Origin of the sequence: Vibrio sp. vnigr-6D03 (genome assembly GCF_002835515.1) — a bacterium.
Taxonomy (GTDB): Bacteria; Pseudomonadota; Gammaproteobacteria; order Enterobacterales; family Vibrionaceae; genus Vibrio; species Vibrio penaeicida.
Map to the genome: position 1 here is coordinate 57,266 of NZ_PIZL01000020.1, position 57,671 is coordinate 114,936.

At 43.3% G+C, this 57,671-nt stretch carries 52 protein-coding genes (2 of these 52 running past the window's edge); 31 read left to right on the top strand and 21 right to left on the bottom strand.

From position 1 onward, the window contains the following. The 3 genes from CW749_RS17105 to CW749_RS17120 form a co-directional block, all read right to left on the bottom strand. Positions 1-832 carry the 5' portion of a co-chaperone YbbN gene (locus CW749_RS17105; protein WP_101113488.1) on the bottom strand. Its footprint begins 23 nt before the window's first position, so 832 of the gene's 855 nt are visible here — the first part of the coding sequence; the start codon lies at positions 830-832; the stop codon falls past the left edge of the window. 335 nt (positions 833-1,167) lie between these two features. Continuing rightward, entirely contained in the window at positions 1,168-1,995 is an 828-nt protein-coding gene (locus CW749_RS17115; protein ID WP_101113489.1) for an SDR family oxidoreductase, read from the bottom strand. Between the two features lie 219 nt (positions 1,996-2,214). After that, positions 2,215-3,129 carry a TIGR01777 family oxidoreductase gene (locus CW749_RS17120; protein ID WP_101113490.1) on the bottom strand — a complete coding sequence of 305 codons (915 nt, stop codon included), beginning with the start codon at positions 3,127-3,129 and terminating at the stop codon, positions 2,215-2,217. A 412-nt stretch (positions 3,130-3,541) separates the two neighbouring features. On the opposite strand from CW749_RS17120, the gene CW749_RS17125 reads away from it, so the two are divergent. The 5 genes from CW749_RS17125 to yfcE all read left to right on the top strand — a co-directional run bounded on the left by CW749_RS17125 (position 3,542) and on the right by yfcE (position 6,508). Beyond that, positions 3,542-4,276: a DUF1538 domain-containing protein gene (locus CW749_RS17125; protein WP_101113638.1), complete on the top strand. Its 735-nt coding sequence runs from the start codon at positions 3,542-3,544 to the stop codon at positions 4,274-4,276. Continuing rightward, positions 4,273-5,067, top strand: a complete 795-nt coding sequence (locus CW749_RS17130) for a DUF1538 domain-containing protein (protein ID WP_101113491.1) — start codon at positions 4,273-4,275, stop codon at positions 5,065-5,067. Before CW749_RS17125 ends, CW749_RS17130 begins: the two co-directional genes overlap by 4 nt. Then, a complete protein-coding gene (locus CW749_RS17135) occupies positions 5,057-5,407 on the top strand; it encodes a P-II family nitrogen regulator (RefSeq protein WP_101113492.1) in 351 nt (116 codons plus the stop codon). The genes CW749_RS17130 and CW749_RS17135 overlap by 11 nt, the downstream gene beginning before the upstream one ends. After that, positions 5,404-5,811, top strand: coding sequence for a CBS domain-containing protein (locus CW749_RS17140; protein WP_101113493.1), 408 nt, complete (start codon positions 5,404-5,406; stop codon positions 5,809-5,811). The genes CW749_RS17135 and CW749_RS17140 overlap by 4 nt, the downstream gene beginning before the upstream one ends. A gap of 151 nt (positions 5,812-5,962) precedes the next feature. Continuing rightward, a complete protein-coding gene (gene yfcE / locus CW749_RS17145; protein WP_101113639.1) occupies positions 5,963-6,508 on the top strand; it encodes a phosphodiesterase in 546 nt (181 codons plus the stop codon). A 15-nt stretch (positions 6,509-6,523) separates the two neighbouring features. On the opposite strand, the gene CW749_RS17150 is transcribed toward yfcE, so the two are convergent. Genes CW749_RS17150 through CW749_RS17165 form a run of 4 tightly spaced genes read right to left on the bottom strand, consistent with a single transcriptional unit; the run spans position 6,524 to position 9,031 of the window. Further along, on the bottom strand, positions 6,524-6,802 hold the full coding sequence (locus tag CW749_RS17150; RefSeq protein WP_101113494.1) for a SelT/SelW/SelH family protein: 279 nt from the start codon (positions 6,800-6,802) through the stop codon (positions 6,524-6,526). 10 nt (positions 6,803-6,812) lie between these two features. Continuing rightward, positions 6,813-7,577 carry a sulfite exporter TauE/SafE family protein gene (locus CW749_RS17155; protein WP_101113640.1) on the bottom strand — a complete coding sequence of 255 codons (765 nt, stop codon included), beginning with the start codon at positions 7,575-7,577 and terminating at the stop codon, positions 6,813-6,815. Between the two features lie 45 nt (positions 7,578-7,622). Next, a complete protein-coding gene (locus tag CW749_RS17160) occupies positions 7,623-8,165 on the bottom strand; it encodes a regulatory protein ToxS (protein WP_101113495.1) in 543 nt (180 codons plus the stop codon). Continuing rightward, entirely contained in the window at positions 8,165-9,031 is an 867-nt protein-coding gene (locus CW749_RS17165; RefSeq protein WP_101113496.1) for a transcriptional regulator, read from the bottom strand. Before CW749_RS17165 ends, CW749_RS17160 begins: the two co-directional genes overlap by 1 nt. A 270-nt stretch (positions 9,032-9,301) precedes the next feature. Here CW749_RS17165 and htpG point away from each other — a divergent pair, with 270 nt between their 5' ends. The 4 genes from htpG (at position 9,302) to rfaH (ending at position 14,260) form a co-directional block, all read left to right on the top strand. Then, positions 9,302-11,206, top strand: coding sequence for a molecular chaperone HtpG (gene htpG, locus CW749_RS17170; protein WP_101113497.1), 1,905 nt, complete (start codon positions 9,302-9,304; stop codon positions 11,204-11,206). 280 nt (positions 11,207-11,486) lie between these two features. Then, entirely contained in the window at positions 11,487-12,131 is a 645-nt protein-coding gene (gene adk / locus CW749_RS17175; RefSeq protein WP_101113498.1) for an adenylate kinase, read from the top strand. 234 nt (positions 12,132-12,365) lie between these two features. Continuing rightward, entirely contained in the window at positions 12,366-13,331 is a 966-nt protein-coding gene (gene hemH / locus CW749_RS17180) for a ferrochelatase (protein WP_101113499.1), read from the top strand. A gap of 413 nt (positions 13,332-13,744) precedes the next feature. Continuing rightward, positions 13,745-14,260 carry a transcription/translation regulatory transformer protein RfaH gene (gene rfaH, locus CW749_RS17190; protein WP_101113501.1) on the top strand — a complete coding sequence of 172 codons (516 nt, stop codon included), beginning with the start codon at positions 13,745-13,747 and terminating at the stop codon, positions 14,258-14,260. A 28-nt stretch (positions 14,261-14,288) separates the two neighbouring features. Here rfaH and asnB read toward each other — a convergent pair whose 3' ends face one another. The 5 genes from asnB to nagB all read right to left on the bottom strand — a co-directional run bounded on the left by asnB (position 14,289) and on the right by nagB (position 21,059). Beyond that, positions 14,289-15,953: an asparagine synthase B gene (gene asnB / locus CW749_RS17195; protein ID WP_101113502.1), complete on the bottom strand. Its 1,665-nt coding sequence runs from the start codon at positions 15,951-15,953 to the stop codon at positions 14,289-14,291. 227 nt (positions 15,954-16,180) lie between these two features. Further along, on the bottom strand, positions 16,181-17,764 hold the full coding sequence (locus tag CW749_RS17200) for a cation:proton antiporter family protein (protein ID WP_101113503.1): 1,584 nt from the start codon (positions 17,762-17,764) through the stop codon (positions 16,181-16,183). A 124-nt stretch (positions 17,765-17,888) separates the two neighbouring features. Next, positions 17,889-19,103 carry an ROK family protein gene (locus CW749_RS17205; RefSeq protein WP_101113504.1) on the bottom strand — a complete coding sequence of 405 codons (1,215 nt, stop codon included), beginning with the start codon at positions 19,101-19,103 and terminating at the stop codon, positions 17,889-17,891. 2 nt (positions 19,104-19,105) lie between these two features. Then, the gene (gene nagA / locus CW749_RS17210) at positions 19,106-20,242 is read right to left on the bottom strand and encodes an N-acetylglucosamine-6-phosphate deacetylase (RefSeq protein ID WP_101113505.1); all 1,137 of its coding nucleotides are present in this window, start codon (positions 20,240-20,242) and stop codon (positions 19,106-19,108) included. Positions 20,243-20,255: 13 nt separating this feature from the next. Then, a complete protein-coding gene (gene nagB / locus CW749_RS17215) occupies positions 20,256-21,059 on the bottom strand; it encodes a glucosamine-6-phosphate deaminase (protein WP_101113506.1) in 804 nt (267 codons plus the stop codon). A gap of 256 nt (positions 21,060-21,315) precedes the next feature. On the opposite strand from nagB, the gene nagE reads away from it, so the two are divergent. Further along, complete coding sequence (nagE, locus tag CW749_RS17220; protein ID WP_101113507.1) at positions 21,316-22,881, top strand: N-acetylglucosamine-specific PTS transporter subunit IIBC; 1,566 nt, start codon at positions 21,316-21,318, stop codon at positions 22,879-22,881. A 175-nt stretch (positions 22,882-23,056) separates the two neighbouring features. Then, positions 23,057-24,727, top strand: a complete 1,671-nt coding sequence (gene glnS / locus CW749_RS17225) for a glutamine--tRNA ligase (RefSeq protein ID WP_101113508.1) — start codon at positions 23,057-23,059, stop codon at positions 24,725-24,727. Between the two features lie 169 nt (positions 24,728-24,896). Here glnS and fcrX read toward each other — a convergent pair whose 3' ends face one another. Further along, complete coding sequence (gene fcrX / locus CW749_RS17230) at positions 24,897-25,346, bottom strand: ferric iron uptake transcriptional regulator FcrX (RefSeq protein WP_101113509.1); 450 nt, start codon at positions 25,344-25,346, stop codon at positions 24,897-24,899. 176 nt (positions 25,347-25,522) lie between these two features. Between fcrX and CW749_RS17235 the strand changes: the two genes are divergently transcribed. Beyond that, positions 25,523-25,999 carry a DUF4442 domain-containing protein gene (locus CW749_RS17235; protein WP_101113510.1) on the top strand — a complete coding sequence of 159 codons (477 nt, stop codon included), beginning with the start codon at positions 25,523-25,525 and terminating at the stop codon, positions 25,997-25,999. Between the two features lie 48 nt (positions 26,000-26,047). On the opposite strand, the gene fldA is transcribed toward CW749_RS17235, so the two are convergent. From fldA to CW749_RS17250, 3 genes are all read right to left on the bottom strand, one after another. After that, complete coding sequence (fldA, locus tag CW749_RS17240) at positions 26,048-26,581, bottom strand: flavodoxin FldA (protein WP_101113641.1); 534 nt, start codon at positions 26,579-26,581, stop codon at positions 26,048-26,050. Positions 26,582-26,641: 60 nt separating this feature from the next. After that, positions 26,642-26,863, bottom strand: coding sequence for a DUF2788 domain-containing protein (locus CW749_RS17245; RefSeq protein WP_101113511.1), 222 nt, complete (start codon positions 26,861-26,863; stop codon positions 26,642-26,644). A 149-nt stretch (positions 26,864-27,012) separates the two neighbouring features. After that, a complete protein-coding gene (locus CW749_RS17250) occupies positions 27,013-27,780 on the bottom strand; it encodes an alpha/beta fold hydrolase (protein ID WP_101113512.1) in 768 nt (255 codons plus the stop codon). Between the two features lie 92 nt (positions 27,781-27,872). Here CW749_RS17250 and seqA point away from each other — a divergent pair, with 92 nt between their 5' ends. Both seqA and pgm read left to right on the top strand, forming a co-directional pair. Beyond that, positions 27,873-28,406, top strand: coding sequence for a replication initiation negative regulator SeqA (gene seqA, locus CW749_RS17255; protein ID WP_101113642.1), 534 nt, complete (start codon positions 27,873-27,875; stop codon positions 28,404-28,406). 90 nt (positions 28,407-28,496) lie between these two features. After that, a complete protein-coding gene (gene pgm, locus CW749_RS17260; RefSeq protein ID WP_101113513.1) occupies positions 28,497-30,143 on the top strand; it encodes a phosphoglucomutase (alpha-D-glucose-1,6-bisphosphate-dependent) in 1,647 nt (548 codons plus the stop codon). Between the two features lie 65 nt (positions 30,144-30,208). Here pgm and CW749_RS17265 read toward each other — a convergent pair whose 3' ends face one another. Then, positions 30,209-30,994 (bottom strand): DUF1853 family protein, encoded by a 786-nt coding sequence (locus CW749_RS17265; RefSeq protein ID WP_101113514.1) that lies wholly within the window; start codon positions 30,992-30,994, stop codon positions 30,209-30,211. A 57-nt stretch (positions 30,995-31,051) separates the two neighbouring features. On the opposite strand from CW749_RS17265, the gene CW749_RS17270 reads away from it, so the two are divergent. Further along, positions 31,052-31,810, top strand: coding sequence for a Nif3-like dinuclear metal center hexameric protein (locus CW749_RS17270; RefSeq protein ID WP_101113515.1), 759 nt, complete (start codon positions 31,052-31,054; stop codon positions 31,808-31,810). Positions 31,811-31,914: 104 nt separating this feature from the next. Here CW749_RS17270 and CW749_RS17275 read toward each other — a convergent pair whose 3' ends face one another. Next, positions 31,915-33,204, bottom strand: a complete 1,290-nt coding sequence (locus CW749_RS17275; protein ID WP_101113516.1) for a citrate synthase — start codon at positions 33,202-33,204, stop codon at positions 31,915-31,917. 395 nt (positions 33,205-33,599) lie between these two features. Between CW749_RS17275 and sdhC the strand changes: the two genes are divergently transcribed. The 8 genes from sdhC to sucD all read left to right on the top strand — a co-directional run bounded on the left by sdhC (position 33,600) and on the right by sucD (position 43,189). Next, positions 33,600-33,992, top strand: a complete 393-nt coding sequence (gene sdhC / locus CW749_RS17280) for a succinate dehydrogenase cytochrome b556 subunit (protein WP_101113517.1) — start codon at positions 33,600-33,602, stop codon at positions 33,990-33,992. Further along, positions 33,986-34,330, top strand: a complete 345-nt coding sequence (gene sdhD / locus CW749_RS17285) for a succinate dehydrogenase, hydrophobic membrane anchor protein (RefSeq protein ID WP_101113518.1) — start codon at positions 33,986-33,988, stop codon at positions 34,328-34,330. The genes sdhC and sdhD overlap by 7 nt, the downstream gene beginning before the upstream one ends. Then, positions 34,331-36,097, top strand: coding sequence for a succinate dehydrogenase flavoprotein subunit (sdhA, locus tag CW749_RS17290; RefSeq protein ID WP_101113519.1), 1,767 nt, complete (start codon positions 34,331-34,333; stop codon positions 36,095-36,097). Between the two features lie 15 nt (positions 36,098-36,112). Then, complete coding sequence (locus tag CW749_RS17295; protein ID WP_101113520.1) at positions 36,113-36,826, top strand: succinate dehydrogenase iron-sulfur subunit; 714 nt, start codon at positions 36,113-36,115, stop codon at positions 36,824-36,826. Between the two features lie 104 nt (positions 36,827-36,930). Next, positions 36,931-39,738, top strand: a complete 2,808-nt coding sequence (gene sucA, locus CW749_RS17300) for a 2-oxoglutarate dehydrogenase E1 component (RefSeq protein WP_101113521.1) — start codon at positions 36,931-36,933, stop codon at positions 39,736-39,738. 28 nt (positions 39,739-39,766) lie between these two features. Next, on the top strand, positions 39,767-40,975 hold the full coding sequence (gene odhB / locus CW749_RS17305; RefSeq protein WP_101113522.1) for a 2-oxoglutarate dehydrogenase complex dihydrolipoyllysine-residue succinyltransferase: 1,209 nt from the start codon (positions 39,767-39,769) through the stop codon (positions 40,973-40,975). A 175-nt stretch (positions 40,976-41,150) separates the two neighbouring features. Continuing rightward, entirely contained in the window at positions 41,151-42,317 is a 1,167-nt protein-coding gene (gene sucC, locus CW749_RS17310; protein ID WP_101113523.1) for an ADP-forming succinate--CoA ligase subunit beta, read from the top strand. Then, positions 42,317-43,189 carry a succinate--CoA ligase subunit alpha gene (gene sucD / locus CW749_RS17315; RefSeq protein WP_101113524.1) on the top strand — a complete coding sequence of 291 codons (873 nt, stop codon included), beginning with the start codon at positions 42,317-42,319 and terminating at the stop codon, positions 43,187-43,189. Before sucC ends, sucD begins: the two co-directional genes overlap by 1 nt. Positions 43,190-43,271: 82 nt before the next feature. On the opposite strand, the gene CW749_RS17320 is transcribed toward sucD, so the two are convergent. Next, positions 43,272-44,333: a glycosyltransferase family 9 protein gene (locus CW749_RS17320; RefSeq protein ID WP_101113525.1), complete on the bottom strand. Its 1,062-nt coding sequence runs from the start codon at positions 44,331-44,333 to the stop codon at positions 43,272-43,274. Between the two features lie 157 nt (positions 44,334-44,490). On the opposite strand from CW749_RS17320, the gene msbA reads away from it, so the two are divergent. The 5 genes from msbA to CW749_RS17345 all read left to right on the top strand — a co-directional run bounded on the left by msbA (position 44,491) and on the right by CW749_RS17345 (position 50,745). Beyond that, positions 44,491-46,257, top strand: a complete 1,767-nt coding sequence (gene msbA / locus CW749_RS17325) for a lipid A export permease/ATP-binding protein MsbA (protein WP_101113526.1) — start codon at positions 44,491-44,493, stop codon at positions 46,255-46,257. A 126-nt stretch (positions 46,258-46,383) separates the two neighbouring features. Then, entirely contained in the window at positions 46,384-48,051 is a 1,668-nt protein-coding gene (gene panP, locus CW749_RS17330) for a pyridoxal-dependent aspartate 1-decarboxylase PanP (protein WP_101113527.1), read from the top strand. A gap of 12 nt (positions 48,052-48,063) precedes the next feature. Next, positions 48,064-49,632, top strand: a complete 1,569-nt coding sequence (locus tag CW749_RS17335) for an AMP-binding protein (protein ID WP_101113528.1) — start codon at positions 48,064-48,066, stop codon at positions 49,630-49,632. Next, a complete protein-coding gene (locus tag CW749_RS17340) occupies positions 49,623-49,853 on the top strand; it encodes a phosphopantetheine-binding protein (protein ID WP_101113529.1) in 231 nt (76 codons plus the stop codon). The genes CW749_RS17335 and CW749_RS17340 overlap by 10 nt, the downstream gene beginning before the upstream one ends. Next, positions 49,843-50,745, top strand: a complete 903-nt coding sequence (locus CW749_RS17345; protein WP_101113530.1) for a lipid A biosynthesis acyltransferase — start codon at positions 49,843-49,845, stop codon at positions 50,743-50,745. Before CW749_RS17340 ends, CW749_RS17345 begins: the two co-directional genes overlap by 11 nt. Before the next feature lie 95 nt (positions 50,746-50,840). Here the strand turns inward: CW749_RS17345 and znuB are convergent, their stop codons facing one another. Next, positions 50,841-51,626 (bottom strand): zinc ABC transporter permease subunit ZnuB, encoded by a 786-nt coding sequence (znuB, locus tag CW749_RS17350; RefSeq protein ID WP_101113531.1) that lies wholly within the window; start codon positions 51,624-51,626, stop codon positions 50,841-50,843. Then, on the bottom strand, positions 51,619-52,401 hold the full coding sequence (znuC, locus tag CW749_RS17355) for a zinc ABC transporter ATP-binding protein ZnuC (protein WP_101113532.1): 783 nt from the start codon (positions 52,399-52,401) through the stop codon (positions 51,619-51,621). Before znuC ends, znuB begins: the two co-directional genes overlap by 8 nt. A gap of 84 nt (positions 52,402-52,485) precedes the next feature. Between znuC and znuA the strand changes: the two genes are divergently transcribed. The 3 genes from znuA to CW749_RS17370 all read left to right on the top strand — a co-directional run. Continuing rightward, complete coding sequence (gene znuA, locus CW749_RS17360; RefSeq protein ID WP_101113533.1) at positions 52,486-53,457, top strand: zinc ABC transporter substrate-binding protein ZnuA; 972 nt, start codon at positions 52,486-52,488, stop codon at positions 53,455-53,457. Continuing rightward, on the top strand, positions 53,454-54,806 hold the full coding sequence (mepM, locus tag CW749_RS17365) for a murein DD-endopeptidase MepM (protein ID WP_101113534.1): 1,353 nt from the start codon (positions 53,454-53,456) through the stop codon (positions 54,804-54,806). Before znuA ends, mepM begins: the two co-directional genes overlap by 4 nt. 129 nt (positions 54,807-54,935) lie before the next feature. Then, positions 54,936-57,671: the 5' portion of an AraC family transcriptional regulator gene (locus CW749_RS17370; protein WP_145997860.1), read on the top strand. It continues 669 nt past the right edge of the window; only the first 2,736 of its 3,405 coding nucleotides appear in the window; it begins with the start codon at positions 54,936-54,938; its stop codon lies beyond the right edge, outside the window.

Sequence of the window (57,671 nt, forward strand, 5' to 3'; positions counted from 1 at the left end):
TTCGTCTATATTGACCGGCAAATGCATGCCCTTGTCCAAGTGCTGCCAATATATCCATAAAAGATTTCTTTAGATCGCCATCAAGTGCATTCAAGTCTTTTGACAGGAATGACCAAAGCAGCTCTAACGCTTCTTCATCTCGACCAACTTGATGGTATTGCAAGCCTAGGTCGTTTGCTAGTTGAGCATCGTTTGGTGATTGTTGAAATTGTTGCTCTAGCGCTTGGATTTCTGGGCTGTCAGCAGCTTGCTTTTGCAGATCCAGTTTGGCGACTAGACCTTTATAGTAGTTGTCTTGATATTCTAATGGGATTGTTGATAGAAGCTGTTCAGCTGACTCAAATTGATTCGTTTCTAACAAACAATCTACGGTGACCAACTTAACGTCACCACGCTGTTTGAATTCCTCTTCTAAGGCCGAGATGTCAGCTAATGCCTCGGAATATTGTTGTGCTTGAATCTTTTCTTGAATGACTTTGAGCGCAAGTTCGTCTTGACTAGGTAAATGTTTTGCGAGCATTTCTTTAATTTGCTCAATCGTTTGAGGGCCGCCTAGACCATCAACAGGTTGACCATTTACAAATAGGGCGATTGTTGGCAGAGCCTGTACACCAAATTGACCTGCAATCATTTGCTCTTGTTCGCAGTTTAACAAAGCAAGAGTAAATGCACCTTGGTATTGGTTGGCTAGAGTTTGCAAATCGGGAATGATTTGCGCACTTTCTTGGCTCATCGGAGCCCAAAAATGTATTAGTACAGGTGATTGGGCTGAACCTTCGAGTATTTGGCGAAAATTCTGCTCATTTAACTCAACGATGTAATCAGACGACATGGTCTTTCCTTAATTATGGGCACTCCCTATTAGGTAAGGGTAATTAGGCGAGAAATCAAGAGGAAATGCCACATGATGTGGCACTTGGGTAATAAGCAAGCAAAGGAGTAAGTCACAGTATTAAAATAAGAAGCACTACACCTATGCTCAGCCAGTTCAGCTGGTTTAGTGTCATTGTTTCCTCAACAGGTATTGCCAGGGGATACGGGTAAAGCAGAATCTTCTTCAGTGTTAATACTAGAGAAGAATTATTAACGTTTAATGACACTATTAAAATTAATGAGTGAAACTCGTAGTTTCAAAAGAACTCATGTCTCTGGTTACTTGGGTATAAGCTATGCTGCCTTTGAAAGGATTCTATCCAATAAACGAGTCGGGAGAATACGTTTTAGGATGGCAAATACTTTGGTTGGTGTTGTTACTCGATAGCGAATCTTGGGTTTAGGGGACTCTATGGCATGAATAAGCGGTTCAATAATAGATTCTGCAGGTAAGGTAAAAGCGTTACCAGATTTGTCATTCGCCAAGCGTTGAAGTTGCAACTCGTATTCTGCTTTATGGACACTCGATTCTACAGGAATCCACTGTTTAAAATGCTTTAGGGCATTAGCTCTAAATTGCGTCTCGATAGGACCGGGTTCAATCAGAGAGATATGAACACCTGAACCTTTCAGTTCCAATCGTAGGGTATCTGTCCAGCCTTCTAGGGCAAATTTTGAAGCGTTATAGGCTCCCCGATATTTCATTGCTGCAAACCCGAGGACAGAGCTATTTTGGATTATTCGCCCTGCTCCTTGCTTACGCATGATTGGCAATACCTGTTTCACCAGTTCGTGCCAACCAAAAACATTGGTTTCAAATTGCTCTCGAAGAGCTTCAGTAGGGAGGTCCTCCAATGCGCCAGCTTGCCCGTATGCACCGTTATTAAAAAGGATGTCAATTTTACCTTCTGTGAGTTTCAGCGCTTCTGAAAGACCATTACTAATGCTGTCTTGCAGGCTTACATCCAATTGAACACATGTGAGACCTTCCGATCGAAGCCTTTCTACATCTTCTTGGTGGCGGCATGAAGCAATAACATTGTAGCCTTTTTCATGCAGTGCGTGCGCACAAACGTAACCGATGCCAGTAGAACAACCAGTAATAAGAACGGTGGCTTTCATTAAGTTTCCTTGTGGGATTTGAGCATAGGGTTTTGTTCCATTGCTTTATTAAAGAATTGGAAAGAGCTCATCGCTATACACCATCTTTTCTTTAAGCTGAGAAAGAATACAGAGCGATGAGTTTTGCTTCATGAGGTTAGTTATATACCCAAGTTAACTCTCGCTGAACCTAGTATCTTGAGGTTACTTGGGTATAGTAACCATAATTGGTCAGCAGCCCTAATCTTGGTGTTGCAAAATATTTTTGAGTGCCGGCTCAAGACGAGAATATGTAAATATAAAACCCAGTTCCGTTAAGTGTTTAGGTTTAGCTCGAATACTATCAAATAACAAGGATGAAGCCTCGCCCAATGCAAGCTGAATAACCCATTTAGGGGTAAATAAGATATGAGGTCGATTCAAGACCTTAGCTAGGGTTTTGCTGAAAAGCTGATTCTGAACAGGGTGAGGGGCGCACAGATTAAACACGCCACGCGCATAGTCGGTTTCAAGCAAATACATTATGGCTCTTACCATGTCTTGTAGGTGGATCCATGGCATATACTGTTTCCCGCTGCCTATTGGTCCACCTAGCCCCATTCTGTATGGTAGGATCATTTTTTCAAGTGCCCCTCCGTTGGTGCCTAGTACGATACCTGTTCTGAGTAGGCACACTCGCGTTCTGTCAGATTCAGCTCGTTTGGCGATCGTTTCCCATTTGGAACACACTTGGTGAGCAAATTGCTCTTGGTGAACATGGAGGTTTTCATCGAATGGATGAGATTGTTGATCTCCGTAGTAGCCGACAGCAGAGCCGCTAATAAAAACCGAGGGTGGCTGGGTGCTTGCGTGAACAAGCGACACCACTTGTTTGGTTATGTCCCAGCGACTATCACATATCTTTTGCTTTTGAGTGTCTGACCAGCGTTTATCTGCGATAGGCTCGCCAGCAAGATTGATCACAGCATCGAAATCATTGAGATCGGAGAACGAATCGAAATCAGCGATGTATTCGATATTGCCAAAGTCGGCATGGGTAAGTATTTCTCTAGCCTTTTCAATATTTCGAGTGAGAACGACGAGCTGATGACCAGCCAAGTGCTTTACGAGTTCCTTTCCAATAAAACCGGTTCCTCCGGTCAACAACACTTTCATGTTCTTCCTCATTGTCTTCTTCCGTTCTTCATTATAGACGTTGGTCGCTAAGATAGATCAAAGTGGCGTTTGAGAATCAAGCGCCGTGATCGCATAAAGCTTGGGCAATTCGGATAATTGAGCATTACGTGGACAACACGTCTCACAAATAATTCCTTCTTAAATTTCATCACTCCAGCGGTGTCACATTTTCTTACATATTTATGTGCCATGCTGTATATGTCCAAGTCATTTTGAATGTCTCGGTTTACACCCATATTAAAGCAACAGGTATCGACTTGAGCTTTATCTAAGTAGTCAGGTCCGTTTTACAGAATGTGGCTACAAAGAAGAATTTTGAGTAATCACAGAATATATAACGGCTGTTCTTATGGGGGCACTGCTTGCGATTTACGTTTACACAGGGGGTGTGATGGCTGCCATTTTTGCGCTTGCTAAGTCCATGTTGTCGAGTTTACGGGATCTGATGCCCATTATTTTGGTGATCGGTTTTTTTCAACTGGTTGTCCTCCAAGAACCTCTTCCTAATTTGTTGTCCATTTTGTTTGGCTTACTGCTTGTGGTCTTAGGGCTCACTTTCTTTATTTTTGGTCTTGAAATGGGGCTTTTCCCAATCGGTGAGTCTATGGCTCAGGCTTTTGCTCGTAAAGGAAGCGTAGTTTGGCTGCTCATTTTTGCCTTTAGTTTAGGATTCGGGACGACCATTGCGGAGCCTGCGCTTACTGCAGTCGCACAAGAAGCATCGGAAGTTGCGGCTGAAGGTGGAGTGATTGCGCATACTGAAGAGGCGATGGAAAGCTACGCAGATGGTCTTCGGTTAACGGTCGCACTTTCTGTAGGTGTGGCCATTGTTATCGGGGTGATCCGCATCTTAAAAGGATGGCCTATCCACATTATGATTATCGGTGGCTACATCGGCATCGTGATTCTTACGGGGTTTGCTCCTGATACCATTATTGGCATAGCTTATGATTCTGGAGGGGTGACCACATCGACGATTACCGTGCCGCTAGTCACAGCGCTTGGTGTCGGTTTGGCTTCTGCGATTAAAGGTCGAAACCCTATGATAGATGGATTTGGTCTGATTGCTTTTGCTTCTTTACTTCCAATGATGTTCGTCATGATCTACGGGATGGTGCTGTCATGATCAGTGTGTCCCTATTTGTCGATACCTTTGTTAGCACTGTGACTGATGTTATTCCCATCGCCTCGATTATCTTTGGTTTTCAATTTGCAGTCCTTCGAAAGCCCATTGCGAATTTGACGAAAGTTGTTTTGGGGTTTGTTTATGTGTTGATCGGGCTTTCGCTCTTTTTAATTGGGCTTGAACTGGCCTTGTTCCCACTAGGGGAAACAATGGCAAGCCAACTTACTGAGCCCCAATTTTTGCAAGAATTTAAAGTGTCTATTGGCCAGTCCCTAGAGTGGATAGATTACTACTGGGTGTACTTATTTGCCTTTTTTATTGGCTTCAGTACCACGGTTGCAGAGCCATCCCTGATTGCTGTTGCAATTAAAGCAAATCAAGTTTCTGGCGGCTCCATTAGTGTCAATGGGTTGCGAATTGCCGTTGCACTGGGTGTCGCGGTAGGCATATCACTAGGCAGCTATCGAATTGTGGTGGGTGATCCAATCCATTACTACATCATTTCTGGATATATCGTGGTGGTTATCCAAACCTTTTTTGCACCAAAGCTGATAGTGCCACTGGCATACGACTCTGGTGGTGTAACCACATCTACCGTTACGGTTCCCTTGGTTACCGCGTTGGGGCTAGGACTTGCTTCAACGGTACCAGGACGAAATCCAGTGATTGATGGCTTTGGTTTGATTGCTTTTGCCAGCCTATTTCCGATTATTTCAGTCATGGGTTACGCACAACTCACCCAATGGCTGAATCAGCGTGCTTCGTCTAAGGAGAAAGAAAATGCGCTTTAAACTCATTATTGCTTTTGTCGAAGAAAGCAAAACAGATGTGGTTCTTGATGCTGCTCGCGGCGCGGGTGCTACTGGAGCAACGGTAATTAATCACGCAAGGGGAGAAGGCGTTAATAAGAAACGCACTTTCCTTGGGTTGACATTAGAGGTTCAAAAAGATGTCCTCTTGTTTGTTGTCGAAGAACATTTGTCTCGCCATATATTAGAAAAAATCAGTGAAGTTGGTGAGTTTGATGAAGCATCGGGGCAGGGGATTGCGGTGCAAATTGATGTTGAAGATGCGGTTGGGGTCGCGCATCAAGTTGAAACCTTAACCAGTGTGGTAGAGGAAAAGTTATGAGTATGCAGATGATGATTCAAGTCAGAGAGGTAATGTCGAATTCCTATGTCATTGTGGATGGCTTGACGACAGTTCAGGAAGCGATTCATTTGGCAAAAGAGCACCAAGTAAAAGCGTTGCTAGTGGATAAACGATATGAAGACGATGAATACGGCATCGTGTTAATGAACGATATCGCCAAACGCGTTTTGGCGCAAAACCGCTCGCCAGAGCGTACGAATATCTATGAGATTATGACGAAACCAGCTTTGTCGGTAAAGCCAACAATGAACGTGAAATACTGTGCTAGGTTGTTTGAACGCTTTGGCATTAGCCGAGCTCCCGTAGTGGAAGACGGGAAGGTAATCGGTATGGTTAGTTACAACAACATTGTCATCAATGGTATGTCAAAGCTGTCTAGCTAAATACTGAGGCGGCTAAGTCATAATATCTTCCTAGCAAAATAGGCTCAACTACGTATAGAATCCCCTAGGTTATTGTGGGTTTAAGGCGCGCCTAAGCCCAATATTTAAATGGGAAAGCTGACTAATGGGTAAGCTGTTACATGGTAAAGCTATGAAGCTATTTTTTGCCTCGGACATACACGGTTGCGAACATGCGACCAATAAAGTCATTGATGCATACTTGAAATCGGGTGCGGACCATTTCATTTTGTTGGGTGATACTCTAAACCACGGTCCAAGGAATCCAATTCCAGAAGGCTACAACCCTCCAGAGGTGGCGAGAAAGCTAAACGAGTACGCTCAGCACATCATTTCCGTTAGAGGTAATTGCGATAGTGAAGTGGATCAAATGCTGCTTTCTTTCCCAATGATGATGGATTATTCATGGGTGCTGCTAGAAAGTGGCAAGCGACTGTTTTTGACGCATGGGCATTTGTTCAATACCAATAAGCGTCCGCTATTGAGAGACGGTGATATTCTCTGCCATGGGCATACTCATATACCCATTGCAGAATTAGATAATGGGGTCCTTGTGTTTAACCCAGGAAGCGCCACTTTTCCTCGAGATGGATTCAAAGCCAGTTACGGGCTTTATGATAGCGGAGTATTGTCGGTGTTCACCTTCGATGGAGAACAAATCGCTCAGTGCAACCTTTAGGTTACACCCTATTGATTACTTAGAGTCGGAATGACCCAGATCTCTTTCTGGGTCAATAACATCGCGAACTTTCTGTTTGAGTACCTTTGCTTCTGGAAAGCCTCCATCTTGTTTCCTTTCCCATATCACATTTCCATTGCAGTGAATTTCGAAGCGCCCACCAGTATCGGGGTGCAGAGAAACCGTTTCGATTTCTTCGCTGAACGTGTGCAATAGTTCCTGACTTAGCCATGTGGAACGTAACATCCAATTACACTGTCGGCAGTAGTAAATATCTATGATGGCTTTTTGCATGGTTCGCTCCTTAAAGCGCTGAATAAATGAGTTTAAGGCTGACTAAAATGGTCAGAACTTCAAAGGCTAACTTGATGACAGAATTAGGAAGCCGCCGCGTTGCAATAGCACCAAGCCATCCACCTAAAAAAGAACTCAGTAATAAGATTGGTACCCACGCCCAATGCGGGGCAACACCAACTTGAACGATGGCGACCGCACCAATTCCATTCCAAAACAGCCCAACGCAAACTAGAGTGAGGGCGACAGCCTGTTTATAGCTGAATCCAAACCATCGAACGAGAAACAAGGTAACGACTAAACCAGAGCCTGCCGTCAACGAGCCATTAAATATGCCGAGAAGAAAAAGCGCACCGCCGCCTATCATCCACCCAAGGCGATCTCTGTGGGTGGGAATCTCTTCTTGTCCCATGTTTTTTTTAACACGAGAATAAATACCAAGAGATAAAATGATGATACCTAACAAAAGCTCTCCAGCTTTGCCTGGCAACATAACCACGACGTGTGCCCCAACAACCACACCGAAGCAGCCTGTAATGACAAGGTAGCTTGCCAGTTTTAAATCAAATTGCCTCGCTTTGAGGTGAGAAAAAGCAGCGCCTAACCCCATAGCAACGGTGGCAATCTTGTGTGTCGCTAATGCGGTTTGGAAGCTTAATCCAAGGAAAATAAGCAGTGGGAACTGAAGCAAGCCAGCACCACCACCAGCAATAGAAGAAAGAGTGCTGGCGGTTAACGAGCCAACAAATAGGTAAGCGGTTTGTATCCAGTCCATAGCCATATCAAGAAAAGGGAGACATTCCATGCCTCCCTTTGAAAGTTAGTGAGAATATAAAACCGTGGAGCCATGATCTAAGCTGGTCATCAACAGGGCTTTCGCGTTAATAATTTCAACTCGTCTGCTCTGCTGCGCGTCCATTTTGAAGATTTGCGTGATGACTTTGAGTTGCTTATTCGTAAAATCTTCACCCTGGTTTGAAGAGATATCTTTAAACTCATTTGGCTCGATCAGTAGGTAGTTATCACTCAGCTCCCAAGAACCATTTTCCGAGACATTAATAGTGGAAGAGGTTTGTTTTTCATGGGTTCCTGTGTACAAGTTAATTCGTGATACTCGCAGGTACGTTCCATTTGGTAAATATTTTACATTGGAATCAATGGTTGCTTTACGTAATGGTCCTATGACTTCGTCTTGCTCAGTGTCTGACTCAATAAACAAACGAGTGACCATGCGCGATTGCCACTCGCGAGACGTAAGTACGTTCTCAACCTTTGCGCCGAATTGTGTGTATATCCAAACACTGGTTAGTGCAGACACAATCAACATGACAATCGCGATTTTCAGATTTTTAGAAATATTCATTAGTTACACACCTGAGCAAAATCCGGTTTAGTAGAAAAAATACGCAATGTGACGTTTTCGCTAGAATAATTGATCGAGTGAATATAGTTCAAAATGATTTGACCATTCTGACCACCAGTCGCGATGACTTGTACTGGTGACAAATCCCCTTCATGTCTTGCAGCGTAGTGTTCAATGCACTGCTCAATATTGGGCAAGGATTGAGCCATACTAGGGTGGTTTTCTGGCATTCTTACTGGAATACCACTCACTTCTGAAATGGTCACAAATGTTGATGGTTTTTCCTGAGTACCAAAAAATGTAAGCACTGGAACTAAAATAGCCAAGAATGCAGTAACCCAAAGAAGTCTGCTTGGTTTCTTCTTAGTCTGCGGGGTGTCAGTTGGAGTAGGCGGCGTGCTTTCATTTTCATCACGGATTTCTATTTGTACTACCGATTCTGTATCGATGGCGTCCGACTGTTCCAATTGCGGAGCTGCCACGTCAGTCGGTTCTGAAATTTCATCACCACCTGCGGAAGGTGCACTTCGCTCTACCGATGAAATCAGTTGGTAGCCTCTTTTGGGCACCGTTTTTACAAATTGAGGTGATTTAGTGGAGTCCTTCAGCATCTTTCTTAACGTGGAGATTGCCTGAGTGAGACTCGAGTCATCGACCTGAAATCCTTGGTCTTGCCATACATATTCGTGTAACTGCTGACGAGTAATAACCTCGTTTGGTCTTTCCGACAGCATCAACAAAATACGGCTTTCATTACTTCCCAGACGAATAACTTCACTGTCGCTATGTTGGTCTACCAGCGAATTGCTGTTGGGATCAAATACAAACCGTTGAGCGAGAATGAATTTAGTACCGATATTAGTCATTATTGAAGCGCTTAATCTTGGTTAAGGTTCTGTGAACCAGAAGGAATGCGGGTGTGATTTCTATCACACTTTATCTTCTTTGAGAATTTTTACGCACCATAGAATAATCAAAAATGATCAAAAAAACACTGTTTTTATCTGTTTTGACCTTGAATTTACATTTACCAACCACATCTATCTAGCATTCTTGGAATTAGTTTGAAAACCAAGCATAAAGAAAGTTCCTGGTTTTCAATTCTACTTATCTAAATGTCTAGTTTTGGAGTGAAGATGAGCGAGACAACGACACACAATAAAGAAACTCGAGGCTTTCAATCTGAAGTAAAACAATTACTTCATTTGATGATTCATTCTCTATATTCGAATAAAGAAATCTTCTTACGAGAGCTGATTTCTAATGCTTCAGATGCGGCTGATAAACTGCGCTTTCAAGCTCTATCAAACGCTGAACTGTATCAGGGTGATGCTGAATTAGGTGTTAAGCTGTCTTTTGATGCGGACGCAAATACCTTAACCATCTCTGATAACGGCATCGGTATGAGCCGAGATGATGTTATTGAACATTTAGGTACTATTGCGAAGTCGGGTACTGCTGATTTCTTTTCAAAGCTGTCTGACGACCAAAGCAAAGATTCTCAACTGATTGGTCAGTTCGGTGTTGGTTTCTACTCTGCATTCATTGTTGCTGATGCTGTGACTGTGCGTACTCGTGCTGCCGGTCTTACAAGTGATGATGCCGTACAATGGCACTCTGCTGGCGAAGGTGAATACACCATCGAGAGCATTACTAAAGAATCACGTGGTACAGACATCGTGCTTCACATGCGTGACGAGGGTAAAGAATTCCTTTCTGAATACCGTCTTCGCGACGTGATCAGCAAATACTCTGATCACATTGGTATCCCTGTTTCTATTCTAACTAACGTTAAAGACGAAGAAGGAAAAGAAACAGAAGAAACCAAATGGGAACAAATCAACAAAGCGCAGGCTTTGTGGACTCGTAGCAAGTCTGATATCTCAGATGAAGAATACAACGAATTTTATAAGCATGTTGCCAGTGACTTTGCTGATCCACTAACGTGGAGCCATAACAAGGTTGAAGGTAAAAACGACTACACAAGTTTGCTGTACATTCCAGCTAAAGCTCCGTGGGATATGATGAATCGCGACCATAAGAGTGGTCTAAAGTTGTACGTTCAACGCGTTTTCATTATGGATGACGCCGAGCAGTTCATGCCAAGTTACTTGCGTTTTGTTCGTGGTTTGATTGATTCCAACGACCTTCCATTGAACGTTTCCCGTGAAATCCTACAAGACAATAAAGTGACTCAGTCTTTGCGTAGTGCATGTACTAAACGTGTATTGGGACTACTAGATAAAATGGCTAAGAAAGACGAAGAGCAATACTTGTCTTTCTGGAAAGAGTTTGGCTTGGTACTGAAAGAGGGACCAGCAGAAGATTTTTCTAACAAAGAGAAAATCGCAGGCTTGATGCGTTTTGCTTCCTCTGAAGTTGATAACTCTGATCAAACAGTATCGTTGTCTTCTTACGTTGAACGTATGAAAGAAGGTCAGGATAAGATTTTCTACCTAACAGCAGACAGCTATGCTGCGGCGAAAAATAGCCCGCACCTAGAGCAGTTCAAAGCGAAAGGTATTGAAGTCATCCTGATGTTTGATCGCATCGACGAGTGGCTAATGAACTACCTAACGGAGTTTGACGGTAAGCAATTCCAGTCAATCACGAAAGCAGGCTTAGATCTAAGCAAGTTTGAAGACGAAGAAGAGAAAGAGAAGCAGAAAGAAACGGAAGAAGAGTTTAAGTCTGTTGTCGAACGCACTCAAACATACCTTGGCGATCGTGTGAAAGAGGTTCGTACTACTTTCAAATTAGCGTCTACACCGGCTGTTGTGGTTACGGATGATTTCGAGATGGGTACGCAAATGGCGAAGTTGCTAGAAGCAGCGGGTCAGGCTGTCCCTGAAGTAAAATACATATTTGAGTTGAACCCTGAGCACGATATGGTTAAGCGTATGGCGGATGAAGCCGACGAAGAGCTATTCGGGCGCTGGGTGGAAGTATTGCTAGGTCAGGCTATGCTTGCTGAGCGTGGCGCTTTAGAAGACCCGACGCAATATGTAGGTGCCGTGAACCAGCTTTTGACTAAGGTGTAATAGTCGAAACGCCATCACTGAGTAACACTGTATTTAAGCCCCGCTTTTGAGTGGGGCTTATTACCTAAATTGAAAATGGCGCTTTAAATTCAACTTTGGTAATTAGATTTTGGTCACTTTTTGAGTAGCCAGATAGGCAAGGGTCGAAAATATCTGTTTATGTATGGTATATTCACGCCCGATTTCATTGAGGTCTAACACCTCGTAAAGCAGTTATACCGAAACTTACCGTTCAAGCTGTGAGCTTCGGTATAAATTAAAAATATTAAGAGGATCCAACATGCGCATCATTCTTCTAGGTGCTCCAGGTGCAGGTAAAGGCACGCAAGCTCAATTCATCATGGAAAAATATGGTATTCCACAAATTTCTACTGGTGACATGCTACGTGCGGCTATCAAAGCGGGCACTGAGCTTGGTAAACAAGCGAAAGCAGTGATCGATGCAGGTCAGCTTGTTTCTGACGATATTATTCTTGGTCTAATCAAGGAACGTATTGCGGAAAGTGACTGTGAAAAAGGCTTCCTTCTGGACGGCTTCCCTCGCACAATTCCTCAAGCTGACGGCTTGAAAGAAATGAGCGTAGATGTAGATTATGTTATCGAATTTGATGTCGCGGACAGTGTTATTGTTGAGCGTATGTCTGGTCGTCGTGCTCACCTAGCATCTGGTCGTACTTACCATGTTGTGTACAACCCGCCTAAGGTTGAAGGCAAAGATGACATCACAGGTGAAGACCTAGTTGTACGTGATGACGACAAAGAAGAGACAGTGCGAGCTCGCCTAGGTGTTTACCATGAGCAAACAGCTCCGCTTATTCAGTACTACGGAAAAGCCGCTGAAGCAGGCGATACTAAGTACCTGAAATTTGATGGAACTAAGCAAGTATCTGAAGTTAGCTCAGACATCGAAAAAGCGCTCTCTTAATCGGCGTATTTTTCAATATTTTGATAGAGTTAGAGCGGTCATAATGACCGCTTTTTTTGTTTTGATTTTCAAAAAATCAGCGATAAGCCAAGTTTTTACGTGAAAAGGATTAATCCAACTCGCCTTGAGGTTCGTATATCTCTAGACTTAACGTTATGAATTGGCTTAACTATATCCAAGAGACTTGAGTGTCAGGTTTCTCGAATATAATTTTCAACCAGAAATTGGAAAAATATGGAAAACATGCCCAAACAAGGTATTTTGTTGGCGAATTTAGGTACACCTGATGAGCCAACAGCTCCTGCTGTAAAACGATTTCTAGCTCAGTTTTTGATGGACAAGCGTGTAGTCGACCTGACTCGTTGGTTATGGTGTCCAATATTACACTGGGTTATCTTACCGATCCGTTCTCCAAAGGTTGCGAAACTCTACCAGTCGGTGTGGATGGATGAAGGGTCACCCTTGATGGTGTACTCAAAGCTCCAGGTTGAGTCATTAAGATCCGCTGTTAACATGCCAGTAGAACTTGGAATGACCTATGGCAACCCAAGTTTGCAAGATGGGGTTGAGCGCTTAATGGCTCAAGGTTGTAGGGAAATTATTGTTTTGCCACTGTTCCCACAATATTCATCAACGACTACGGCCGCCGTGTCCGATGGTTTGTCGAAAGCTTTTAAGAATCTGCCTGAAATTCCAGGTTATACAATCATTCGTGATTATCATAACCATCCGATGTACATAAAAGCGCTAGCCGATAGTGTTCGTGCCCATTGGCAAGAGCACGGACAGTCCGATTATTTGCTTTGTTCCTATCACGGGATACCTAAACGCTATGCTGACAATGGCGACATATACCCTCAGCATTGTGAGGAAACCACTCGGCTTTTAGCACAAGAGCTTGGACTGACAGACACGCAGATGGGCATGACTTATCAGTCGCGCTTCGGGCGTGAGGAGTGGTTACAACCATACACTGATGAAACCATGGAAGCACTGCCTTCACGGGGAATAAAAAATCTCCAAATCATTACACCTGCCTTTTCAGTTGATTGCCTTGAAACTCTGGAAGAAATTGCCGAGGAAAATAGAGAGATATTTATGGAAGCTGGAGGGGAGGGTTACCAATACATCCCTTGTCTAAACGCCAGCTCTAGCCATATAGACATGATGAACGCCGTTCTTAAGCCTTACATTCGTTAGCGTGTAAAAATCTACACAAGGCTGCCCTCAACACGCAGCCTTTAAATAACCAGCGCTAAGAACTGTGCTTCTACTTACCGTTCTAGCCTTTTCTACTTCTTGTTTGCAGATAAAACAAACCTCCAATCGTTCTGAATAGAATTGCTCAATACGTTAATTTTTGTTTTCAATATTGCATTTAGACTGATAAATGAAAGTGGTATTATTTACTGCTAGCTTCGAAAAACAGAAGCCTTTCAGCACTAATGATTGTGAACTACAGGCTTTTATTTGTAATACACATGTAGAAATTAGTCTGATCATTATGAAAAAGGTTGGTCAAAATAAATTGGTTAACCTACTGATAATTAATAATCTGTTTCTCTCCTTAAGCATGTTTGCTGAGAAATAGTTTAGACAGTTTGGTTATTTTAATGAAACGTTGGTATCTCTTATATTGCAAACGAGGTGAGCAAGCGCGAGCTAAGCTTCATCTCGAAAATCAAGGAATCGAGTGTTATTTTCCCGAAATCGAAGTTGAAAAAGTACTTCGCAACAAGAAACAGACAGTAAAAGAGCCTTTGTTTCCTTGTTATGTATTTATTCGGTTTGACTATCAAGCCGGACCGAGTTTTACCACTGTTCGATCAACTCGTGGCGTGGTCGACTTTATCCGCCGTGGCGCATTGCCATACGAGCTGGAAGGGGACTTGATCTACGAGTTGCGCCTTTTAGAAAAGCATGACGACCATTGTATTAAGTTACCAGAACCAGAAAAAGGTCAGAAAGTTAAAATTGAAGAAGGGCAATTTGCGGGTATTACAGCCATTTATGAAGAGCCTGATGGCGATAAGCGCTCGTTTCTATTGGTAGAGATGATCAATCGACCCGTTAAAGTGAGCGTCGAAAATGAATCACTAAATTGGGAAGAAAATAAAGGCGCTGAATAGCGCCTTTATCGTATTTCTTGATTAAGAATTAGTATGCATCGTTATGGACGGCTTGTACCGCACGACCTGACGGGTCGATACAGTTTTGGAATGATTCATCCCACTCAATAGCTTTAGCTGAAGAGCATGCCACAGAAGGGCCACCCGGCACACATTGCGCTGCTGATTCTAATGGGAACAGCTCTTCGAAAATCTCGCGGTACACATACCCTTCTTTTGTTGCAGGGGTGTTGTAAGGAAAGCGGTAAGCTGCTGTTTCCATTTGCTGGTCAGTGACCTTTGCTTCTGCCACTTCTTTCAATGAATCTATCCAGCCGTAGCCCACACCATCAGAGAATTGCTCTTTTTGACGCCAAGCAATAGAGTCCGGCAGGTAGTGTTCGAAACACTCACGAAGAATGTGTTTCTCCATTTTTCCATTGCCACACATTTTATCTTCTGGGTTTAATCGCATGGCGACATCAATAAATTCTTTGTCTAGGAATGGGACACGACCTTCCACACCCCATGCCGCAAGTGATTTGTTAGCACGAGCACAATCAAACATGTTGAGTGCTAATAGCTTTCGTACGGTCTCTTCATGGAATTCTTTGGCGTTAGGAGCTTTGTGGAAATACAAGTAACCACCGAATATTTCGTCTGCACCTTCACCAGAAAGCACCATCTTTATACCCATGGCTTTGATCTTACGACCCATTAGAAACATTGGAGTCGACGCACGGATTGTTGTGACATCATAAGTTTCGATGTGGTAAATCACATCACGGATCGCATCCAAACCTTCTTGCACTGTGTACGTCATCTCGTGGTGAACGGTACCTATTTTATCTGCTACTTCGCGCGCCGCTTTCAAATCCGGAGCACCCTCTAAGCCGACAGCAAACGAATGGAGCTGAGGCCACCATGCTTCTGATTTTTCATCATCTTCGATACGCATAGCTGCAAATCGTTTAGCAACTGCTGATGTGATAGAGGAATCCAAACCGCCAGATAGAAGTACACCGTATGGCACGTCCGTCATCAATTGACGTTTTACCGCATCTTCAAGAGCTTGTGTGAGTTCTTCTTTGCTGGTGGAGTTACCTTGCACTGCTGCATATTCATTCCAGTCACGAGTGTAGTAACGCTGAGGTTCTGCATCAGCACTTCCGTAGTAACAACCTGGAGGGAATTCACTAATGGTCTTACAAACTGGAACCAAAGCCTTCATTTCTGATGCGACGTAGTAGTTCCCATGTTCATCATAGCCCTGATAAAGCGGAATGATACCGATATGATCACGACCGATTAAGTATGTATCTTTTTCTTCATCGTAAAGAACGAATGCAAAAATACCGTTTAGCTCTTCAAGCAGATCAGCACCTAGTTCTTGGTATAAAGCTAAGATAACTTCGCAATCTGAGTCTGTTTGGAAATCGAACTTGTCTTCGTATCTCGCTCGAAGCTCTTTGTGATTATAAATTTCGCCGTTGACGGCAAGGATGTGTTTTTTGTCTTGGCTATATAAAGGTTGTGCACCACTATTTAACCCAACAATAGCAAGCCTTTCATGAGCTAAGATCGCACGCTCTGAAGAATATATACCGGACCAATCTGGGCCGCGGTGACGAAGCTTTTTAGACATTTCCAAAGCGATAGGTCTTAATGCCGCCGCATCACTTTTTATGTCTAAGATACCAAATACTGAACACATACCATTACCTCAAGTAAATCCGTTTTAATCTTTTAAACTTAATTTGCCATGATCAATTAAAAAAGCAACATTTGGCTTTCAATTTATTTTATCAAAATGGCTTTGATTAAAAATTATTTAATTTATGTGGCTTTTTGGTGGATGAGATCTACTTGCGGATGTTTTTTGTTCGATATGAAGAAAAATACCGGCTTATAAGCCGGTATTTATGCGTTAAGTTTTATATTTTAAACTTTAAATTCAGGTTTGAGCTGTTCACAAACATGTCTTGCGAATCCGCTGCCTGCCTCGTTGTATATATTGAAAGCGGCATCAACCCCCAATTCTGTCAATTCTTCTAGCTGATCGGAATATTCTGCAATGGCAGCAATCTGTCCTTTAAACTCTTTCCGTTGCAGCTGATCTAAGGCTAATTGATTTCCTAGGTGATGGGGCATAGCAAGCAATACCAATTTTACGTTGGCAGTATCGAGTATTCTTTCCCAAAAGTCGGGATCGGTCGCATCGCCTTCAATAACATTACGTCCATGCGCGCGGTGTGTAGCTGCTGCGTCTGATCTTACTTCAACTCCTAGGCTTATTTTTCCATAGCGAGTTCTTAGCTCATCATAGGCACCTGTGCCAATTCTTCCCATACCTAGAATCAAAACCTGAGCGTGACCAGGGTTAATTAACTGGTCTTTGGCATGGAGTGTTTCTGCGGCAGCCTCTTTAAGCCATTTGGCGCTTCGTTGATAGATTTCATGCCCTGCACGGGTGATCGGCGCAGCCAAGACAAAGGAAATAGATACAGCAATTGCAATGGAAACGAGAATATCACCAGGTAACCATCCCATTTTGTAGGCAAGACCACCAACAATAAGTCCAAACTCACTGTAGTTAAAAAGTGTCAGTGAGGCGAGCAAAGACGTACGAACTCTAAACTTAAAGAAATTAATGGTGAAGAAGTACAAAATGCCTTTGACTGGAAGTAGCAACATAAACAAGATAGCCAAAGAAAGCCCCGTCAATGTTGGTTCTTCTGCCAATCCAATGTTTAGGAAGAAACAGACTAAGAACAGCTCTTTTAGATTGAGTAGAGATTTGGATAACTCAGAGGCTTTCTTGTGACCTGCTAAGATCATTCCCATAATCAGTGCACCGAGATCGGGCTTCATACCGACGATATGAAATAGCCCCGCACCAACAACAAGCGCAAAGAAAATACCAAAAAGAACCAGCATTTCTCCGTGCCCAACCCAATCAAGCAATTTAAAGAATAAAGGTCTTAAGAACGGTAGGATAAACAACGCGATTGCATACCATTCCGGAATTTTGCCCGTTGAGGCTGTCAAGAACACTACAGCGAAGATATCTTGCATAACCAAGATACCGATAGCGAGAGTACCGTATGTTGCATTCATTTCGCCTTTCTCTTGAAGGCTCTTAACAGCAAATACTGTGCTAGAAAAGGAAAGAGCGAAGCCAAGCAAGATAAGTTGCTCTAACCCGATTGATGAAAGAGTACTGACACCGAGTGTTTTAAGTAAAAGGAGCGCGGTGGTAAAAAATGCGGTTGAAACGATATTGTGTACCGTAGCGCCTAACCAAATTTCTTTAGCTAATAAGGTTTTAACATCTAGCTTTAACCCTATAGTAAACAAAAGAAGAGTGACACCTAGGTCGGCTAGTGTCGTAAGCGTGTCGTTACTTTCGTAACCAAATGCATTAAGAGCAAAACCCGCAAGCAGAAATCCAACCAGAGGAGGAAGGTTGCATTTAAGGGCTGCAAAACCTGCTAGAAAAGCAACCGAGATAAAAATGAGTTCCATTGAAAGCCAGCTTTTTGTTAGTAGTTAGATTAACTAGTCATTATGTTTGATCGCCAAAACGAAAAATGGGTCGTTTAAACGACCCATTTCTTCAGCGCCAGAACGCTATTTTTCCACCAAACTTTTATTCTTCAAGTAATTTTTGTAACAAAACGCCATTCAGCATTGCTCTTTTAATCATAGCAAACGCTCCCATGGCTGGTTGGTGGTCTAATTCTGATGCAACAATAGGTAATCCAGCATGGAAAGTGGTTAATGATTGTGTTTCCACATTTTTTCTTATCGCAGGAAAAACAATGTCCTGCGCTTTTGTAATATCACCAGCAATAATGATTTTTTGTGGATTAAACAAGTTGATGGTTATCGCGATAGCTTTTCCTAGCTGATTTCCAACTTTAACTAAGCTTTGACCTGCCAGTTCATCGCCTTTTAACGCGTGCTGGCAAACATCTTCCATAGTGGGATTGGAAATGTTGCTAAGGCTAGATTGGTAACCTTTGCTTAATAGTTTACGAATGCGCTCTAAGATTGCTGGGTTCGCTGCTACCGTTTCAAGACAGCCAAAGTTGCCGCATTGGCACTGTTCACCGAGTGGATCAATTTGAATATGACCTATTTCACCGACATTTCGGTTAAACCCTAGAAAAACCTGCCCATTGACAATAATGCCTGAGCCCGTACCACGGTGAACACTAACTAAAATGGAGTCTTGGCAATCTCGGCTTGCACCAAAGTAGTGTTCAGCTAGGGCCATGCCTCTAACATCGTTACCAACAAAGCATTCTACATTGAAGGTATCGCGTACTACGTCGCCAAGTGCAAGATTATCGATATCTGTATTTGGCATGTATTCAACAACGCCAGTTTCGGGATTTACTAGCCCTGGTAATGAGATACCAATTGCAATCAGTTGCTCGATACGGTCTTTGTGTTGTTCAATAAAAGTACGTATTTGCTCTACTAAACCTTCCATTAAGTCGGTTTGGTTTTGGTAGATAAAAGGAGCATAGTGATTAACCAGCTCTTTACCACCGAGGTTGTAAAGGCTGAAATGAATATAATCACGACCGATACGAATCGCGATTGAATGAAAGGGTTCGACTTCCGTCGTGAGAGAGATGGCTCTTCGTCCACCTGTAGAGGCTTGTTGCGCGACCTCTTTAATTAGGCCGCGCTCCAAAAGCTGGCGGGTAATTTTAGTAACACTTGCCGGAGCAAGCTGACTTACATCAGCAACTTGAATCCTAGAAATAGGACCTTGCTGATCAATCAAGCGGTAAACCGCTGCACTGTTGAGTTGTTTAACTAAGTCTACGTTACCTATTTGTCCGCCATTCATGCTTAATTTTGCTCGTATTGTCCGTTAACTACTGTCGCTTTGACATTGAAGTCACGGTCAAATACAGCAAGGTTAGCAACCATACCTTTTTTAACTCGGCCAAGTTTGTCCTCTGCACCAATTGCGCGTGCAGCATACAAAGTAGCCATTCGTAGAGCTTCATCCAAAGCGATACCAACGTGCTCAACTGTGTTTTGAACTGATTCGATCATAGTTAGTGCTGAGCCGCCTAGTGTGCCATTTTCATCAACACACTTGCCATCTCGGTAATATACTTTCTTACCTACAAAAATAAAGTGATCCATATCAGCGCCTGCTGGAGCTGTGGCATCGGTCACTAATACGAGCTTTTCACCCTTAATTTTGTGAGCAATTCGGATGTTCGCGTAGTCTACGTGGAAACCATCAGCAATGATGCCAGCGTATACTTCCGGAGTATCATATATTGCGCCTACAACTCCAGGTTCACGTCCCGCCATTGGCGTCATTGCATTGAACAAGTGAGTCGCAAATGTAATGCCTGCTTCAAAGCCCTGACGAGCTTCAGCGTACGTACCGTTGGTGTGACCAATCGCAACAACAATACCTGCATTTCGAAGTTTTTCGATATGCGCTGGGTCATTTTGCTCTGGTGCAAGTGTAACCTTGGTCACGAGATCGGCATTTTCACAGATGAAGTCGATCATGTCGTCATCAGAACGACGAATGTAATCGACACTGTGAATGCCTTTCTTCATTACATTAAGATAAGGTCCTTCAAGGTGCAGACCTAAAGATTGGTTTTCATACTTGGCATGGTAATCACGCGCAGCGGCGATAGCTTGGCGCATATTCTCATCAGAAGAAGTGATAAGCGTTGGCAAAAAGCTAGTACAACCTGATTTTAGGTTCGCTTCGTGCATGATTTGCATGGTTTCTGCTGTGATCTCATCATTTAGCATCACACCACCACAGCCATTTAGCTGTAGGTCAATAAAGCCTGGGCTGACATTTGCACCATCTAAATCAACGGTTTTAAGGTCAGTAGGAAGCTCAGCGACAGGACAAACAGAGTGAATGTTTACACCGTCGATGATGACGGCGTGGTTGTCCAAGACATCGCTACCTGTATAAATTTTACAGTTAGTTAGCGCATACATAGTGTAATAACCCTTACTTAAGATCTTTAGTGTTTTCTGCTTCTAGCTCTCGGAAGTATTTCACTGTCTTCACTTTTAATTCTTGAGTCGAAGGTTCGTCACAAACGATAACCGACTTAGGATGAAGTTGTAGTGCAGATACTGTCCATAGGTGGTTCACAGAACCCTCTACTGCCGCTTCCAGGGCAAGTGCTTTGTTGTGACCAGTAATTAAGATCATGATTTCTTCAGCGTCCAACAGAGTACCCACACCGATAGTCAGTGAGTATTTTGGTACTTGGCTGATATCGCCATCAAAGAAACGAGAATTCGCAATGCGCGTGTCTTCAGTTAGAGTTTTGATGCGCGTGCGAGAAGAAAGAGACGATGCTGGCTCGTTAAATGCGATGTGACCATCGTTACCAACGCCACCCATAAATAGGTTAATACGACCATAAGATTTAATCTTGTCTTCGTAGCGTTTGCACTCAGCTTCTTGATCTTCAGCATTACCATTAAGAAGATTGATGTTTTCTTCTTGAATATCAATGTGGTTAAAGAAGTTACTGTACATGAATGAACGGTAGGACTCTGGGTGATCAGAAGGAAGACCAACATACTCATCCATATTGAAAGTAACCACGTGTTCGAAGCTTACTTCGCCAGCTTTATGAAGTTCAATAAGGCGCTTGTAAGTGTTTAATGGTGTACCACCAGTCGGCAATCCTAAGACAAATGGTCGATCTGCAGTCGGCTGGAACTTGTTGATTCTGTTGACAATATGACGTGCGGACCATAAGCCAACATCAGTAGCTGTATTAAGTGGAATTAATCTCACGGTGATACCTCAAATTTATACAGGAAATGATTAAATCTTGGCGCCCTAGGGCAATTGTTTTGAATGATAAAATAAGTTTTATGATCTCGCTAGCAAAATCCTTTCCCCTTACCCGAAACGGGTGATTAGGATCACAAATGAAAAGGTTTTAATTTGCGGAGCAAAATTAATGTCATAAACTGACTACGACTAAATTGAGCCACTAAAAAAAGTGTCTCAAATCTAATACAAAAAAATCCTATAGGGGGAACTTAAGGTGAATATACTTGGATATGCGCAGAGATTAGGTAAAGCTTTGATGCTTCCTATTGCAGTGCTTCCAATAGCAGGTTTATTACTGCGTTTGGGACAAGGTGACGTGCTTGATATCGCTTTCATGGCGCAAGCAGGTGGTGCGGTTTTCGGTAACCTACCAGTTATCTTTGCAATTGGTATCGCAATCGGTCTTTCTAAAGACGGTCACGGTGCAGCTGGTCTAGCTGGTGCAGTGGCTTACTTCGTTTCTAACGCAACAGCGACAACAATTAATGCTGACATCAACACTCAGGCATTCGGTGGTATCCTTGCAGGTATCGTAGCGGGTCACGCATACAATGCGTTCAACATGACTCGTCTTCCTGAATGGTTGGCTTTCTTCTCTGGCAAACGTCTAGTACCAATCATGGCTGGTCTTTTCGCTCTTGTACTGGGTGCAGTACTGGGTGTTGTATGGCCTGCAATTCAGGGTGGTCTTGACGCACTTGCACAAGGCGTATCTTCTTCTGGTGGTTTCGGTCAATTTGCTTACGGTTTCCTTAACCGTCTACTGATTCCAATCGGTCTACACCACATCGTGAACAACATTTTCTGGTTCAACTTAGGTTCATGTCAGGAAATCCTAATCACAGGTGCGCAGGCTGCTGGTCAGGCTCTAGAACTAACTAAAGTTTGTGTTACTCCAGAAATCGCTAAAACTCTAGTAGTTGGTCAAGAAACTACGTTTACTTTTGCTAACTCTGTAACTCCAGAAATCGTAGCAACGGTTAAAGAAGTGACTGAAACAGTCGCGTCTGGTGACTTGTTCCGCTTCTTCGCAGGCGATAAAGGTGCTGGCGTATTCATGAACGGCTTCTTCATGGTTATGATGTTTGGTCTGCCTGGTGCTGCTCTTGCAATGTACCTTGCTGCTCCAGCTGAGAAACGTGCTCAAGTTTCTGGTGCTCTATTCTCTGTAGGTTTCTGTGCATTCCTAACAGGTGTTACTGAGCCAATGGAATTCATGTTTGTATTCCTAGCTCCAGCGCTATACGCAGTTCACGCAGCATTCACAGGTCTGGCTCTTGTAGTGGCGAACATGTTCGGTACGCTACACGGCTTTACTTTCTCTGGTGGTGCAATCGACTTCGTACTTAACTTCGGTATCGCAACTAAGCCTCTAGTTCTACTTGCTCTAGGTCTAGCTTGGTTCGCTCTATACTTCGTAACGTTCTCGTTCGCTATCCGCGCATTCAACCTGAAGACTCCAGGTCGTGAAGACGAAGAAGAAGCAGTTGCAGCAACTGGTGACGCTCCAAAAGGTGACCTTGCTCGCCAATACCTAAAAGCTCTAGGTGGTCATGAGAACCTAACGACTATCGATGCGTGTATCACTCGTCTACGTCTAACTCTTAAAGACCGCTCTCTAGCTGACGAAGCTGTACTTAAGAAGCTTGGTGCTAAAGGCGTAGTGAAGCTAGGTGAAAATAACCTTCAGGTTATCCTAGGTCCACTAGCTGAAATCGTAGCAGGCGAAATGAAGAGCATTGGTGCAAGTGAAGACTTGTCTGATGTAAAACTTCCTTAGTCTCTGATTAAGAAATCTTGAATACGAATGCCTCCCCTAGTGGGAGGCATTTTTTTTAGCCAATCAAAACTAAATTTGGCAATAAAGTGTTTGAGGCAGTTGTGTATCTCGTAAGAATGGTGGATCATTAGCGATTAACTATTCTGACAATACTTTAATACGTAGAGGTGTTTAGATGAGTGAAGCTGAGGCTCGTCCATCGAACTTTATCCGCCAAATCATCGATAAAGATTTAGCGGAAAGCAAACATAGCAGCGTGCATACTCGATTCCCGCCAGAGCCTAACGGCTACTTGCACATCGGTCATGCCAAATCTATTTGCCTTAATTTTGGTATTGCTCAGGACTATCAAGGACAGTGTAATCTACGTTTTGATGACACTAACCCTGAAAAAGAAGATATCGAATACGTCGAGTCGATTAAGAATGATGTTAACTGGTTAGGCTTTGAGTGGAGTGGGGAGATTTGTTATTCCTCAAACTATTTTGATGAGCTATATGGTTATGCAGTTGAATTAATTAACAAAGGCTTAGCGTATGTAGATGAGCTAAGTCCTGAGCAGATCCGTGAATATCGTGGCACTCTTAAAGAACCAGGAAAACCAAGCCCTTATCGTGACCGAAGTGTTGAAGAAAACTTAGCACTTTTTGAAAAAATGCGTGATGGTGGTTTTGAAGAAGGCAAAGCGTGCTTGCGCGCTAAGATTGATATGTCTTCATCGTTCATTGTTTTACGAGACCCTGTAATCTACCGTGTGCGCTTTGCAACACACCACCAGACGGGCGACAAATGGTGCATTTACCCAATGTATGATTTTACGCATTGTATCTCGGATGCGTTAGAAGGTATCACACACTCGCTTTGCACACTGGAGTTTCAAGATAACCGACGTTTGTACGACTGGGTATTAGATAATATTTCTATCGAATGTCAGCCGCGTCAGTACGAATTCAGCCGTTTGAACCTTGAATATACTGTTATGTCCAAGCGCAAGCTGAGCCAGTTGGTCTCTGAAAACTTGGTGAAAGGCTGGGATGACCCGCGTATGCCGACGGTTTCTGGATTACGTCGCCGAGGTTTTACTCCTGCTTCTATTCGAGAGTTTTGTAAACGTATTGGTGTAACGAAGCAAGAGAACATGATCGAGTTTAGCTCTTTGGAATCTTGTATTCGTGATGACCTAAATGAAAATGCGCCACGTGCTATGGCTGTTCTGGATCCCGTGAAGCTAGTGATCGAAAACTTTGCTGAAGGTGAAGTTGAAACTCTGACTGTAGCTAATCATCCAAACAAACCAGAAATGGGTGAGCGTGAAGTGCCATTTACTCGCGAACTGTTTATCGAAAAAGATGATTTTCGTGAGGAAGCGAACAAGAAATACAAGCGTTTGGTCTTAGGTAAAGAAGTTCGCTTACGTGGTGCTTACGTAATCAAAGCTGAGCGTATCGAAAAAGATGCTGAAGGTAATATAACCACGATTTTCTGTTCGTATGATGATGAAACTCTTGGTAAAAACCCTTCTGATGGTCGAAAGGTTAAAGGTGTCATACATTGGGTTTCAGCGGATAAAGGTCTTCCAGCAGAAATTCGTCTGTATGACCGTTTATTCTCAGTTCCTAACCCTGGAGCTGTTGACGACTTTGCTTCAACAATTAACCCTGAATCACTAACCGTGCTTAATGGAGTTGTTGAGCCAAGTATGGCGAAGGCGAATGCAGAGCAAGGATATCAGTTCGAACGAACCGGTTATTTCTGTATAGATTCTAAAGATTCTTCCGATGATCGCTTAGTATTTAATCGAACGGTCGGGTTAAGAGATACTTGGGCGAAAATTGAATCAAATTAAGTATCATCTTAATTTTTAATGAAAAAAAAGAGTGCGTAAGCGCTCTTTTTTTTACTGCTCAGAATAGGCTGCGTTGTTTAGGGGAGGATTCCAGTTTGAAAGTTATATTCAGAAATAACAAAAAAGCCGAAGGTTAATACCTTCGGCTTTGTATTTTTTAAATAAGGTGCTATTTCTTAGGCTTATGAGCGTTTGGATCATCCTTACACGAGCCGTCACTGCATTTGCCATATAGATAAAGGCTGTGATTCGTTAATTCCACATTGTATCTTGCCGCGATTTGCCTTTGACGTTCTTCAATAACATCATCAGAAAACTCAATCACTTCACCACAATCTAAACATACTAGATGATCATGATGGTGTTGTGTAGAAAGCTCGAACACAGACTTACCACCTTCGAAATGGTGACGAGTCACAATGCCAGCATCGTCAAATTGGTTGAGAACACGGTATACCGTCGCTAATCCAATTTCTTCACCTAAATCGATCAATTTCTTATATAGATCTTCGGCGCTAATGTGTTGACAATCAGGCTGTTGAAGCACTTCTAAGATCTTTAAACGCGGAAGCGTTACTTTTAGTCCAGCTTCTTTGAGGGCTTGGTTATTGTCTGGCATATTTTTTCCTGTAGAGGTTCTGCAGCAAAATACAGAAGTCGTAGTTAATACCATTATAGGCTAGTAAAACGTAACAATAAACCACGAAGTTCAAAGGGTTAATAATGAAAGCTTGTAAATATGCCTCAAATCACGGATATTAAGGTCAGACCAGTTACAATTTTATAACAATAACTATGCATAAGAATTTGAGTAAAATTTATAAACCTAACCTCGTCAAATTTGCTCTCAATATTTGGCCTCCCTTTTGGGGAGCAGGCATTCGTATTGTGTCTATTAGCGATGACTTTCGTCAGGTAAAAATGCAACTGAAGCTTCGATGGTGGAATAAAAACGCGAATCGCACTCAATATGGCGGCTCCATTTTTTCGCTGACCGATCCGGTTTACTCACTAATGCTGATGGGCATTTTAGGGGAGAAGTATTTTGTATGGGACAAAGAAGCCAGTATCAATTTTATAGCCCCAGGCAAAAGCCATCTGTTTGCTGAATTCCACGTGTCTCAGCCGATATTGGATAGTATTTATCAAGAAACCAGTAATGGGGATAAAAGTTTCCCTGAATTTCTGATTTATGTAAAAGATAAAGATGGGAATGTTGTTTCTGAAGTTCAGCGAACGTTGTATGTGAGGAAAAAACCGCAGTTTCGATAGATACGATAGAAAAATGCCTCCATGTAGGAGGCATTCAAAATAAATGAATTAGTCAACCAATTCAGCTAGGCACATTTCTTCAAAGATCTGTTCAACCCAGTTTTTCACTCTTTCTTCGGTCAATTCTGGTTGGCGATCTTCATCGACACATAAACCAACGAATTGTGACTCATCACCCTCGACCAATGCTTTAGACGCTTCAAACTCATACCCGTCTGTAGACGTGTAGCCTAAAACTGTTCCGCCTTTCGCTTCTGCGATATCACGAATTGTGCCCATCGCATCACAGAAATACTCTGCGTAGTCTTCCTGATCGCCACAACCAAATATAGCTACTAGCTTTGTAGAGAAATCAACTTGTTCCAGCTCTGGGAAAAAGTCATCCCAATCGCATTGGGCTTCGCCGTAATACCAAGTTGGAATACCTAGAAGCAAAAGGTCAAAATTATCAATATCTTCTTTGCTACTTTTAGCGATATCTTGAACATGAACCAGTTTTTTACTTAGTTGTTTTTGAATCATCTTAGCAACGGCTTCAGTGTTACCTGTATCGCTACCAAAGAAGAGTCCTACACTTGCCATAGAATCAGTACCCATATAGTGACAGTTTGTTTGGTGAATTCTTTAAGTTGCAGTTTTTGGTTAACCTAACCCTGTCCCTTCCCAGCTTAACTGGATAAGACCTTTTGCGATAAACCCTGCACAACCTAAAAATAGGACAAGCCAAACTATACGACGCCCAAATGGCGGGACATTCCCCTGTTTCAATACGTCCTTTATTGCCATTCCTATAAAAAAGAAAATTGCTGCAAATAAAAGGTCCAACCCAATGGACTCTAGCATATTGATATAGTCGTAGAGCATGACGTTCCTTGTAGTCAATTTTGCTGGGCGCACTATATCACTCTTGCGCCTTAAAGTTAATGAGAAGGATTCTTCAATAGCGGTAAATTATAAGTATTATCATCGTAACGGGGGCTGAATCAAACATTGGGAGTCAGCAAAAGTGATTTCTATGTTGATATAAAACGACGCAGTACTCGCAGTACATCATTTGGCTTTTCGGCGTGTAACCAATGACCTGTATTAGCTATAACATGGGCTTTTGCGAACGGAAATTGCTGACGCACGAGCCCTTGATGCTCTTCTGTTAAATAGTCGGAATTTCCTCCTTTAATAAAGAGAGTCGGTATCTCAACTGGGGTTAACTCATGCCACGTAAGTATGTTGTTATAATTTGCATAAAGTGACGCAACATTGAATCGCCAACCGAGGTGAGAGGTTTCTTTATAGAGTGATTTTCCAAGAAACTGCCTAACACCTTCCATTTCAATATGCTGAGCAAGTATCTTCATAGCGTCCGAGCGAGAGGCGGGCTTTTGTTGTTCTATAGCGTGCAACCCAGCGAACACATTATCGTGCCTGTTTTGTGTATAGGCGACAGGTGCCATGTCCAAAACCACAAGATGGTTAACTTGTTTACCAAGAATAGAAGCAAGCTTCATTGCTACTTTTCCGCCCATCGAATGACCGACTAATATGACGTTATCTAATTCCAAATGACGGATTAGAGTTTCAACATCTCGTGCCATTTCTTCGTACGTATGAATATCACTATGAAAGGATAACCCATGGTTCCGAAGATCGACCGTAAGCACTTGATGATCTTGGATCAAATCGCGAGTAAGGAGACCAAGGTTATCGAGGTTACCGAACAATCCATGTAGAAGAACAATCGTTGAGCCTTCGCCCTGCAACTTATAATTCAAAAGTGATGACATTTTCTCTTTATCTTGTTGGGTTTGCCGTAGAGTATCACGGAAGAACTGGTTATAATCTTCCAGAGTTTAAACATAGAGATTGTGAAAAGCGAATGAAAACAATAGAGGTTGATGAGGATCTATACCGTTACATTGCAAGTCAGACACAACATATTGGCGAGAGTGCATCTGACATTCTGCGACGTTTATTGATGGCTGATAAAGCAAAAGCAGTAGAGACTCCGGCTCCGGCAGTGAATGGAATCGTAGTAAGTAAAGATGCAGGTAAGGACTCGGCAATAGACGGTGTCAAAGTGCTTCGCTCTTTATTAATTTCTGATGAATTTGCAGGTAAAGACAAAGCGATTGATCGGTTTATGTTGGTGCTATCGACTCTTCACGGCATTCACAACGATAATTTTGCAGAAGCAACTCAAGTTAAAGGTCGTACACGAGTCTATTTTGCAAATAATGAAGACACGTTGCTTGCCAGCGGAAAAACAACAAAACCACGTCAGATTCCTAATACACCTTTCTGGGTAATCACCAATAATAATACAAATCGGAAACGCCAAATGGTAGACCAATTGATGACTCGAATGGGCTTTCAAGGCGACCTAATTGAAAAGGTGTGTAACGCAATTTAAAAGCGCATAGACAAAGCCTCATGATGACTTCATTAAACGTTATTATGAGGTTTTGTTTATGTGGGTAAGAAAATTAAAAGGAAAATAAAAATGGCTATCCATCCTCGAGCAGGGCAAAAAGCACTGCAAGAAGATTTACACAACATCCCTTCGTTAGTTGCTAATTACTTTCTACTTCAACCAGAACCTTCTAATCCAGAGCACCGTGTTCAATTCGGTACGTCAGGTCACCGCGGCACCTCAGATAAATCCACTTTTAATGAACACCATATCCTTGCGATTGCTCAAGCGGTCGCGGAAGTTCGTAAAGAGCTGGGGACGACAGGTCCGTTATTTTTAGGCAAAGATACGCATGCGTTATCTGAACCAGCGTTTACTAGCGTTATTGAAGTTCTGATTGCTAATGGCGTAGAAGTAGTGGTTCAGGAAAATAACGGCTTTACTCCTACACCGGGTATTTCACACGCAATTTTGACGTATAACCTAAAGCATTCTGAAAAAGCAGATGGTATCGTTATTACGCCTTCGCATAACCCACCACAAGACGGCGGTATCAAATACAACCCTACTCACGGTGGTCCAGCTGAAGCAGAACTGACTCAAGCAATCGAAGACCGAGCGAATGTATTGATTGCCGAAGGTTTACAAGGTGTTAAACGTAGTCACTCTGTTCAAGCTAAAGCATCTGAATTGTTTAAAGAAATCGATTTAGTAAAACCATATATTGATGACTTGGTTAACGTTATCGATATGCAAGCTATTCAAAATGCGAACATTAAGATTGGGGTGGATCCTTTAGGTGGCTCTGGAATTGACTATTGGCGTCAGATCGCTAAAGAGTACGCGTTAGATCTTACCCTGGTGAGTGAGTCTATTGATCCGTCGTTCCAGTTTATGTCGCTAGATAAAGATGGCGTGATTCGCATGGATTGCTCTTCGCCGTATGCGATGTCCAGCTTGCTTGCCCTCAAAGATGATTATGACCTAGCGTTTGGTAATGACCCAGATTACGACAGGCACGGAATAGTAACGCCTAAGGGGCTTATGAACCCGAACCACTTCCTTGCCGTATGTATTGACTACTTGTACCGTCACCGTGAAGGGTGGGGGAAAGAAGTTGCAGTAGGGAAAACATTGGTTTCCAGCGCGTTGATTGACCGTGTAGTTGCCGACTTAGGTCGCACGTTATGCGAAGTACCTGTTGGATTCAAATGGTTTGTTGACGGTCTGTATTCTGGCGAATTCGGATTTGGTGGTGAAGAAAGTGCGGGAGCCTCTTTCCTACGTAAAGATGGTACGCCTTGGTCGACAGACAAAGATGGCATTATCTTGTGTCTTCTTGCTGCTGAGATTACAGCGGTAACCGGTAAAAACCCACAGGATTATTATGAAGAGTTAGCCGCCAAACATGGTGAGTCTCAATATAATAGAATTCAAGCCGTAGCTAATACTGAGCAAAAGAATATCCTAAAGAAACTGTCACCTGAGATGGTATCTGCAAAGACCTTGGCTGGTGATGAAATCACGGCACGTTTGACTCATGCGCCAGGAAACGGTGCGGCGATTGGTGGTCTAAAAGTGACCACAGGTAACGGCTGGTTTGCGGCTCGCCCATCTGGTACTGAAGATATTTATAAGATTTACTGTGAGAGCTTTAAAGGCGAAGAGCACTTGAAGGCTATTGAAGAAGAAGCTCAAGAAATTGTAAACCAAGTTTTTGAAAATGCTGGCTTATAATTTTTAACTGGTACAAGAAAGGTGGCGAAAGCCACCTTTTTTATGTCTAAAACAGTAGCCCTAAGTCAATTAGGCCATTGGTTATTAACAATAAACCAATATTGCCCACTCTCTGATTGGCAGTGGACAAACTTGTTAACTTCCCCTGAAAATAGCACCGAATCTTTATTCCTTCCTGTCACCCAATCTTTTTTATCTAATACATAAAGTTTGTCGGTAATGAGGTGTTTTTGGCTGTCGTAGCACCAATAGCCTTTGATTCGAGATTGTTCGATCTGATACTCAAGGCAACTTTTTGGGATCGCCTCATCGTCAAATGGGTTTGTGTAGAGCCTACCTTGCATTAGCAGGTGTTCACTTATACTTTCCCATTCTGGGAACTGGGTTTTAAATGCTTTGGAAGAAGACATTTTCAGTTGGTGACTCAACATTCTGTCGAGCTTCAGATCCAGTCTATCCTTAGCATTGGGGCCATACCAAAGTGTGTTATGAAGTAAGTAGAATTTAATGGCGACTTCCCAGTGCTCAATGGTTTGGGTGTCATGGTTTTCTAGAATAAAGTCGATAGCGCCCAATGTGCGTCCATCTTGTTGTAATTGAATTTCTTCTTCTAGCAATCTGTATTGACTGTTTGCTTGAAACAAACAGCGGCAAGCATATTGGTAGACAAAACCTAGGCGTTGATTCCCAGAGTAACCGTTCATGCTAACAGGTATGTTTTGCGAAAATGGAGAATTTCCGCAGACAGGTGCGTTAAGGTTGAACAGAGATGGGGTAGATGCGACCCAATGAAGGAGTTTGTCGATTTCGGGTTTTGATAGCATTGATTTTTCTCCATTTCGTTTCGACATTCTAACCTTAAATTGTTATAAACGCGCTAAAAGCAGATAAATCAATGGATGAATAAGATGAACAATTTTCAGCTCGAATCGATTCTCAACGAGAAGCTGTCTCCCCAATTGATTAAAGACTACAGCCCTAATGGTATGCAGGTTGAAGGCAAACCTGAAATAAAACGTATCGTGACAGGTGTAACCGCATCACAAGCATTGATCGAAAGGGCAATTGAATTAAAGGCTGATGCCTTACTTGTGCACCATGGGTACTTTTGGAAAGGCGAGCCAGAACCAATAAAGGGCATGAAAGGAAAGCGTATTCGAAGCCTGATTAAGTCTGACATTAATTTGTATGGGTATCATTTGCCATTGGATATTCACCCTGAATTGGGTAACAACGCTTGCCTAGCTGAACTTTTGGATATAGAAGTTCAAGGTGGTTTAGAAGGGCACCCTCAGTCCGTTGCTATGTTTGGAAAATTACCTACCCCCATGTCTGGTAAAGCTTTTTCCAAAAAGATAGAGCAAGTCTTAAATCGTACTCCTCTGCATATCACACCAGATGATGAAGCTAAAACAATCGAAACGATCGGATGGTGTACTGGTGGAGGGCAAGATTTTATCGAACTGGCTGTAGCGCATGGTTTAGATGCATTCGTTTCCGGTGAAATATCGGAAAGAACCACCTATACGGCTCGTGAACAGAACATTCATTACTTCGCTGCTGGTCATCATGCAACAGAGAGATATGGCGTTAAAGCATTAGGAGAGTGGTTAGCGTCTGAACATGGATTGGATGTCACCTTTATCGATATCTATAACCCAGTTTAAAGTAAGCGAGCAAAATTAGGTTTATACAATCAAAAAGGTCGAAGCAAATGCTTCGACCTTTTGTTTGTTACTCAATCATCTATGAAAAATCAAAGAGTTGAATATCATTCTCTCTCGTGAAGAGGTTGGAAGTCACGAGATTTCTTACCTGTATACAACTGGCGAGGACGACCAATACGGTTGTTAGGATCGCTGTGCATTTCATTCCAATGTGCAATCCAGCCGATTGTACGAGACATCGCGAAGATAACCGTGAACATAGAGATTGGAATGCCGATGGCTTTCAGGATGATACCTGAGTAGAAATCTACGTTAGGGTACAGTTTCTTCTCAACGAAGTACTCGTCAGACAAAGCAATACGCTCTAGTTCCATTGCTACGTCTAGTAGAGGATCTTGAATATTCAACTCCTCAAGTACTTCGTGGCAAGCTTCGCGCATTACGGTTGCACGTGGATCGTAGTTCTTGTAAACGCGGTGACCAAAGCCCATTAGGCGGAATGGGTCATCTTTGTCTTTCGCACGTTCAATGTATTCCGGGATGTTGTCGACACTGCCGATTTCTTCCAGCATACGCAAACACGCTTCATTAGCACCACCGTGTGCAGGACCCCAAAGAGAGGCGATACCTGCCGCGATACATGCAAATGGGTTTGCACCTGACGAACCAGATAAACGAACTGTAGAGGTTGACGCGTTTTGCTCGTGATCCGCATGCAGCGTAAAGATCTTGTCCATTGCGCGAGCAACAACAGGATTAACATTGTACTCTTCACATGGGTTAGCAAACATCATATGCAGGAAGTTTTCCGCATAGCTTAGTTCGTTTCGTGGGTAGATAAACGGTTGACCGATTGAGTACTTGTAACACATTGCTGCCAAAGTTGGCATTTTTGAAAGCAATCGGTACGCCGCGATTTCGCGGTGCTTATCATTGTTGATGTCTAGAGAGTCGTGGTAGAAAGCCGCTAGTGCTCCTACAACACCACACATTACAGCCATTGGGTGAGCATCACGGCGGAATCCGTGGAAGAAACTTGCGATTTGCTCATGGACCATTGTGTGACGCGTTACGGTCTCTTTAAATTGTTCATATTGCTTACGATCTGGGGCTTCGCCATACAGAAGGATGTAACACACTTCCAGGTAATCTGCGTTATTGGCAAGTTGGTCGATAGGGAAACCTCTGTGAAGAAGGATACCTTTCGCACCGTCAATATAAGTGATTTGGGATTCACAAGATGCAGTGGCAAGAAAACCGGGGTCAAAAGTAAAGTAACCATTGGCTCCTAGTTTACGAACATCGATTACTTCAGGTCCAACTGTACCTTCCATAATCGGCAGCTCGATTGGCGCTTTACCTTCAATATGAAGGGTCGCTTTCTTATCTGCCATAACATTCTCCTTTGTTTATTATTAATCCATCCAGGATATTTTGTGTGCCGTTTTTTTACTGAGTATCTAAAGTAAAGTCAATTTTTCTCCTCTTTTGTGTGCACTCGTTTTGATTTTTCATATGAAAAAAGTTAAAAATCTGTTCTGTGTAGCATTATTTGTTACGTCAATTGTATTAATATGTTACCGCCCGTATAGTGGCGCAGAAAATTTTTGTGGAATCCTTATAAATTCAAGGCTAGACGGAAAATCTGGCCTATAATAATAGAAGCAAATATAACAATTCATTTACATTTATCTCGCCCAATATGAGCTGAATGCGTTAATTAAATGTTAATTTTTGTCGGTTTCCTACTAAAATTTGGTTTATAACTATAAATGCTCTAAGGAGCTGAGTGAGCAAGCCCGTGAAAGAAAGAAAGTCTAGACCTGTTAATTTAGATTTACAGACAGTCCACTTTCCAATTTCTGCAATCGCATCCATCCTGCATCGAATTTCAGGTGTTATTACGTTTGTAGCAATTGGAATTTTACTCTGGTTACTATCCATTTCCCTCTCTTCTCCCCTAGGATTCGCTAAAGCAGCAGACATTGTTGATAGCTTTTTCGTATCGTTCATCTTGTGGGGTATTCTTACTGCACTCGCATATCATATAGTAGGCGGTATTCGTCACTTATTCATGGATATGGGATATTTTGAAGAGTTAGATACAGGTGCGTTGAGCGCTAAAGTATCTTTTGCCGTAACAGTAGTATTGTCGCTACTCGCGGGGGTGATGGTATGGTAAAGCATGTTTCAACGCTTGGGCGCAATGGCGTTCATGATTATGTATTGATCCGCGCAAGTGCGATCATTTTAACCCTATACACTATTTATCTTGTTGGCTTTTGTGCCTTCAACGAAATTACTTACATGTCCTGGACCGCGTTTTTTGGCGGTACGTTTACCAAAGTCTTTACTATGCTTGCATTAGTTTGTGTGCTTGTTCATGCATGGATTGGCTTGTGGCAGGTTTTAACTGATTACATCAAGCCCGTCTTTTTGCGTGGTGTAATTCAAGTAGCAATTATTGCCGTTTTAATCGCCTATTTCTTCTCTGGTCTGTTTGTATTGTGGGGTGCGTAAGTGACTATTCCAGTTCGTGAATTTGATGCCGTTGTAATCGGTGCTGGCGGTGCAGGCATGCGTGCCGCTCTGCAAATTTCAGAGCAAGGCCTATCATGTGCTTTGCTTTCCAAAGTATTTCCTACTCGTTCGCATACCGTTTCAGCTCAGGGCGGTATTACAGTAGCTCTTGGAAACTCTCATAAAGATAATTGGCAATGGCACATGTACGATACCGTAAAGGGCTCCGATTATATTGGCGACCAAGACGCTATCGAATATATGTGTAAAACCGGACCAGAATCGGTTATTGAGCTAGAGAAAATGGGGTTACCTTTCTCTCGCTTTGAAAACGGAAGTATTTATCAGCGTCCATTCGGCGGTCAATCGAAAGAATTTGGTGGCGAGCAAGCAGCTCGTACCGCAGCGGCGGCTGACCGAACAGGTCACGCACTGCTTCATACTTTGTATCAGCAAAACATTAAACACAAAACCACCATCTTCTCTGAATGGTATGCGCTTGATCTGGTGAAAAACCAAGATGGCGCAATCCTTGGCTGTACAGCAATCTGTATGGAAACCGGAGAGATGTGTTACTTCAAGTCTAAAGCCACAATATTGGCGACAGGTGGTGCTGGTCGAATTTATTCATCGACTACAAACGCACACATCAACACCGGTGATGGCGTTGGTATGGCACTTCGTGCTGGCGTGCCAATGCAAGACATGGAGATGTGGCAGTTCCACCCAACTGGTATTGCCGGTGCAGGTGTACTGGTTACTGAAGGTTGTCGTGGTGAAGGTGGTTACCTACTTAACAAAGATGGTGAGCGCTTTATGGAGCGTTACGCACCTAACGCAAAAGACCTTGCTGGTCGTGACGTTGTTGCTCGTTCAATGATGATTGAAATCCGCGAAGGTCGTGGTTGTGATGGGCCTTGGGGACCACACATCAAACTTAAAATGGATCACCTTGGTAAGGAAGTACTTGAATCTCGTCTTCCTGGTATCTGTGAGCTTTCACGTACGTTTGCGCACGTTGATCCAGTTCATGAGCCAATTCCGGTTATCCCAACTTGTCACTATATGATGGGTGGTGTACCAACACAGGTATCCGGTCAAGCCATTAAGCAAAACGCTGACGGTGGAGAGCAAGAAATACAAGGTCTATTTGCTTGTGGTGAAATTGCTTCTGTATCTGTTCATGGTGCTAACCGCTTGGGTGGTAATTCACTGTTAGACTTGGTTGTGTTTGGTCGCGCGACAGGATTGCATCTTGGCGAAACGTTGGCGGCACAAGCTGAAGCACGTCCAGCGACGGAGTCTGATATTGAAGCATCTCTGGCTCGTACCATGCGTTGGGAAGGAAGTACAGGCGGTGAAGATCCAGCTCAAATTCGTAAAGATCTTCAAAGCTGTATGCAGAATAGCTTCTCGGTATTCCGAGAGGGCGATGCGATGGCAACAGGTTTAGAAGAGTTAAAAGTGATTCGTGAGCGCTTGAAAGAGGCGCACTTGGCTGATAAATCAACCGAGTTTAATACGGAGCGAATTGAGTGTTTGGAACTGGACAACTTGATGGAAACGGCGTTTTCAACGGCTGTAGCAGCGAACTATCGCACAGAAAGCCGTGGTGCGCATGCACGATTCGATTTCCCTGACCGTGATGATGAAAACTGGCTATGCCACTCCATCTATAACCCGGAAACCGAAGCAATGACCAAGCGCGATGTGAACATGAGTCCAGTTCATCGTGAAGCATTTCCGCCAAAAGCACGTACATACTAAAGGGAGGTACATACCATGAAACTTAATTTCTCTCTTTATCGTTACAATCCGGATGCAGATAAAAAGCCTTACATGAAGGACTATGTCCTTGAAGTGGAAGAAGGTTCAGACATGATGGTGCTTGATGCACTTATCTTACTGAAGGAGCAAGACCCGTCTATTTCATTCAGACGCTCATGCCGAGAAGGTGTGTGTGGTTCTGATGGTTTAAATATGAACGGAAAGAATGGTCTGGCTTGTATTACGCCGTTATCTGCATTAACTGACAAAAACACCATCATCATTCGTCCGTTGCCTGGTTTACCGGTTGTACGAGACTTGATTGTTGATATGACTCAGTTCTACGACAACTACGCGAAAGTGAAGCCATTCTTGATTTCAGATGGGAACTTGCCACCTTCACGTGAAAACTTACAGGTACCGGAAGATCGCGCTCATTTAGACGGTCTTTATGAATGTATCATGTGTGCATGTTGTACGACGTCATGCCCATCATTTTGGTGGAACCCAGATAAGTTCATCGGTCCAGCAGGTCTACTTGCTGCTTACCGTTGGTTAATTGATAGCCGTGATACGGCTACAGACGAACGTTTATCTAATCTTGACGATGCTTTTAGCGTTTTTCGTTGCCATGGCATTATGAATTGTGTAAGTGTTTGTCCTAAGGGATTAAATCCTACGAAAGCGATTGGTCATATTAAGACCATGTTATTGAATCGTTCGGTTTAATGGATTCAAAATTGCCGACCCTTATGTAAAGCCTTTGGGTCGGCTTTATTAATAGCTCGGCATAAGACCGATGCAAACGTGAAACCTACTGGTTAAGGGAAAATATGCACAACGGCGTGATGAAGGCATGGCTCGAGTCTTCACACTTGGCTGGCGCCAATGCAACTTATGTAGAAGAACTCTACGAACTGTATCTTAGTGATCCCGATTTGGTGAGTGAGGAATGGAAACGAGTATTTGAAGGGTTGCCTACGCAATCCGACGCGGTCGATCAACCGCATTCTCGTGTCCGTGATTACTTCCGTCGATTAGCGAAAGAAACAAAGCATTACAATGTCCAAGTTAGTGATCCCGATGTCGATGCTAAACAAGTAAAAGTACTACAGCTTATCAATGCCTACCGATTCCGCGGGCATGAAGCTGCCAACCTCGACCCTCTCGGTCTTTGGGAAAGAGATACAGTCGCTGAACTGAACCCTGCTTTCCATACCCTCACTGAAGAAGATTTAGACGAAACTTTTAACGTAGGTTCTTTTGCCAATGGGCAAGAAACTATGGTTTTGAGAGATCTTCAAAAAGCCCTCAAGCAAACTTATTGTGGCTCCGTCGGTGCTGAATATATGCACATGACAAATACAGAGCAAAAACGTTGGATTCAGCAACGTTTGGAATCTGTGTCTGGCCAAGCATCGTTTACTGATGAAGAGAAAAAAACTTTCCTTCATGAGCTGACTGCAGCAGAAGGCTTAGAGCGTTATCTCGGTGCTAAATTCCCAGGTGCTAAACGTTTCTCCTTAGAAGGCGGCGATGCAATGATTCCTATGACTAAGGAAATCATTCGTAGCGCAGGTGCTCAGGGCGTTCGTGAAGTTGTTGTCGGCATGGCCCACCGTGGTCGTTTGAATATGCTGGTCAACGTGCTGGGTAAGAAGCCGCAAGATTTGTTCGATGAATTTGCGGGCAAACACGATGACACTTGGGGTACTGGTGACGTTAAATATCACCAAGGTTTTTCTGCCGACTTTGCAACACCTGGTGGCGATGTACACCTAGCGTTAGCATTTAACCCATCTCACCTAGAAATTGTTAACCCTGTAGTTATCGGTTCGGTCCGAGCTCGTCAGGATCGTCTAGGGGATAAAGATGGAAGCAGCGTTCTGCCTATTACCATCCATGGGGACTCTGCGATAGCCGGTCAGGGCGTTGTTCAAGAAACGTTCAATATGTCTCAAGCTCGCGGTTTCTGTGTTGGTGGTACTGTCCGAATTGTTGTGAATAACCAAGTCGGTTTCACAACGTCGAACCCTCGTGATACTCGATCAACTATGTACTGTACCGATATTGCCAAGATGGTACAGGCACCGATTTTCCACGTGAACGCAGATGATCCAGAAGCAGTAGCTTTTGTTGCTCGCTTAGCTGTTGATTACCGTAATACGTTCAAATGTGATGTCGTTATTGATTTGGTTTGTTACCGTCGCCACGGTCACAACGAAGCGGATGAGCCGAATGCAACTCAACCGTTGATGTATCAAAAAATCAAGAAGCACCCAACCCCTCGTAAGCTGTATGCAGACGTTCTAATTGAACGTGGCGAGTTTGATATTGAAACCGCCACGCTGTTAGTGAACGAGTACCGAGATGCACTTGACCACGGTGAAGTCGTGGTGAAGGAATGGCGTCCAATGGCACTGCATTCCGTAGACTGGTCACCTTATATTGGTCACGATTGGGATACGGATTGGGATTCGAATTTTGATATCAAGCGCCTGAAAGAATTAGGTCAACGCTTGTGTCAGTACCCAGAAAGCCACAAGCTTCATAGCCGTGTAAACAAACTTTACAACGATCGAACGTCGATGATTAATGGCGAGAAACAACTCGATTGGGGTATGGCAGAAACATTGGCGTATGCAACTTTGGTTGATGACGGCAAACGTATTCGTATTTCTGGTCAAGATTCAGGTCGTGGTACTTTCTTCCACCGTCATTCTGTATTGCATAACCAAACGGATGCGAGCACCTATGTTCCTTTAGCGAACATCCATGATAAGCAGGGTCCTTTCCAAGTATTTGACTCCGTTTTATCTGAAGAAGCTGTGCTGGCATTTGAATATGGTTACGCGACAGCAGAACCGGGTGGTTTAACGTTATGGGAAGCTCAGTTTGGTGACTTCGCGAACGGTGCACAGGTTGTAATCGACCAGTTTATCTCTTCTGGAGAACAAAAGTGGGCTCGTCTGTGTGGTTTGACTATGCTTCTACCTCACGGCTACGAAGGTCAAGGTCCAGAGCACTCCTCTGCACGTCTAGAGCGCTATTTGCAATTGTGTGCTGAACAAAACATGCAAGTAGTCGTGCCTTCTACGCCTGCGCAGGTTTATCACATGATCCGTCGTCAAGTGGTTCGCCCAATGCGTCGTCCGCTGATTGTTATGTCGCCTAAGTCTCTTTTACGTCATCCGCTTTGTACTTCTTCATTAGAAGATTTGTCGGAAGGTACGTTCCAAGCTGCAATTGGTGAGATAGATACACTGGAAGCGTCTAAAGTGAAGCGTGTTGTATTTTGTTCGGGCAAGGTTTATTACGACCTACTTGAGCAACGTCGCAACAACGAACAAGACGATGTTGCGATAGTTCGTATTGAACAGTTGTACCCATTCCCGCTGGAAGAAGTACAAACTGCGATCGCACAATACACAAATGCAGTGGATTATGTTTGGTGTCAGGAAGAGCCTCAAAACCAAGGTGCTTGGTACTCTAGCCAACATAACTTCCGTGCCGCGATTCCAGCTGGTGCTGATTTGAAATACGCAGGTCGTCCGGCTTCGGCATCACCTGCAGTTGGATACATGTCAGTACACATGAAACAACAGAAAGCGTTAATTAGTGACGCACTTACCCTAGATTAAGAACTAGAAGAAAAAGGACGAAACAGACATGACAATTGAAATTCTGGTTCCAGACTTACCTGAATCTGTAGCTGATGCGACGGTTGCAACGTGGCACAAGAAGCCAGGTGATGCAATCGAGCGTGACGAAGTCATTGTTGATATTGAAACAGATAAAGTTGTACTGGAAGTACCTGCCCCTGAAGCCGGTGTACTTGAAGCCATCGTCGAAGAAGAAGGTGCAACAGTACTAGGTCGTCAAGTTATTGCTAGATTGAAGCCTGGCGCTGTAGCGGGTGAACCGACAGCAGACAGCACAGACGACAAAGAAGCTTCTCCAGACAAGCGCCATAAAGCTTCTTTGACTGAAGAATCTAACGATGCACTGAGCCCAGCAGTTCGCCGTTTACTTGCAGAGCACAACCTAGATGCAAACCAAGTGAAAGGAACAGGTGTTGGCGGTCGTATTACTCGTGAAGATATCGATGCGCATCTAGCTGCTGCGAAATCTGCACCAGCCGCAGCTGCTCAACCAGAGATTGAAGCACCTGCAGCCGCTCGCACTCAGAAGCGTGTACCAATGACGCGTCTTCGTAAGACAGTTGCGAAGCGTCTTCTTGAAGCGAAAAACAGCACAGCAATGCTGACAACGTTTAATGAAGTGAACATGAAGCCAATCATGGATCTTCGTAAGCAGTACAAAGACCAATTTGAAGAGCGCCACGGTACGCGTCTTGGATTTATGTCTTTCTACGTGAAAGCTGTAACTGAAGCGCTGAAGCGTTACCCTGAAGTGAATGCATCGATTGATGGCGAAGACATTGTTTACCACAACTACTTCGATATCAGCATGGCAGTTTCAACACCTCGTGGTCTTGTTACTCCCGTACTGAAAGATTGTGATACGTTGGGTTTTGCTGAAATTGAAAAAGGCATCAAAGAGCTGGCAATCAAAGGTCGTGACGGCAAACTGACTGTTGATGAGTTGGTTGGCGGTAACTTTACTATCACTAATGGTGGCGTGTTCGGATCTCTAATGTCTACACCAATCATTAACCCACCACAGTCTGCTATTCTTGGTATGCACAAAATCCAAGAGCGTCCTATGGCGGTTGATGGGAAAGTTGAGATTCTTCCAATGATGTACTTGGCTCTATCTTACGATCACCGTTTGATTGATGGTCGTGAGTCGGTTGGCTTCCTAGTAACGATTAAAGAGTTGCTTGAAGATCCAGCTCGTCTATTGTTAGACGTATAGTCGGCTAAGTAAAAGCATAAAAATTGAGCCAGGCTCTCAACGTCTGGCTCTTTATTGCGGGTAAATCTCGCATGCTCAAGACTAAAACCCTACATACGTGCGCCGTTTATCAGAATTGATAACGCGTCTATGGAAATAATAAATCCCCTAAGGGATAAACAAACGGAATAACACAATGAATTTGCATGAATACCAAGCCAAACAGCTGTTTGCAGAATTCGGTTTGCCTGTACCAGAAGGTTTCGCGTGTGATACAGCTCAAGAAGCTTTTGAAGCTGCCGGCCGCATCAGTACAGCGAAGAAAGTCGTTAAGTGCCAGGTACACGCTGGTGGTCGCGGTAAAGCGGGCGGCGTTGAACTGCATGACACAAAAGAAGGCGTAAAAGAGTTTGCACAAAAGTGGCTGGGTAAAAACCTTGTTACTTACCAAACAGACGCTAACGGTCAGCCAGTAACAAAAATCCTAGTTGAAGAAGCATCGAACATTGCTAACGAGCTGTACCTAGGTGCCGTTGTTGACCGTGCTAGTCGTAAAATTGTATTCATGGCGTCTACAGAAGGCGGCGTGGACATCGAGAAAATTGCTGAAGAAACACCTGAGTTGATTCATAAAGCAGCAATCGACCCATTGGTTGGTCCTCAAGCTTACCAAGGTCGTGAGCTTGCGTTCAAACTTGGCCTAGCGGGTGATCAAATCAAGCAATTTGTTAAGATCTTCATGGGTCTTGGCACTATGTTCTCTCAGTACGATTTGGCTCTACTAGAAATTAACCCACTTGTTGTGACAGGTGAAGGTAACCTTCTATGTCTTGACGGTAAAATCAACATCGATTCAAACGCGATGTACCGTCAGCCTAAGCTTCGTGAAATGCACGATCCATCTCAAGAAGATGAGCGTGAAGCACACGCTGCACAGTGGGAACTAAACTACGTAGCACTGGATGGTAACGTTGGCTGTATGGTTAACGGTGCAGGTCTGGCAATGGGTACGATGGATATCGTAAACCTGCATGGCGGTAAGCCAGCTAACTTCCTAGATGTAGGTGGCGGCGCAACAAAAGAGCGCGTAGCAGAAGCATTCAAGATCATCCTTTCTGATGACAATGTTAAAGCAGTACTTGTAAACATCTTCGGTGGTATTGTTCGTTGTGACATGATTGCTGAAGGTATTATCGGTGCGGTTAAAGAAGTTGGCGTAACAGTGCCTGTTGTTGTTCGTTTAGAAGGTACTAACGCAGACTTAGGTCGCGAAGTTCTTGCTAATTCTGATGTTGATATCATTGCTGCTGAGTCGCTAACAGATGCTGCTCAGAAAGTTGTTGCTGCTGCGGAGGCGAAATAATGTCTGTACTAATTAACAAAGACACTAAAGTAATCTGTCAGGGCTTTACTGGTGGTCAAGGTACTTTCCACTCTGAGCAAGCGATCGCTTACGGTACGCAAATGGTTGGTGGTGTTTCTCCTGGTAAAGGTGGTCAAACTCACTTAGGTCAACCAGTGTTCAATACTGTTCGTGAAGCAGTAGAAGCGACTGGCGCAACAGCGACAGTAATCTACGTTCCAGCACCATTCTGTAAAGATGCGATTCTAGAAGCTATCGATGCAGGTATTGAGCTTATCGTTACTATCACAGAAGGCATTCCAACTACGGATATGATTGATGTGAAAGTGAAGCTAGAAGAAACTGGCGTTCGCATGATCGGTCCTAACTGCCCAGGCGTTATTACTCCTGACGAGTGTAAGATTGGTATCATGCCTGGTCACATCCACAAGAAAGGTAAAGTGGGTATCGTATCGCGTTCAGGTACATTGACTTACGAAGCCGTTAAGCAAACAACTGACGAAGGCTTTGGTCAATCTACTTGTGTTGGTATTGGTGGTGACCCAATCCCTGGTTCAAACTTCATTGATATTCTGAAGTTGTTCCAAGAAGACCCAGAAACAGAAGCTATCGTTATGATCGGTGAGATCGGCGGAACAGCGGAAGAAGAAGCAGCAGCGTACATCAAAGAGAACGTAACTAAGCCTGTAGTTTCTTACATCGCTGGTGTTACGGCTCCTCCTGGTAAGCGTATGGGTCACGCTGGTGCAATCATCTCTGGCGGTAAAGGTACTGCGGAAGACAAATTTGCAGCACTAGAAGCGGCTGGCGTTAAGACGACTAAGTCTCTGGCTGAAATCGGTAAAGCACTTCGTGAAGTGACTGGCTGGTAAGAAAGTTCAGTGAATACAAAAAACCGGAGCTAAGAAGCTCCGGTTTTTTTATGTCTTTTTCTATAGTGATTTTTAAGCAGCATCAAAATGGGATTTTAAGCGACTTTAGAATTTGCGCCGCGTCTAGGTTATCTAACCCATCAACATTGACTGTGTTGCTTCCTAGCAACCCGTATCGCTCTATCGAGGTATGAGTATAAAGACCAATACAGTTTGCTCCAGCGGCATCCGCCAAATGCAAAGGACCGGTATCGCAACAAATAAACCCATCCATTTGTTTGAGCACGGCAGCAAGTACTCGCATGTCTTTTGATTGATAAGTTTGTGTTTCAGCGTTGAGTGGGGCTGGGATGTCAGGGCTCAATATTTCGATCCAATTGATTTGCTTGCCCGTCACTTCATCAAATTGAGTGAGCACGGTTTGCCAGGTTGTTTCATCAAGTTGCTTTTCTCCGCGTGCTCCACGGAAGTAAGCCAATGTGATGTGTTCCTTTCCTTTTCGCAACTGCTGAGAAATTTGTTGTGCATTCTCTGTTTCTTGCTGAGAAAACGCCATTGTGTGGTCGTATTCAGGATCAAGCTTGATTCTCATGCCTTTTAAAATATCTAAACTTTCTAACGCTGCGTGGGGATGTCTCACAGGCAGCGGTGATGAGTGAGGGGCCGCAGGCAGCCTGTCTTTCGCGTACTCAGATACCTTATTACGAGCGTCTAGCATTGATGACATCATGCTATCAGTGACAGAAGAGTAGGGGACAAGAACCAAGTCATAGGTATTTTTCCTTAAACGGAAAATACATTGCAACCAGCTTACTATCTGTTTGAAAGAGAAGCTGGAGTAGTCGAATTTCCCTAGCCCCATATTTTGAAAAAACTGCCCTTGCCACGGTTCGCGCAGTAGCAAATCTATTTTGGCATCGGGATATTGCTTTCTAAGTTCTCGAATGAAAGGCAACATAAAAAACATATTTCCGATACGTTTATTGTTACGAATTAGTAAGATATGCTTCACATCTTCGTTGTCTAAAAGCTTGGGTTCAAGCGACTTGTTATTACTGAGTAACTTGTACAGTAATATTTCAGAAGATCCCATTTTGTCACGACGGTAGCTGTCAAACCGACGCAGTGCATTTCGTATTGTCATAAATTATTTTTGATTCTCGTTTGGCTACTGTCGCGCACAGAAGTGAGGGACTTTAACAAGCATTTTTCAGCAGATCCAGCAGCAGTTTTGATGACAAAAGTACAATACACTGACTGAATTAATGGTAATCTAGCGCAAAAATTTTCACGAAACTCTTATGACTGTCATTAAAGATAAGAAAAGTATCGAACAATTTAAGCGATTACTTCCCTACATCAGCGTTTATAAGCTGGCGATAGGCGGAGCGATAGTGGCATTGGCGATTAACGCCTTAAGTGACATCTATATGCTCTCTTTGCTTAAGCCTATCTTGGACGAAGGCTTTGGTGACCTAGAATCCAATTATCTACAGATACTCCCGTTTATCATATTGGGAACCGCACTTTTACGTGGTTGCAGCGGGTTTGTTTATGGTTATTTACTCAGTTGGGTTTCAAGCAACATTGTCATGAAGTTGCGTCGAGAGCTTTTCAATCACCTAATGAAAATGCCCGTTTCTTATTTCAGTAAAGAATCCACAGGCACCTTACTTTCCAAAATTACTTATGATACAGAGCAAGTTGCTGGGGCGACCAGTAGCACCTTGATCACCCTTGTACGCGAAATCGTGACTATTTTTGGTCTACTTGCTTTGATGTTCTGGACCAGTTGGCAACTCTCTTCTGTTCTTCTTATTGTTTGCCCTGTTATTGGCATATTAATCAGCGTCATTTCTAAGCGCCTGAAAAAAGTCAGCCACAATATTCAAAATGAAATGGGAAACTTAGCAACAAGCTCTGAGCAAATGCTGAAAGGGCACAAAGAAGTGTTAAGTTTTGGCGGCCAGAAAAAAGAAGTTAGCCGTTTTGAAGGTGTCACAAATCAAGTTCGCCAGCAAAACATGAAATTGATCGTGGCGCAGCAAGTGTCTAGCCCTGTCATTCAAACTATTGCCTCATTCGCATTAGTAGCCGTGTTGTACATTGCGAGTATGGACAATATTCATGACCAGCTTTCTGCGGGCACATTTACGGTTGTTTTTGCTTCTATGTATAGCCTTCTTCGCCCTTTGCGAGGCTTAACCAATGTGCTTTCTGAGTTTCAACGAGGTATGGCAGCGTGCGAATCTCTATTTGAAATATTGGATAAACCTACAGAAAGCAACACAGGAAAACACACGCAAGACTCTACGGAAGGAAACGTCCGTTTCGATGGCGTGAGTTTTGGTTACGAAGGTGCTTCGGGTAAAGCCTTGGATAATATCTCCATTGATATCCCGACCAATAAAATGACGGCGATAGTCGGCCGATCTGGATCCGGTAAAAGTACTTTAGTTCAGCTTCTTCCTAGGTTGTACTCGGTTGATTCCGGCTCGGTATTGCTTGATGGTGTGAACGTTGAAGATTACGAACTTTCTAACTTACGTACGCACATCAGTTCTGTGTCTCAAGATATTCATTTGTTCAGCGATAGCATAGCCAATAACATAGCGTATCCAGCGCTAGAGAACGCGAAGCGCTCCGAAATAGAGAATGCAGCCAAATTGGCTAACGCCCATGAATTTATTGTTCAGTTGCCTGAGGGCTACGATACTGAAATTGGTCAAAATGGTGTGACCCTTTCTGGGGGGCAGCGCCAGCGCCTTGCTATAGCTAGAGCGTTACTGAAGAAATCAAAGGTTCTAATACTGGATGAAGCCACCTCCGCTCTGGATACTGAATCCGAAAGAGCAATACAGGAAGCGCTGGCTAATATTCAAAAAGAAAAGACTCTGGTTGTGATTGCGCATCGCCTATCCACGATTGAGCATGCCGACAACATTATTGTCGTTGAACAAGGGAGAGTTTCTGGTCAAGGTACTCACCAAGAGCTTTTAAACTCCGATCCTGTCTATTCAAAGCTTTATCAAAGCCTCAAATCAAAAGAACAGGAAGCGCAGGCGTAGTCTGCCTTCCTACTGAATAAGCTAAGCGTATTGTTTAATTGAAAATACTGATTTAACAGTCAGTAGTTCGTAGTATTCCGCCGAACTACTGACTTTTCAGAATTTTAAACATTAGGTTGCTTAGCCATGCTGGAATTCTCTTCGAATACGCCTGAACTCGCCCTTGAAGTATCAAGTGAGCAAACAAAAGAAATCCGTATCGAAGACTTCTTCAACGGCCAAACTGATGTGTCTTGCCTCGCCATGATCGAACATGCGCTGCAACAAGATTACGAATACTTCCTTCGCAAAACACCTACGGCTGATGTGTCAGAAAAACGGATTTCATTTGAAGTATCTGACTCCCCCCAAACTGCCGAAGATTTTTGCGATTTTATCCAGGGTCTGCTTGCTTGCAGTGCCCCTGTTTTTTCCCCAGATTTTATTGGTCATATGACCTCAGCGCTGCCCAAACATATTTTACCCATGGCAAAAATCTTAGCGGCTACGAATCAAAATGTCGTTAAGGTTGAAACATCCAATGTGTTTACTCAGCTAGAAAAAGACGTCATTACGTTTTTTCATTCTCAGTGCTTTTCTATGACTAAGAATATCAATTCGCTCAGCTCAGATGCTTTGGGTTCCGATGTAAGCCTTGGACATTTTTGCTCAGGAGGAACGGTCGCTAACCTGTCTGCACTATGGGTCGCCAGAAATCGAGTACTCAACGCTGATGTTGGGGAAATAGGGCTGATGAAAGCGCTTAAACAGAGCCCTTATGATGATTTGGCGATTCTGGTTTCAGGTGCTGGGCATTATTCCTTAAAAAAAGCCGCCGACTTATTAGGGCTAGGGAAGAGTAACTTAGTCGTTGTCGATACCGACTCTGCGCAACGAATGTGTATAACGGATCTACGATCGAAAATTTCAGTTCTAAAACGAAAAAACGTAAAAATAATGGCGATTGTTGGGGTCGCTGGTACGACTGAAACAGGAGCAATTGATCCGCTTGAAGAATTAGGCGAGATCGCCAATCAGGAAAACTGTCATTTTCACGTCGATGCTGCGTGGGGTGGAGCCAGTTTGTTATCAAACAGACAAAGACATCTGTTTGCAGGAATTGAATTGGCTGATTCGGTCACAATAGACGCGCATAAGCAGCTCTATGTTCCCATGGGTGCAGGCATGGTGTTATTCAAAAGCCCATTAGCGACGCAATCTATATCTCACCATGCTAACTATATTATTCGAAAAGGCTCCAATGACTTGGGAGCACATACGGTAGAAGGTTCTCGAGGTGCAGTCGCAGCGTTAGTGGCTTCAAATTTAGCAATGATGGGAAAACAGGGAATAGCAAAGCTGGTGGATGGAAGTGTTCAATTAGCCCATCAGTTTTCTCGTAAAGTGGAAAAAAATACTAATTTTGAACTCACGAGTACTCCAACACTTTGCATTTTTACTTACCGGTATGCACCCAAAAGTCTTTTAGCCCTTATTGAGCAGCTTGAAGTGAGTGAAAGGGGCGTGGCTTACCAATTGCTCGATCGTTTGAATCAGCACATTCAAGAAACCCAAAGGGATACTGGTAAAGGCTTTGTCTCTCGAACCAAACTTCACGTTAATCAAGGAAAAACGTTGGAAGGTACGGTATTTCGAGTGGTGTTGGCAAACCCTCTAACCTGCATTGAACATTTAGACGCTATTTTGTACGAGCAAGAACGGATTGCATCAGAAAGTGCAGAACACGCTGACCTTAATCATTTTGTCCATTTAACTACTGATGGTCAGAAGCCCCTAAATACTCGGCATAAATAGAAGAACTTCATAATGAGAAAGCACATTTTCCAAGCGATGCTAGAGTCGGCAGATGCGCCTGCTCTTTGGGTTGCTAATCAATATTACACTTACCGAGAGCTGGTAGAAAAAGCCCACTCAGTGAGTGAAAGCTGCCGTCACTACACCTCTGAAAAAGTGGCGGTTCTTGCTCACCGTAGCCTGTTTGCCTATGCAAGTGTTATAGGGTGCTATTTTTCGGGTCTTACTTGGATTCCGATGAACAATAAAAAATCTCCAGCGCAATTGACTGAGATAATGTCGGACACCGAAACGCAAGTGATAGCGTGCGATGTTGGACATCAGAAAATACTGAGAGAAATGCTCGATTGCACCTCTACCCGTTGGACGATCATTTTCGAGAAAGGTGTTGAAGTCGAGAAGTGGAAAAATGACTTTCCCGACCACCAATTTATTTTGGTTGATGGTACTAAAGAGAAGGAAACCGCATTAAGTGAGACTAGCGGGAGCAAGCTTGCTTATATCATGCATACGTCAGGGTCAACGGGGAAGCCCAAACGCATCCCTATCTCTTATCAAAATCTTTCCAGTTATTTGGAAAACATTCAAACCGCGTTTCCATTGTCAAAGTCCGACAGAGTAGCCCAGTTTTCGGATCTCAGTTTTGACCTTTCAGTGCACGATATGTTTTCTGCCTGGATGCACGGCGCGTGTTTGTATTGTATCCCTGAAATTCTTAAAACCAATCCGATTCAATTTATTCGTCACTATCAACTTACAGCCTGGTTATCAGTTCCTTCTGTGATTGATTTGTCGCTTCAACGTGATGAATTAGCGCCTGATTCTTTGCCTTCTTTGAAACTGAGCATTTTTTGTGGTCAAGCATTAGCGACAGATCTTGCCGATAAATGGCAGCAAGCCACGGGGCAAAAAGTGGTGAATATTTATGGACCCACAGAGTGCACTGTGACGGTGACAGCGCACACTTATCAAGCTGAAGTTGATAGGCATAGGACTTCCGTGCCCGTAGGACTCCCTTTTAGAAAGAACTCATTAGCCATCATTGATTCAGATGACCAGCCGCAGTTAATTGACCAGTTTCACGAAGAATTAAAAGGCGAGCTTTATATCAAAGGGGTACAGCTTGCTGGAAAGTATTGGAACGATGAAGAAAATACTCAGCGAGCTTACTTCCACGATAACGAAGGTACGCTTTGGTATAAAACAGGCGATCTAGTGGAATGGCGTGAAGGGGTATTACACCACCTTGGTCGTAACGATCATCAAGTAAAAATTGCTGGGCATCGGGTCGAGCTTGGAGAAATTGAAACCGTAGCTCGAAAGATAAGCCATCTATCAACTGTTGCAGCGGTGCCTTGGCCGTTAAGCCGAGCCGGATATGCCAATGGTGTCGTCGTGTTTTTCCAATCGGATTGTGAATTGGATGAACCTGAGATCATAAAACAGTTTTCCAACTACCTGCCAAGGGCTATTTCGCCAAAGCAAATCTTTGCGTTGAAAAACATGCCAAGAAACATTAATGGCAAGACTGATATAAACGCACTTTATGAACAACTAGAGGGACTAAGCGCATGCAAATAGAGAACTTTATTAATGCCTATATTTCTAAGTTAGTGGCTCCGGGCACTCTTGTTGCTGAACATGATTCATTCTTCGATTACGTTGATTCGTTTTCTTTTATAGATCTGATAACCAACGTTGAAAGTGAGTTTGGGCTGTCAATGGATCTTATGTCTGTGGACTTTGATCTTAGCGCAACGATTCGTCAGGTATTGGATTGGTTTAATCTGCATGACAGTTAAGACTTTTGATAATACTAAAAAGAATAAGGGAATAAATGCAGCAAGCGACAATGTTGCAAAAGATAAAGTAAAACACGAGAAAGTTGCTCGCCGAACTCGTGCTTTTATCCGAACCCCTTTCTTCTTCAAAAAGACAATGGCAAGTCTACTCGCTCCGGTTTTGCATGCAGGTCGATTTAAAACCGCAGATAAAGGGCTGCGTCGAGTATTTCCGCAAAGTGACGTCAATTGGCGAAAGCAGATATCAAAAGCCTCCGCGAAACAAACATTGATGAACTTGATGGGAGTTTGTCATCTCAATGCTCACATTTTCGAATCTGATGATGGACTTAAAAGCATTGTCGAAGAAGCAAAGCAGGGTAAGGGCGGCGTCATCCTATGCCCACATACCGGAATTTATGATGCGGTAACTTGGTATCTGAATAAGAAAGGTGTACCAACCGAAACGATTTTTGGTGCTGGTAAAGATGGAAAAAGAGAAACTGAAAATACGATCATCGAGACGGCAGCAGAAGAATTAGAGATTCCTTTTGTCGAACGAGGTAGTAACAGCATCCTCGGGTTAGTCAAAGCCATTTCAGAAGGGCGTTGGGTTGTGTTTCACATGGATCTGCGTGCCGATGGCGTTAACACGCAGTTTTTCGGTTTTGATACTCAGGTTCCAACCACTCCATTCTTTATTGCGCAAAAGCTGGGTTGTTCAGCCTACCTTCATCACACTTTGTCTGGTAAGCAAAAGCAGTCGTTGTTTTTTGATAAATTGCCTCAGAGAGAGGATTTATTTGGGAAAGCGAGAATGGAGGCGGAAGCCAAAACGACAATGGAATACCTAGAGCAAGTCATTCGAAAGAACCCAACGCAATGGATATGGCATTACAATCGTTGGAAGTAATTGTTCTTATAGCTAGATTAGGAAACTAAAACAGGGAAGCGAGGCTTCCCTGTTTTGATCTTGAATCGTGATTGAAGCTTCTTTGTAACAATCGCTTAGTGCGTTACTTTCTTGAATTGAGCCAATATAAAAATAATGGCTGCACTAATCACTACGGAAGGTCCGGCTGGCGTATCCAAATTCCATGAAAATGATAGACCAGACAATACTGCCGCAACGCCAAATACCGAAGATAGAATCGCCATTTGTTCTGGTGTACGCGAAAATCTGCGTGCAGCGGCAGCAGGGATAATCATAAGTGAGGTGATCAAAAGTGCCCCAACGAACTTCATTCCTACCGCAATGACAACACCAACCAGCAACATCAAGACAAGGCGCATAAAGTCAGTATTAATCCCTTCTATACTCGCGAGTTCTTCATTGACGCTGCTTGATAGTAGAGGGTGCCAAAAATACATTAGCGCTGCGATAATGAAAGCTCCACCAGCAAATATGAAGGTTAAATCTTGTGGAGAAACCGCAAGTAGGTCGCCGAACAAATACCCCATTAGATCAACACGTACGTTATCGAAAAAGCTGATTGCCACCAATCCCAGTGAAAGCGAGCTATGCGCCAAAATACCGAGTAACGTATCAGTCGCGACAATATCTTGTTTTTGAAGCGTGACTAAAATGGCTGCAAGCGCAATACAGCATATAACCAATGCCAGATAGATATTGATATCCAACAAAAAGCCCAAAGACAGACCCAGTAATGAAGCGTGTGCTAGGGTATCGCCGAAGTACGCCATCTTACGCCAGACGACAAAAGACCCCAATGGACCTGCAATCAGCGCGATAGCAATACCAGCGAGAATAGAGGGGAGAAGAAACTCAATCATGTTTGTGACCGTGTTGAATATGTTGACATGCATCAGCGTCTCCGGCGACGGGATCGCCGGAAAGGTCATGATGGTGATGATGGTCGTGTTGATAAAAAGCCAATGACTCTCGGCTACGGTGACCAAACAGCGCAATGTAAGATGGGTGTTCGCTAACGGCAGCTGGTGTACCTGAGCAGCATACGTGGTGATGTAAGCAAACCACATGATCTGTCTTGGCCATGACAAGGTGTAGGTCATGCGACACCATTAATACAGCGCAGTTAAATCGGTGTCTCAAATGGTCGATTAAGTTATAAAGGTCTATTTGACCTTGCACATCAACACCTTGTGCTGGTTCATCCAAAACAAGCAGCTCGGGTCTTTGAAGCAATGCTCTTGCTAACAAAACGCGCTGATTTTCACCCCCCGATAACCGATGCATATTGTTGTTCAACAAATGGGAAGCACCAACCAGTTTTAAGGCTTCTAGCCGCTCTTGTTTGCTGTATTTCCCAGCAAGCTTTAGAAATCGTTCAACGCTAAGAGGAAGGGTGTCATTTAACCTGAGTTTTTGCGGAACGTACCCTATTTTGGGTTTGCCTATAAATGATAATGTGCCATCAAAGCGCTTGTTGAGTCCAAGCAGTACTTTTACTAACGTTGATTTCCCCGCTCCATTAGGACCAATTAATGTCGTAATTTGACCTTTGTGTAGGTCTAGATTGATGTTGTCGAGAACGGGTTTATCACCAAATTGTACCCGTATAGATTTGAGTGAAGCGAGGAGAGTCATTATAAACCGCTATTGCATTACTGATGTGTTATAAAGTAACATTTACCCCCATTTACGCCAAGTACTGAATACTCAGAGGATAAAATGCCACGTTTTGGTCATGTATTTTTGTTGTTAGGGTTGATGCCTTCTATCGCCAGCGCAGCTAACGTTTTAAGTTCCATAAAACCCGTTCAACTCATTACCAATGAAATTACCGAAGGAGTATCCACATCAGACGTTCTGCTGTCTACAAATACTTCTCCTCATGACTACGCTTTGAAGCCATCTGACATTAAAAAGATCAGAAAAGCAGATCTAGTGGTTTGGATCGGGGAAGATATGGAAACTTTCCTTACTGGTGTTATGGAAAGCCATTCTGGTGCTTTCGCCCTTCAACAACAACCTGAAGTTAAGTTGCGCAAATATGGTGATTGTGGATGCGATAAAGATAAAGCGCATCACAATGAAGAAAAGCATCATGATCACGATGACCATAAGGGACACGACCACCATGAAGGTCACGATCATCATGACGGACACGAAGGGCATAACCATGGTGCCTATGATACGCATTTTTGGTTAGGTCCTGATCAAGCTCTTCAAGCCGCTACTGCCATTGCAAACAAGTTATCTGAGATTGATCCAAGCAATGCAAAACGCTATCAAGATAATTTGGTTGCGTTTGAAGTTAACTTAAACAAAACAAACGCAGAGTTGGAAGCTAAATTATCTCTTGTTCGCGATAATGGATATTTTGTTTTTCATGATGCATACGGCTATTTCGAAAATCATTTTAAATTAAATAACTTAGGTCATTTTACGGTTAGCCCTGAGCGAAAGCCTGGAGCAAAAACCTTAAACAAAATACGTAAAAAGCTTGAATCTAAAGATGCATATTGCGTATTCTCTGAGCCTCAATTTACCCCAGCTGTAGTGACCTCCGTAACGCGTGGAACAGGTGTGAATAAAGGCGAACTTGATCCACTAGCGGTGAATATCAAAGTGCAGTCTGGGGCGTATTTCGACTTTTTGAAGTCATTAGGCTCCCAATTCGCTAGCTGTTTATCTGAATGAAAAATATAAATGTCGCTGCCAAACAATGGCAGCGATTACCTAAAAAACACAAACTTACTATTCTAAGCCTAACGATATTAACCATCGGTGTATCATTTTGGCGTCCAAACCCCGTTTCAATTTCATCGCAACCTACCGTAACGCCTCCTGAACGAGTGGAAATTGATCTTGAAAGTGAACAAACCATAGCGCTTTCAGATCAAAACAGCGAACCACTAGGTGCTCAAATTGATTCTAATGCCCCAGAGTTTTCTGCCCCTAAAGACGAACTTGAAGAAGAGTTGGCGAATGCAGTAGAGCCTAGCCATTCTCATGTCGTTGCGAAAGGGGAGTTGCTTAGCACGGTCTTCGAGCAGTATGGTCTGAAATTAAATGACATGTACTCGCTGATTAATACAAATAAGGCCGCTGAACGGCTTCGCCCCGGAATGACGTTAACATGGACGTTAGATACAGATGGTCGGTTAGATGAGCTACGCATTGATCGCAATGCCAAAGAGTATGATCTTTATACGCTTGGCGAATCAGGGTATCAATATCAAAGATTGGAAAACTCCGGAGAATTGAAACCTGTTTTGGTGACAGGGAGAATATCTGGAAGCTTTTATCAGTCGGCATTGAATGCCGGGTTGTCACCGGGGCAAATCACGACCATTGTTAAATCGATGCAGTGGAAGTTTGATTTCGGGCGCTTGGCGCGTAAAGGTGACAAATTTGCTGTTCAGATCGAGCAAGAATTTATTGATGGCAAAGCGGTAGGCAGAGGTGATGTCAAAGCTTTGCTGTACGTAAATAGCGGAAAGGAATACACCGCTGTTAAATTTGATGATAATCGCTTTTACGACAAGTCTGGTCAAAGCTTAGAGCAGGCATTTGATCGCTTGCCAACCAATAAACGATATCGAGTCAGTTCTCGTTTCAATCCTCATAGAAAGCACCCAGTTACGGGGCGTGTTTCTCCCCATAATGGAACCGATTTTGCCACACCAACGGGTACACCTATTTACTCGACGGGCGATGGCAAAGTGGTGAAAGCCCGTCGCCATCCTTTGGCGGGCAATTATGTGGTTATTAAACATGGTCGAGAGTACGTAACTAGGTATCTGCACTTACACCGAATTTTGGTAAAAGTGGGGGATACGGTCACTCGTGGTCAAAAAATCGCTTTAAGTGGAAACACAGGGCGTTCTACAGGTCCTCATCTCCATTATGAGTTGATCAAAAATTCACGCCCAGTGGATGCAATGAAGGTGCAACTACCTAAAGCATCAGATGTACCCAAGTCTAAGTTGCCGGAATTTAAAGAAAATGCTGGTAGTGTCATACAAATTTTACGTGATCAGATCTAGATAAATGAAAGGTGTAGCGAGCTGCACCTTTTTTATTCATCATAATTCGTATAACGTATCAAGTTACTAAAAATTACCAGTATCTTAAATTGGTGATGGCGGTTTTCCGGCTTAGATAAAGGGAAGGATTTGATTACGCGATCCGTACTCATATTAATATTGCTCGTCGCTAGTCAAAGCTCACGAGCTCACGAGAGCAATTCCATTTTCTATCCCTTGCCATTTCAGATGCAAGGGCAGTCTCTTACCGCAAAAAATCTGATATCGGGTCCAGATGGTGGACTTTGGATTCATGATATTCATGGGCAGCTGAGGTTTTTCGACGGTCAGCATATTCTTCCCCGATCTGGCAGTGTTTTTGAGCGTAAGCTCTCTCAGGTCGCTTACAGTCGACAGTATTTCTGGTTCTCAGAAAACAACAAAATATTCCGGTTTAAACCTAACTTTCCACAAGAGCTCATTACATCTCTTCCCGCCAATCGCCGAATACTGAAGCTTGGCGTGAGTAATAAATTTGTATGGGCTGCAACCGCTGAAAACTTCTACACATTAGATTTGGATGACAACTCGGTTATTGAGTATCCCCTTTCATTTGTTTACCAAAGTAACAGTCAGAAGCGAGTGATAGTCAATGATGCAAAATATGTGTCTGACCGATGGATTTTGGGAACGACCTCTGGCGTTTATTTCAATCAAGGTAAGAAGTTCTATCATATCCGCGCGTCTGGAAAGCACCATATTGAGTCTCTCCACTTTTCTCAAAAACGCAGAGAGCTCATCGTTGGCTCTCTTCAAGGTGCTCGAATCATTACCATTGATAATGAATCGAGAACTTTTAAAGTGATTGGAAGTTCTCATGTATTGGCGATTGAAGAAACGGATACGTCTTACTGGTTAGGCACCGAAAATGGGATATACATCTACCACTTCCTTACTGGTGAAACCGACCATATTTCATCCAACTATCAAGATGATTATGCTCTGCCCGGTGATCATGTATACGACTTATACAATGACGGGCAAGGTGGCGTTTGGGTTGCGACGAACAAAGGGATTAATTATTACTCTCTTTACAGCCGTTTGTTTGAACGTGTGCGTTTTGGTACGTCTTCCCAGCACTTAGGATTGGGCAACATCAAGCAAGTATTCACATCTTCAGACGGAGCGCATTGGATCGGAACCGATCAAGGATTTTATCTTCTAAACCCGAAGAATATGCATTACCCCAAGCGGTTGCTTGAGGGGTGTGTGAATGATTTGGTTCAACAGGGAAAATTCTTGTGGTTGGCAATGTCTGATGGGTTAAGAAAGTTCAATCTAGAGACGCTTGCACTTGAAAACGAGATGCTACCTAGCCAACTAAATCAAAGAGTGATTAATCGAGTCACTATTGATAAAAGCGGGATGCTTTGGGTGGCGACGGAAGAAGGCCTGATTCGTTATCAACCCGACAGTAAAGTAACGGAGAATTTTGGATTTGATTGGGTGGCGAAACAATACTTCCCAACACAAATTACTCACCTTTATACGTCTTCTACTGGAACCGTTTGGATAGGGACAGACCATGGCCTCTATTATTACGCCAATGGGCGCTTACAGTTTGAACGCAGTGGTGAAACACTGCTGGCGAGAACGCTCGATATGTCTGAAACTGTTGGCGGTAAAACATGGCGAATTAGCAGCAGAGGTTTAAGCCTTTATAACCCTGAGACTCTTGTTCAGCGAATTGTGCCATTGTTTGAAGCGGATATTAAACCGCTATGCAGTGTTTCCACGGCGAATGGTATGTGGTTGTCTACATCCAAGGGGCTCAGTTTTTATTCCAATGAAGGGCAACTTCTTCATCATTATGGTGCCCCTTTTGGATTGATAAATAATGAATTTTTGCCAGACGTATGTTCGGTTGCTCCCAATGGTGACAACTTAATATTTGGTTCCAAACTCGGGATTATAATGACTTCAGAGAAGGCGCTAAAAGCGACACAATTGCCTCTGAGTCGAGTTAAATTTGGTCAGGTCCTTTTGGACAGAAAGCCTTTTGAATTTGCGCCCGACAGCAGCAAGCAATACCAAGTACCACATGGGAAAAACCTTTCATTCGTTGTAGGTGTATTACCGGATTTTGACGTTTGGAGCTTGGAATATCGGCTTTTAGGAAGCCGAAACGAAAACTGGATATCTCTTCAAGGTTCGCAATTAACCTTTGATTATCTATTACCAGGTGAATACGAGCTCGAAGTTCGCACATCTTCACAATCCGAGCTTGAAGTTGAAGGCTCCAGCTTTTCTTTTGTTGTTGCAACGCCTTGGTACATGTCAGGTTGGTTTATAGCCTACGTCATTTTATGTCTGATTGTATTTGCAGGGTTAATTGTATTGTGGCGCTCACGTCAAATACGTCGAATTAACAAAGCGCTGAGAGATAAGGTTGAACTGAGAACAAGTCAGTTAAAACACCAAAGTGATATGTTGGTAAATAGTAATAAGCTTTTGAAAAGGCAAATTAATATTCGCCAAACTTACATTGATAGCCTTGCCGGTAAGACGAAAGGTGTTTTTGAAGATATATGCCAATCTGGGGCTGAACCGGGTCAATTCAAGAAAGCGTTTTACCTTTTGCAACAGATCGTTGATCTCAGTGTTAAATCTCAGGGAGAGACCAAAGCAAGCCATGACCTCAATTCAGTGTGTGATGCGGTGGTTGCGCATTGGGAGCAAGAATTGGCGAAACAAGGTGTTCAACTCAACGTGTATCATTCTCCAGCTGCCATTTCAGTTTATGTGGAGCAATTTAATTTAGACTATGTACTCCACGGAATGTTGGCTAACGTTTCGAGAAGAAGTAGGCGAGGCGATCAAATTGAA

Coding starts and splice junctions, on each gene's coding strand:
- CW749_RS17115 (WP_101113489.1), bottom strand. CDS start 1,995: ATGAAAGCCACCGTTCTTATTACTGGTTGTTCTACTGGCATCGGTTAC.
- CW749_RS17120 (WP_101113490.1), bottom strand. CDS start 3,129: ATGAAAGTGTTGTTGACCGGAGGAACCGGTTTTATTGGAAAGGAACTC.
- CW749_RS17125 (WP_101113638.1), top strand. CDS start 3,542: ATGGCTGCCATTTTTGCGCTTGCTAAGTCCATGTTGTCGAGTTTACGG.
- CW749_RS17130 (WP_101113491.1), top strand. CDS start 4,273: ATGATCAGTGTGTCCCTATTTGTCGATACCTTTGTTAGCACTGTGACT.
- CW749_RS17135 (WP_101113492.1), top strand. CDS start 5,057: ATGCGCTTTAAACTCATTATTGCTTTTGTCGAAGAAAGCAAAACAGAT.
- CW749_RS17140 (WP_101113493.1), top strand. CDS start 5,404: ATGAGTATGCAGATGATGATTCAAGTCAGAGAGGTAATGTCGAATTCC.
- yfcE (WP_101113639.1), top strand. CDS start 5,963: ATGAAGCTATTTTTTGCCTCGGACATACACGGTTGCGAACATGCGACC.
- CW749_RS17150 (WP_101113494.1), bottom strand. CDS start 6,802: ATGCAAAAAGCCATCATAGATATTTACTACTGCCGACAGTGTAATTGG.
- CW749_RS17155 (WP_101113640.1), bottom strand. CDS start 7,577: ATGGACTGGATACAAACCGCTTACCTATTTGTTGGCTCGTTAACCGCC.
- CW749_RS17160 (WP_101113495.1), bottom strand. CDS start 8,165: ATGAATATTTCTAAAAATCTGAAAATCGCGATTGTCATGTTGATTGTG.
- CW749_RS17165 (WP_101113496.1), bottom strand. CDS start 9,031: ATGACTAATATCGGTACTAAATTCATTCTCGCTCAACGGTTTGTATTT.
- htpG (WP_101113497.1), top strand. CDS start 9,302: ATGAGCGAGACAACGACACACAATAAAGAAACTCGAGGCTTTCAATCT.
- adk (WP_101113498.1), top strand. CDS start 11,487: ATGCGCATCATTCTTCTAGGTGCTCCAGGTGCAGGTAAAGGCACGCAA.
- hemH (WP_101113499.1), top strand. CDS start 12,366: ATGGAAAACATGCCCAAACAAGGTATTTTGTTGGCGAATTTAGGTACA.
- rfaH (WP_101113501.1), top strand. CDS start 13,745: ATGAAACGTTGGTATCTCTTATATTGCAAACGAGGTGAGCAAGCGCGA.
- asnB (WP_101113502.1), bottom strand. CDS start 15,953: ATGTGTTCAGTATTTGGTATCTTAGACATAAAAAGTGATGCGGCGGCA.
- CW749_RS17200 (WP_101113503.1), bottom strand. CDS start 17,764: ATGGAACTCATTTTTATCTCGGTTGCTTTTCTAGCAGGTTTTGCAGCC.
- CW749_RS17205 (WP_101113504.1), bottom strand. CDS start 19,103: ATGAATGGCGGACAAATAGGTAACGTAGACTTAGTTAAACAACTCAAC.
- nagA (WP_101113505.1), bottom strand. CDS start 20,242: ATGTATGCGCTAACTAACTGTAAAATTTATACAGGTAGCGATGTCTTG.
- glnS (WP_101113508.1), top strand. CDS start 23,057: ATGAGTGAAGCTGAGGCTCGTCCATCGAACTTTATCCGCCAAATCATC.
- fcrX (WP_101113509.1), bottom strand. CDS start 25,346: ATGCCAGACAATAACCAAGCCCTCAAAGAAGCTGGACTAAAAGTAACG.
- CW749_RS17235 (WP_101113510.1), top strand. CDS start 25,523: ATGCATAAGAATTTGAGTAAAATTTATAAACCTAACCTCGTCAAATTT.
- fldA (WP_101113641.1), bottom strand. CDS start 26,581: ATGGCAAGTGTAGGACTCTTCTTTGGTAGCGATACAGGTAACACTGAA.
- CW749_RS17245 (WP_101113511.1), bottom strand. CDS start 26,863: ATGCTCTACGACTATATCAATATGCTAGAGTCCATTGGGTTGGACCTT.
- CW749_RS17250 (WP_101113512.1), bottom strand. CDS start 27,780: ATGTCATCACTTTTGAATTATAAGTTGCAGGGCGAAGGCTCAACGATT.
- seqA (WP_101113642.1), top strand. CDS start 27,873: ATGAAAACAATAGAGGTTGATGAGGATCTATACCGTTACATTGCAAGT.
- pgm (WP_101113513.1), top strand. CDS start 28,497: ATGGCTATCCATCCTCGAGCAGGGCAAAAAGCACTGCAAGAAGATTTA.
- CW749_RS17265 (WP_101113514.1), bottom strand. CDS start 30,994: ATGTCGAAACGAAATGGAGAAAAATCAATGCTATCAAAACCCGAAATC.
- CW749_RS17270 (WP_101113515.1), top strand. CDS start 31,052: ATGAACAATTTTCAGCTCGAATCGATTCTCAACGAGAAGCTGTCTCCC.
- CW749_RS17275 (WP_101113516.1), bottom strand. CDS start 33,204: ATGGCAGATAAGAAAGCGACCCTTCATATTGAAGGTAAAGCGCCAATC.
- sdhD (WP_101113518.1), top strand. CDS start 33,986: ATGGTAAAGCATGTTTCAACGCTTGGGCGCAATGGCGTTCATGATTAT.
- CW749_RS17295 (WP_101113520.1), top strand. CDS start 36,113: ATGAAACTTAATTTCTCTCTTTATCGTTACAATCCGGATGCAGATAAA.
- sucA (WP_101113521.1), top strand. CDS start 36,931: ATGCACAACGGCGTGATGAAGGCATGGCTCGAGTCTTCACACTTGGCT.
- odhB (WP_101113522.1), top strand. CDS start 39,767: ATGACAATTGAAATTCTGGTTCCAGACTTACCTGAATCTGTAGCTGAT.
- sucC (WP_101113523.1), top strand. CDS start 41,151: ATGAATTTGCATGAATACCAAGCCAAACAGCTGTTTGCAGAATTCGGT.
- sucD (WP_101113524.1), top strand. CDS start 42,317: ATGTCTGTACTAATTAACAAAGACACTAAAGTAATCTGTCAGGGCTTT.
- CW749_RS17320 (WP_101113525.1), bottom strand. CDS start 44,333: ATGACAATACGAAATGCACTGCGTCGGTTTGACAGCTACCGTCGTGAC.
- msbA (WP_101113526.1), top strand. CDS start 44,491: ATGACTGTCATTAAAGATAAGAAAAGTATCGAACAATTTAAGCGATTA.
- panP (WP_101113527.1), top strand. CDS start 46,384: ATGCTGGAATTCTCTTCGAATACGCCTGAACTCGCCCTTGAAGTATCA.
- CW749_RS17335 (WP_101113528.1), top strand. CDS start 48,064: ATGAGAAAGCACATTTTCCAAGCGATGCTAGAGTCGGCAGATGCGCCT.
- CW749_RS17340 (WP_101113529.1), top strand. CDS start 49,623: ATGCAAATAGAGAACTTTATTAATGCCTATATTTCTAAGTTAGTGGCT.
- CW749_RS17345 (WP_101113530.1), top strand. CDS start 49,843: ATGACAGTTAAGACTTTTGATAATACTAAAAAGAATAAGGGAATAAAT.
- znuB (WP_101113531.1), bottom strand. CDS start 51,626: ATGATTGAGTTTCTTCTCCCCTCTATTCTCGCTGGTATTGCTATCGCG.
- znuC (WP_101113532.1), bottom strand. CDS start 52,401: ATGACTCTCCTCGCTTCACTCAAATCTATACGGGTACAATTTGGTGAT.
- znuA (WP_101113533.1), top strand. CDS start 52,486: ATGCCACGTTTTGGTCATGTATTTTTGTTGTTAGGGTTGATGCCTTCT.
- mepM (WP_101113534.1), top strand. CDS start 53,454: ATGAAAAATATAAATGTCGCTGCCAAACAATGGCAGCGATTACCTAAA.